This is a genomic window from Pseudomonas sp. UC 17F4 (genome assembly GCF_900101695.1).
Lineage (GTDB): Bacteria > Pseudomonadota > Gammaproteobacteria > Pseudomonadales > Pseudomonadaceae > Aquipseudomonas.
On sequence record NZ_FNKV01000002.1, the window covers coordinates 1 to 57,671 of the forward strand.

Sequence of the window (57,671 nt, forward strand, 5' to 3'; positions counted from 1 at the left end):
TGCATGGCTGTCGTCAGCTCGTGTCGTGAGATGTTGGGTTAAGTCCCGTAACGAGCGCAACCCTTGTCCTTAGTTACCAGCACGTTATGGTGGGCACTCTAAGGAGACTGCCGGTGACAAACCGGAGGAAGGTGGGGATGACGTCAAGTCATCATGGCCCTTACGGCCTGGGCTACACACGTGCTACAATGGTCGGTACAGAGGGTTGCCAAGCCGCGAGGTGGAGCTAATCTCACAAAACCGATCGTAGTCCGGATCGCAGTCTGCAACTCGACTGCGTGAAGTCGGAATCGCTAGTAATCGCGAATCAGAATGTCGCGGTGAATACGTTCCCGGGCCTTGTACACACCGCCCGTCACACCATGGGAGTGGGTTGCACCAGAAGTAGCTAGTCTAACCTTCGGGAGGACGGTTACCACGGTGTGATTCATGACTGGGGTGAAGTCGTAACAAGGTAGCCGTAGGGGAACCTGCGGCTGGATCACCTCCTTAATCGACAGACATCAGCTGTCTTATGAGCTCCCACACGAATTGCTTGATTCATTGAAGAAGACGATATCGGTAACAGCTCTTAACTGGGTCTGTAGCTCAGTTGGTTAGAGCGCACCCCTGATAAGGGTGAGGTCGGCAGTTCGAATCTGCCCAGACCCACCAGTTTCTTGTTGGGGCCATAGCTCAGCTGGGAGAGCGCCTGCCTTGCACGCAGGAGGTCAGCGGTTCGATCCCGCTTGGCTCCACCACCCCTTGCTACCGTGTCAAAGCTTAGAAATGAATATTCGCCTCGAATATTGATTTCTGAACTTTTTCAGAATCGTTCTTTAAAAATTTGGGTATGTGATAGAAAGATAGACTGGACAGCACTTTCACTGGTGTGTGTTCAGGCTAAGGTAAAATTTGTGAGTAATTACAAGTTTTCGGCGAATGTTGTCTTCACAGTATAACCAGATTGCTTGGGGTTATATGGTCAAGTGAAGAAGCGCATACGGTGGATGCCTTGGCAGTCAGAGGCGATGAAAGACGTGGTAGCCTGCGATAAGCTTCGGGGAGTCGGCAAACAGACTTTGATCCGGAGATCTCTGAATGGGGGAACCCACTCAGCATAAGCTGAGTATCTTGTACTGAATACATAGGTGCAAGAGGCGAACCAGGGGAACTGAAACATCTAAGTACCCTGAGGAAAAGAAATCAACCGAGATTCCCTTAGTAGTGGCGAGCGAACGGGGACTAGCCCTTAAGTGGCTTTGAGATTAGCGGAACGCTCTGGAAAGTGCGGCCATAGTGGGTGATAGCCCTGTACGCGAAAATCTCTTAGTCATGAAATCGAGTAGGACGGAGCACGAGAAACTTTGTCTGAATATGGGGGGACCATCCTCCAAGGCTAAATACTACTGACTGACCGATAGTGAACCAGTACCGTGAGGGAAAGGCGAAAAGAACCCCGGAGAGGGGAGTGAAATAGATCCTGAAACCGTATGCGTACAAGCAGTGGGAGCCTACTTTGTTAGGTGACTGCGTACCTTTTGTATAATGGGTCAGCGACTTATATTCAGTGGCGAGCTTAACCGAATAGGGGAGGCGTAGCGAAAGCGAGTCTTAATAGGGCGTTTAGTCGCTGGGTATAGACCCGAAACCGGGCGATCTATCCATGGGCAGGTTGAAGGTTAGGTAACACTGACTGGAGGACCGAACCGACTACCGTTGAAAAGTTAGCGGATGACCTGTGGATCGGAGTGAAAGGCTAATCAAGCTCGGAGATAGCTGGTTCTCCTCGAAAGCTATTTAGGTAGCGCCTCATGTATCACTGTAGGGGGTAGAGCACTGTTTCGGCTAGGGGGTCATCCCGACTTACCAAACCGATGCAAACTCCGAATACCTACAAGTGCCGAGCATGGGAGACACACGGCGGGTGCTAACGTCCGTCGTGAAAAGGGAAACAACCCAGACCGTCAGCTAAGGTCCCAAAGTTATGGTTAAGTGGGAAACGATGTGGGAAGGCTTAGACAGCTAGGAGGTTGGCTTAGAAGCAGCCACCCTTTAAAGAAAGCGTAATAGCTCACTAGTCGAGTCGGCCTGCGCGGAAGATGTAACGGGGCTCAAACCATACACCGAAGCTACGGGTATCACTTAGGTGATGCGGTAGAGGAGCGTTCTGTAAGCCTGTGAAGGTGAGTTGAGAAGCTTGCTGGAGGTATCAGAAGTGCGAATGCTGACATGAGTAACGACAATGGGAGTGAAAAACTCCCACGCCGAAAGACCAAGGTTTCCTGCGCAACGTTAATCGACGCAGGGTTAGTCGGTCCCTAAGGCGAGGCTGAAAAGCGTAGTCGATGGAAAACAGGTTAATATTCCTGTACTTCTGGTTATTGCGATGGAGGGACGGAGAAGGCTAGGCCAGCTTGGCGTTGGTTGTCCAAGTTTAAGGTGGTAGGCTGAGATCTTAGGTAAATCCGGGATCTTAAGGCCGAGAGCTGATGACGAGTTGCCATTAGGCGACGAAGTGGTTGATGCCATGCTTCCAAGAAAAGCTTCTAAGCTTCAGATAACCAGGAACCGTACCCCAAACCGACACAGGTGGTTGGGTAGAGAATACCAAGGCGCTTGAGAGAACTCGGGTGAAGGAACTAGGCAAAATGGCACCGTAACTTCGGGAGAAGGTGCGCCGGTGAGGGTGAAGGACTTGCTCCGTAAGCCCATGCCGGTCGAAGATACCAGGCCGCTGCGACTGTTTATTAAAAACACAGCACTCTGCAAACACGAAAGTGGACGTATAGGGTGTGACGCCTGCCCGGTGCCGGAAGGTTAATTGATGGGGTTAGCTAACGCGAAGCTCTTGATCGAAGCCCCGGTAAACGGCGGCCGTAACTATAACGGTCCTAAGGTAGCGAAATTCCTTGTCGGGTAAGTTCCGACCTGCACGAATGGCGTAACGATGGCGGCGCTGTCTCCACCCGAGACTCAGTGAAATTGAAATCGCTGTGAAGATGCAGTGTATCCGCGGCTAGACGGAAAGACCCCGTGAACCTTTACTATAGCTTTGCACTGGACTTTGAATTTGCTTGTGTAGGATAGGTGGGAGGCTTTGAAGCGTGGACGCCAGTTCGCGTGGAGCCATCCTTGAAATACCACCCTGGCAACTTTGAGGTTCTAACTCAGGTCCGTTATCCGGATCGAGGACAGTGTATGGTGGGTAGTTTGACTGGGGCGGTCTCCTCCTAAAGAGTAACGGAGGAGTACGAAGGTGCGCTCAGACCGGTCGGAAATCGGTCGTAGAGTATAAAGGCAAAAGCGCGCTTGACTGCGAGACAGACACGTCGAGCAGGTACGAAAGTAGGTCTTAGTGATCCGGTGGTTCTGTATGGAAGGGCCATCGCTCAACGGATAAAAGGTACTCCGGGGATAACAGGCTGATACCGCCCAAGAGTTCATATCGACGGCGGTGTTTGGCACCTCGATGTCGGCTCATCACATCCTGGGGCTGAAGCCGGTCCCAAGGGTATGGCTGTTCGCCATTTAAAGTGGTACGCGAGCTGGGTTTAGAACGTCGTGAGACAGTTCGGTCCCTATCTGCCGTGGACGTTTGAGATTTGAGAGGGGCTGCTCCTAGTACGAGAGGACCGGAGTGGACGAACCTCTGGTGTTCCGGTTGTCACGCCAGTGGCATTGCCGGGTAGCTATGTTCGGAAGAGATAACCGCTGAAAGCATCTAAGCGGGAAACTTGCCTCAAGATGAGATCTCACTGGAGCCTTGAGCTCCCTGAAGGGCCGTCGAAGACTACGACGTTGATAGGTTGGGTGTGTAAGCGCTGTGAGGCGTTGAGCTAACCAATACTAATTGCCCGTGAGGCTTGACCATATAACACCCAAGCAATTTGAGCGAAAGCCAGATTGCGGTGTTGTGAAGACTGCACAGCCGAAGATTTGTAACTCACAAACATCACATACCCGATTCGCTGGAGTGTCTAACAAGACCTTCTGGCAACAGAATTTCTTGACGACCATAGAGCATTGGAACCACCTGATCCCATCCCGAACTCAGCAGTGAAACGATGCATCGCCGATGGTAGTGTGGGGTTTCCCCATGTGAGAGTAGGTCATCGTCAAGATTAAATTCCGAAACCCCTATCTGCGCATGCAGGTAGGGGTTTTGTCTTTCTGGCTGTTGCACAACACAGTCAGGCTCGCCGAGCATGATAAGGTTTCCCTCTGCCCGCACAGCCTCAAGGATGCCCAATGCCGCACACAAACCCACTCCTACCAGGTTTCATGGTGGTTCACGGCAACCGCCTGGATGAACTGCGCAGCCTGGTGGTGAGCTGGATGCGGCGTTACCCGCTGGCACCGTTGGAAAACGAAATCGCCCTGGTGCAGAGCAACGGCATCGCCCAGTGGTTGAAGCTGGCCCTGGCCGAAGATCCTGAGGATGACGACCAGGGCGGCTGCGGCATCGCTGCGGCGGTCGAGGTGCAGCTGCCCGGCAGTTTCATGTGGCAGCTGTACCGCAAGGTGCTGGGCCGCGAAGAAATCCCCGAGGTGTCGCTGCTCGACAAGGCGCCGCTGACCTGGCGCTTGATGCGCCTGCTACCAGAGGTCATCGACAAGCCGCACTTCGAGCCCTTGCAGCGCTTTCTCACCGACGACAGCGACCTGCGCAAGCGCTACCAGCTGGCCGAGCGCCTGGCCGACCTGTTCGACCAGTACCAGGTGTATCGCGCCGACTGGCTCAAGGACTGGGCCGCTGGCCGTCATGTGCTCAATACCGCCCGTGGCGAATCCAAGCCGCTGCCGCCCGCCAACTGCTGGCAGGCCGAGCTGTGGCGCGCCTTGTTGCTGGATGTCGGCGAAGAGGGCATGGCCCAGAGCCGCGCCGGTGTGCACCAGCGCTTCATCGAACGGATCAACAGCCTGGAGCAGGCGCCCGCTGGCCTGCCGTCCCGGGTTATCGTTTTTGGTATTTCGTCGTTGCCTGCCCAGGCGCTGGAAGCCCTCGCCGGCCTGGCGCGTTTCAGCCAGGTGCTGCTCTGCGTGCACAACCCCTGCCGTCACCATTGGGCCGACATCGTCGCCGACAAGGACCTGTTGCGCCATCAGTACAAGCGCCAGCAACGCAAGCAGGGCATGCCCAGCCTGATCGACGCCGAAACCCTGCACCAGCACGCCCACCCCTTGCTGGCTGCCTGGGGCAAGCAGGGCCGCGACTACATCAACCTGCTCGACAGCTACGACGACCCTGGCAGTTACCGCGCAGCCTTCAGCGACGGGCGTATCGACCTGTTCAGCGAAAGCGAGCCCAAGACCCTGCTCAACCAGTTGCAGGACGACATTCTCGAGTTGCGCCCGCTGGCCGAAACCCGCGGGCTGTGGCCTGACGTCGACCCCGGCAAAGATCGCTCGGTGCGTTTTCATATCGGCCACAGCCCGCAACGTGAAGTGGAAATCCTCCACGACCAGTTGCTCGCCCGCTTCAGCGCCGATCCGGCGCTGCGCCCCCGCGACATCATCGTCATGCTCCCGGACATCAACACCTACGCGCCGCACATCCGCGCCGTGTTCGGCCAGCTCGACCGCAACGACCCGCGTTTCATCCCCTTCACCCTGACCGACCAGGGCCAGCGTGGCCGCGACCCGTTGCTGATCGCCCTGGAGCACCTGCTGAAGTTGCCCGACAGCCGTTTCGCCGTCAGCGAGATCCTCGATCTGCTCGATGTGCCGGCCTTGCGCGCGCGCTTCGCGATCAAGGAAAGCGACCTGCCGACCTTGCACCGTTGGATCGAAGGCGCGGGCATTCGCTGGGGGCTGAACGCCGAGCAACGCGCCGGTCTCGGTTTGCCGGCGGACCTTGAACAGAACAGCTGGCGATTCGGCTTGCGACGCATGCTGCTGGGTTACGCCGTCGGTGTCGGCGAAGGCTGCGACGGGATCGAGCCGTTCGATGAGATTGGCGGCCTGGATGCCGCCTTGATCGGCCCGTTGGTGGCCCTGCTCGATGCCCTGGAAATTGCCCACGAGCAGCTCTCCCAGTCGGCGACGGCTGCCGAGTGGGGCGAGCGCCTGCATGCCTTGCTGCAAGTGTTCTTCCTCGCCGAAACCGAGCATGACGACTACCTGCTGGTGCAACTGCAGACCCTGCGCGAAACCTGGTTGCAGACCTGTGAGTCGGTCGGCCTGCAAGACTTGCTGCCGCTCACGGTGGTCCGTGAAGCCTGGTTGGCCGGGCTCGACCAGGGTCGGCTGTCCCAGCGCTTTCTCGCAGGTTCGGTGAACTTCTGCACCTTGATGCCCATGCGCGCGATCCCGTTCAAGGTGGTCTGTCTGCTGGGTATGAACGATGGCGACTATCCACGCGCACAGCCGCCGCTGGACTTCGACCTGATGGGCAGTGACTACCGTCCAGGTGATCGCTCGCGGCGCGAGGACGATCGCTACCTGTTGCTCGAGGCGCTGCTGTCGGCCCGTGATCAGTTGTACGTCAGTTGGGTCGGGCGCAGCATTCGCGACAACAGCGAACGCCCGGCCTCGGTGCTGATCGGCCAGTTGCGTGATCATCTGGCGGCGGGTTGGCGCCTGGCCGGTGCCGAGGTGGGCGGCAAGCTCAACGCCGGTGAGCAGTTGTTGCATGCGCTGACCGTGGAGCATCCGTTGCAGCCGTTCAGCGCCCGCTACTTTCACAAGGGCAGCAACCTGTTCAGCTATGCCCGTGAGTGGCGCTCCCTGCATCTGCCTGGCGAACAACAGCTCAAGCCTGAGGATGAGCTGCCGGCTTACAGCAGCGATGAACCGCTGACCCTGACCTTGCTGCAAGACTTCCTCCGCCATCCGGTACGACACTTCTTCAGCCAGCGTTTGAAGGTGTTCTTCGAGTCGGTGGAAGCGCCCTTGGCCGATGAAGAGCCATTCGTGCTCGATGCCCTGCAGCGCTACAGCCTGAGTGAAAGCCTGCTGGCAGCAGCCCTGGCCGACCCGCAAGACAGCGAGCGGGCGTTGACCACCCAGGCCAGGCGCCTGCAGGGCTACGGGCTGCTGCCGTTGGCAGGTTTTGGTGAATGCCTGCAGGCCGAACTGATCGAGCCGTTGCCCGACCTGCTGCAGCGTTATCAACAGCTGCTGCAGCAGTGGCCGTTGCCTGTGGATAACGCCGTGCCGATCCGCTTCGAGTATCGCCAGCTCAAGCTTGAAGGCTGGTTGGGCCGGGTCTACCAGCGCGAAGACGAGTCCTTGCTAAGCATCACCACCTTGCCCAATGGCATCAGCAGTGGCCGCACCCTCAAGTGGCACCGGCTGACGCCAACCTGGGTCATGCACCTGGCCGCCTGTGCGGTGGACCTGAAGCTGCACAGCGCCGTGGTCGCCACCGACGTTACGCTATTGTTGGCGCCGCTCGAACAAGCCCGTGCCGCTGAACTGCTGGGCGACCTGTTACTGGCCCGGCAAACGGGCATGAACGCACCGCTGCCGGTGGCGGTGAAAACGGCCTTTGCCTGGCTAGCCCAGAGCGATGCCGACAAAGCCCTGGCCGCAGCGGCCAAGGCCTACGACGGCGATGGCCAGAACAGCTTTGGCGAGCGCAGCGAAAGCACCGCGCTGGCCCGGCAGTTCAGCGATTTTGCTGCACTCAGTGCCAGTGAAGAATTCGAAGGCTGGTGCGAGGCCCTGTACCGCCCCATGTTCGAAGCGCCCTGGCAGACGCTGGGCAAAGAGGAGAGTGCTCGATGAGCCTTGGAGTTGCCCCTGCCCCCCTGGCCCTGACCTTTCCCCTGCACGGCAGCCAGCTTATCGAAGCCAGCGCCGGTACCGGCAAGACTTTCACTATCTCGGCGCTATACCTGCGCCTGGTGCTCGGCCATGGCGGCGAGCAGGGCTTTGGCCGCGAGCTGTTGCCGCCGCAGATTCTTGTCGTGACCTTTACCGACGCCGCCACCAAGGAGTTGCGCGAACGCATTCGTACTCGCCTGGCAGAAGCTGCGCGCTATTTCCGTGGCGAGTTGAGTGAAGCCGACCCTTTGCTTGAGCAACTGCGCGATGACTATGAGCCGTCGCTGTGGGCCGCCTGCGCCAATCGCCTGGACGTGGCCGCGCAATGGATGGACGAAGCTGCGGTGTCGACCATCCACAGCTGGTGCCAACGCATGCTGCGCGAGCACGCCTTCGACAGCGGCAGCCTGTTTACCCAGACTCTGGAAACCGACCACAGCGACCTGCTCGGCCAGGTCATGCGCGACTACTGGCGGCGCTTCTGCTACAGCATGCAGGGCGATGCGCTGGCCTGGGTGCGGGCCCATTGGGTCAGCCCCGAAGCATTGTTGCCACGGGTGCGCGCGCTGTTCGGCCGCCAGCGCATCGAGAGCGACGAAGAAGAGCCCCAGGCCCTGATCGAGGCGGTGCTGCAACAGCGTACCGAGTTGCTGCAAACGCTCAAGGCACCCTGGGCGCAATGGTCCGACGAGTTGCTGCAGATCTGCCGGGACGGCCTGGCCGCCAAGCAGGTCGATGGGCGCAAGATGCAGGCACGCTATTTCGAGCCCTGGTGCGAGAAGCTCAAGGCCTGGGCCGAAGACCACCAGGCACTGGAGCTGGACCTGGGCACCGGCTTCAGCCGCTTTACCCGCGCCGGCATGGCCGAAGCCTGGAAGGGCGAACCGCCAGCGCACCCGGCATTGCAGGCAATGGAGGCGCTGCGCGACCAGCTTCAGGGCCTGCCCACGCCTGATGCCTGTCTGCTTGAGCACGCTGCGGCCTGGGTTGGCGCCCGCTTCGAGCAGGAAAAGCGCCGCCGCGCCGAAATGGGCTTCGACGACATGCTCCTGCGCCTCGACCATGCGCTGCACGGTGACGCCGGCGAGCGCCTGGCCGGGCTGATTCGCGAGCAGTTCCCGGTGGCGCTGATCGACGAATTCCAGGACACCGACCCGGTGCAGTACCGGATCTTCCAGCGCATCTACCGGATTGAAGAGAACGTCCGCGACACCGGCCTGTTCCTGATCGGCGACCCCAAGCAGGCGATCTATGCCTTCCGCGGCGCCGACATCTTCACTTACCTGGGGGCACGCCGGGCCACGGCCGGGCGCCTGCACAGCCTGGATACCAACTACCGCTCCAGCCAGGCCATGGTCACGGCGGTCAACCATGTGTTCATGCAGGCTGAAGTGCGTGAGTCGGGCCGTGGCGCCTTCTTGTTCCGTGACGGCAATGACAACCCGGTGCCGTTTCTCGAGGTCAAGGCCAAGGGCCGCAGCGAGCAATTGCAGGTCGATGGCGTGCCGGTGCCAGCACTCAACCTCTGGCAACTGAGCAGTGAAGAACCGGTTTCCGGCGCCGTTTACCGGCAGCAGCAGGCTGCCAGCTGTGCCAGCCAGATCGTCGCCTTGCTCAATGGCGGACAGCAGGGGCGCAGCGGTTTCATGCAAGCCGATCAGTCGCTGCGTGGCTGCCTGCCTTCGGATATCGCCATCCTGGTGCGCGATGGCCGTGAGGCGCAGCTGATTCGCGGCGAACTGGCGGCTCGCGATGTGCGCAGTGTGTACCTCTCCGACAAGGATTCGGTATTCGCCGCCCAGGAGGCCCATGACTTGCTGGCCTGGCTCAAGGCCTGCGCCGAGCCGGATGCCGAGCGCCTGCTCAAGGCGGCACTTGCCAGCATCACCCTCAACCTGCCGCTCAGCGCCCTGGCGCAATTGAACCAGGATGAGCGGGTATGGGAGCGCTGGGTCATGCAGTTTCGCCAGTACCGGCTGATCTGGCGTAGCCAGGGTGTGCTGCCGATGCTGCGGCGCCTGCTGCACGATTTCGACTTGCCTCAAGTGTTGATGGCCCGCAGTGATGGCGAGCGGGTGCTGACCAACCTGCTGCACCTTGCCGAACTGCTGCAACAGGCGGCCACCGAGCTGGATGGCGAGCAGGCGTTGATTCGCCACCTGGGCGAGCACCTGGCCAGCTCGGGTCAGGCTGGCGAAGAGCAGATCCTGCGCCTGGAAAGCGACGAACAACTGGTCAAGGTGGTAACCATCCACAAATCCAAAGGCCTGGAATACCCCCTGGTGTTCCTGCCCTTCATCTGCACCAGCAAGCCGGTCGATGGCTCGCGCTTGCCCCTGGCCTGGCACGACGGCGAAGGCCAGGCGCACCTGACCCTGACCCCTGATGCCGAACAGATCGCCCTGGCTGACGACGAGCGCCTGGCCGAAGACCTGCGCCTGCTGTACGTGGCCTTGACCCGCGCCCAGCATGCTTGCTGGCTCGGTGTTGCCGACCTCAAGCGTGGCACCGGCAAGGCCTCGACCCTGCATCGCTCGGCCCTGGGTTACCTGTTGGGTGGCGGCACGCCCCTGGCGGCTTCGACCCAACTGGGTGATTGGCTGCAGGCCTTGCAGTCCGGCTGCCCGGCCATCGCCAGCATCGAGTTGCCAGCGCCGGATGAACAGGCCTACAGCGCCCCGCGCAACCAGGCCGAACTGCTGCCTGCACGCCAGCCCAAACGCCGGGCTGCGGAGAACTGGTGGATCGCCTCCTACAGTGCTTTGCGCATCGGCGAAGAGGCCATGACCCTGGCAGCCGACAGCTCTCAGGCGCAACAACTGCTCGATGACGAGCGGCCTGACGCGCAGCAGCTGCGTGAAGTGATGCCCGGTAGTGGCGACATCCACCGCTTCCCGCGCGGGCCGAACCCCGGCACCTTCCTCCACGGCTTGCTTGAGTGGGCCGGGCACGAAGGGTTCGCCCAGGTCAGCGCCGACCCCGAGCAATTGACCCGCACCGTCGGCCAGCGCTGCAACCGCCGCGACTGGACCGGCTGGATCCCGACCCTCAGCCAGTGGTTGCAGCAACTGCTCGCACAGCCCATGGCCCTGGCACCTGATAGCTCACCGTTGTCCTTGAGCCAGCTAAGCCAGTACCAGATCGAAATGGAGTTCTGGTTCGCCAGCCACAAGGTCGATGTCGGCCGGCTCGACCAGCTGGTGTGCGAATACACCCATCAGGGCGTCGCGCGCCTGGCTGCGCAACCGGCGCTGCTCAATGGCATGTTCAAGGGTTTTATCGACCTGGCCTTCGAACACGACGGCCGTTATTACGTGGCGGACTACAAATCCAACTGGCTGGGGCCTGATGACCTGGCCTACAGCGAACTGGCCATGGAAGGCGCGATCCTCAGCCACCGCTATGACCTGCAATACGTGCTCTACCTGCTGGCCCTGCATCGCCAGTTGCGCGCGCGGCTGCCGGGTTATGACTACGACCTGCATGTCGGCGGGGCACTGTTCATCTTCCTGCGTGGCGTCGATTCGGCTTCTCGCGGCCTGTATTTCGTCAAGCCACCGCGTGAGCTGATCGAGCAGCTCGATGCGCTGTTCCGCGGCGTCAGCGCCCCGCAGCAACACGACCTGTTTTTCGGAGACGCCCCATGAGCCGTAGCCTCGACGACCTGTTGCCGACGCCGCTGGATGCCGGCCACCTGGCGGCACTGCAGCCGCTGAGCAAGGGCGCAGACCTGCTGGCCTTGCTTGATCGCTGGGTCGAGCGTGGCTGGTTGCGTGCCCTGGACCGGGCCTTTGTGAGTTTCCTCGGTGAGCGCGACCCTGGCGGCGAGCCCTTGGTGCTGCTGGCGGCGGCCCTGGCCAGTCATCAGCTGGGCCACGGGCATGTCTGCCTCGACCTGGGTGAAACTTTGGCCGAGCCGGATTTTGCCCTGTCGCTGCCGCCGGAGGGGGACGCCCTGGCCGGGCCATTGCTGTTGCCCTCGCAACTGCTCGAGCGCCTGACCCTCGACACCTGGCTGCAGCAACTGGGCCGCAGCCGGTTGGTGGCCCATGGCAGCAACAGCGAAGACAGCGCCCGCCCGCTGGTGCTCAATGGCCAGCGCCTGTACCTGCGCCGTTACTGGGCCTACGAGCGGCGTATCGACAACGCCTTGCGCGAGCGCCTGCAGCAGGTCGAGCCAACCCCGGCGGACCTCTCGGCGCGGCTGGCGCAACTGTTCGAGGGTGGCGTTCCTGGCGCTCAGGTGGACTGGCAAAAGCTGGCCTGTGCCCTGGCCACCCGCAGCGCCTTCAGCATCATTACCGGCGGCCCGGGTACCGGTAAAACCACCACGGTGGTGCGTTTGCTGGCCCTGTTGCAGGCGCCTGCGGTGGAGGCGGGGCGACCGCTGCGCATTCGCCTGGCGGCACCCACCGGCAAGGCCGCCGCGCGTCTGACCGAGTCCATCGGCCAGCAGGTCGAGCGCCTGGCGGTGGCTGCCGAGGTCCGAGACAACATTCCCACCGACGTCTCCACTGTTCACCGTCTGCTCGGCAGCCGCCCGGGCTCACGGCATTTCCGGCACCATGCCGGCAACCCGCTGCCGCTGGATGTGCTGGTGGTCGACGAAGCCTCGATGATCGACCTGGAGATGATGGCCAACCTGCTTGGCGCCTTGCCGCCCCATGCGCGCCTGGTGCTGCTGGGCGACAAGGACCAGCTTGCTTCGGTGGAAGCCGGCGCGGTACTCGGTGACCTGTGCCGCGATGCCGAGGCCGGGCGCTACAGCCCCGAGACCCAGGCCTGGCTGGAGCAGGTCAGTGGTGAAACCCTGGCGGGCAGCGAACTGCTGCCGGGCAGCGCCGGGCAGTATCCGCTGGCGCAGCAAGTGGTGATGCTGCGCTACTCGCGGCGCTTTGGCGAAGGCAGCGGCATTGGCCAGCTGGCACGCCTGGTCAACCGCCAGGAGGCCGATCAGGCCCGGGCCCTGCTCAACCAGAAACAGGACGATGTGTTTGCCCTGACCCTGCGCGGTGAGCAGGACCGCAACTTCGATCGCTTGCTGCTCGAAGGCCTGGGCCGTGGCAATGATGGCCCCCAGGGTTATCGCAGCTACCTGCAGACCCTTCGCCAGCAGCGCCCGCAACCTGGTACGCCGGTGGATGATCCACGCTGGGAAACCTGGGCCATGCAGGTGTTGCAGGGCTTCGAGACCTTTCAGTTGCTGTGTGCCGTGCGCAAGGGGGCCTGGGGTGTCGAAGGCCTGAACCAGCGGGTCAGCCGGGTGCTCGGCGCGGCGGGGCTGATCGACAGTGAGCAGCCCTGGTATGAAGGCCGCCCGGTACTGATGACCCGCAACGACTACAGCCTGGGTTTGATGAACGGTGATATCGGCATCGCCCTGCGCCTGCCCGATGAGCAGCATGAGGGGCAACAGGTACTGCGCGTGGCTTTTGCCCGCAACGACGGGCACGGCGGCGTGCGTTTCGTCTTGCCGAGCCGGCTCAATGAAGTCGAAACCGTGTTCGCCATGACCGTGCACAAGTCCCAGGGCTCGGAGTTCACCCACACCGCGCTGGTGCTTCCAGACGCCCTGAACCCGGTTTTGACCAAGGAGTTGATCTACACCGGTATCACCCGGGCCAAGACCTGCTTTAGTTTGATTGAGCCACGCCAGGGTGTGTTTGAAGACGCGGTGCGGCGTAAGGTCAAACGTATCTCGGGGCTGATGCTGGAGCAGGTTTAAGCACGGCGATTCGGCCTATTACCGGATCGCCGGGGAGGTGCTCCCTCGCTGGAAAATCGGCCTCTGTGCTATCGTTGCGGCATCATCCTGCGTGGTTTTAAGAGATTTCCCTCATGAATGTGGCCGCCCCGACATCGGGACGTGTGACGAGCCTGACGCGTTCGCTGCTGGCCGCGATGCTGTTGCTGTTCGCCGCGCAGGCCGGTGCCGAGGCTGAGGTCACGTCGAACCTGGCCGAGCAGCGAGCCAAGGCAGTCACCCAGGTTGTGCTGGGTATCCTCAGTTACGCACGCTGGCCGGTTGAGCCGGCACAACTGCGCCTGTGCCTGATCGGCCCGACCGAATATGCCGACGATCTGGTCAAAGGCACCACCCAGGCCACCGGTCGCCCGGTGCTGGTGCGCCGCTTGCTGGCCAGCGACCCGCGCATCGCCAATGAGTGCGATGCGATCTATATCGGCAAGCTCAGCCAGGACGAACGTAGCCGGTTGTTCACGGCGTTGAGCGGTCATCCGGTGCTGAGCATGAGCGAGGCCGATGACCCGTGCACAGTCGGCAGCCTGTTCTGCCTGCGGGTCGGCGATCGCCAGGTAGCGTTCGACGTCAACCTCGACTCGGTGGCGCGCAGCGGCGTGCGCATCCACCCCAGCGTGCTGCAGCTCTCGCGGCGGCGGGCGGCGCAACCATGATCGGCTTTGGCAAGGGGCGCGAGCGCCCGACCCTGCGTGCCGTGCTTGGCCGCCGCCACCTGAGCGTGGCGCTGCTTGCCGTCGGCCTTGCCGGGGTCTCGCTGACCCTGCTCGGCGTGCTGGCCTTGCGCGTTTACGCCAATCACAACCTGCACCTGATTGCCCGTTCGATCAATTACACCGTGGAAGCGGCAGTGGTATTCAACGACGCCGGAGCGGCCAACGAAGCGCTGGCGTTGATTGCCACCACGGAAGAAGTCGCCGACGTCAAGGTGTTCGACGACAATGGCGAGCTGCTGGCGCGCTGGCAGCGCAATGACAGCGGCCTGCTGGCGCAGACCGAGCAACTGATCGCCCGCAGCCTGCTGGAAGAGCCGATCATTCTGCCGGTGCTGCACCAGGGCCAGCAGGTCGGGCGTATCGAACTGGTGGGGCAGGGCGGCAGCCTGGTGCGCTTCCTGCTCAGCGGCCTGGCCGGGATCCTGTTGTGCACGGCGCTTAGCGCTTTCAGTGCGCTGTACCTGTCGCGGCGCATGTTCGGCGACATTGTCGGGCCGCTGCGCAGCCTGGCCAACGTCGCCCATGCTGCACGCCGCGAGCGCAGCTTCGACCGCCGCGTGCCGCCGGCGCAGATCGCCGAGCTCAACGAGCTGGGCAACGACTTCAACGCCTTGCTTGACGAGCTGGAGTCGTGGCAGAGCCACTTGCAGAGCGAGAACGAAAGCCTGGCCCACCAGGCCAGCCATGACAGCCTCACCGGCTTGCCGAACCGGGCGTTTTTCGAAGGCCGCCTGAGCCGCACTCTGCGCAATGCGCAAAAGCACAATGAACACCTGGCCTTGCTGTTTCTCGACAGCGACAACTTCAAGGAGGTCAACGACAACTTTGGCCACGCCGCTGGCGATGAAGTGCTGATCAGCGTGGCCACCCGGGTGCGTGCGCAGCTTCGTGAAAATGATCTGGTGGCTCGCCTGGGCGGTGACGAATTCGCCGTGCTGCTGGCGCCACTGCACGCGCACGAAGACGCCCGGCGCATCGCCGAGAAGATTGCCGCCAGCATGAAACTGCCAATCCGCCTGAGCGAAGGGCAGATCATCGTCACGTCGCTGAGCATCGGTATTGCCTATTTTCCCGACGACGGCGGTAATCCTTCCGACCTCCTCAATGCCGCTGATGCGGCGATGTATCAGGCCAAGCGCAACTTGCGTGGCCAGGGGCAAATGGCAGAGCCGGAGCGCTCTGCTCATCATGTAAAAAACAGGAGCTGAACCGTGATTCACTTGAGCCAACGACTACGTTTTCATTTTATCTGCCTGGCCCTGGCCTTGTTCGCCCTGGGCGGCTGCCAGAGCGTGCCACCCAAAGGGTTGACCGCCGAACAGATTGCCCTGCTCAAGCAGGAGGGCTTTCAGCTCACCGATGAAGGCTGGGAGTTCGGCCTGTCGAGCAAAGTGCTGTTCGGCAGCGATGTCGACACCCTCAACGCCCAGAGCCGGACGATTGTCGAGCGCATCGGCAAGTCGCTGCTGTCGGTGAACATCCAGCGCGTGCGGGTCGACGGCCATACCGATGCCTCGGGCCGCGCGGCCTACAACGAACAACTGTCCAAGCGCCGCGCACAGAGCGTGGCCAATGTGCTGGTCGGCGTCGGCATGCGCCCGGAAAACGTCGAAACCCGCGGTCTGGGCAGCAGCGAGCCGGTGGCCAGCAACGACACCCGCGCCGGACGCCTGGAAAACCGCCGGGTGTCGATCGTGGTCGCCTCCGACTGATCAGTCGGCAAAGCTCATCGCGCGCGACTCGCCCATTAGCAGCGGGGTGTTGCGCTCGGTGACATCGCGGATGTAATCCCACAACAGGGTGATCCGCTTCAACTTGCGCAGATCCTCGCGGCAGTACATCCAGAACTGCCGGGTAATCTCTACCTCCTCCGGCAGAATCGCCACCAGGCGCGGGTCTTGTGCGGCCAGAAAACACGGCAGGATCGCCAGGCCACGGCCCTGCTGCGCCGCTACATACTGGGCGATCACGCTGGTACTGCGCAGGTTGGCGCTGGCGGCCGGAATCAGGTTGGCCAGGTACAGGAGCTCGGAACTGAAGGCCAGGTCGTCGACATAACTGATGAACTGATGGCGGGCCAGGTCGCTGCTGCGGGTGATCGACTCGTGGCTCTCCAGATATTCCTGGGTGGCGTACAGGCGCAGGCGGTAATCGCACAGCTTGCAGCACACGTAGGGCCCGTGTTCCGGGCGCTCGAGGGCGATGACGATGTCGGCCTCGCGCTTGGACAGGCTGATGAAGTGCGGCAGCGGCAGGATGTCCACCGAGATCGCCGGGTAGGCATCAACGAAATGGCTCAGTTGCGGGGTGACGAAGAAGCTGCCAAATCCTTCGGTGCAGCCCATGCGTACATGCCCCGACAACGCCACGCCGGAGCCGGAAACCTGCTCGCAAGCCATGTGCAGGGTGCTTTCGATGGATTCGGCATAGCTGAGCAGGCGCTGGCCTTCGGCGGTGAGGACAAAGCCGTTGGTCCGCGACTTTTCGAACAACAGAGTGCCCAGCGCCACTTCCAGCGAACTGATCCGCCGCGACACCGTGGTGTAGTCGACGCCCAGGCGTTTGGCCGCGCTACTGGCCTTGCGGGTACGCGCCACTTCAAGGAAAAACTTCAGGTCATCCCAGTTCAGCGACCCCAGGGAGGTGATGTTTTTTTGCATGTTGGTCCGGCTTTTATGTGCGTTCTTATTAGATGTTTGCACATCTATACTCCAAAAAAGCCCTGGACCCAAGCGCTCGCCGTGGCTGACCCGGTGGCGTCGATCTCTCCCTAACAACAATTTCAGGAGAACGCACATGAACGCATCCCTTACTCCCGGCCAGACCAAGGTCGAGCAGGTCAAGCTGCTGATCGACGGCCAATGGGTCGAATCGAAAACCAGCGAATGGCGCGACGTGGTCAACCCGGCCACCCAGCAAGTGCTGGCCCGCGTCCCCTTCGCCACCGCCGAAGAAGTCGACGCCGCCATCGCCGCCGGCCAGCGTGCGTTCAAGACCTGGCGCGACACCCCGATCGGCGCGCGCATGCGCATCATGCTCAAGCTGCAGGCGCTGATCCGCGAACACTCCAAGCGCATCGCCGTAGTCCTCAGCGCTGAACAGGGTAAGACCATTGCCGACGCCGAAGGCGATATCTTCCGCGGCCTGGAAGTGGTCGAGCATGCCTGCAGCATCGGCACCTTGCAGATGGGCGAGTTCGCCGAAAACGTTGCCGGTGGCGTCGACACCTACACCCTGCGCCAGCCGATCGGCGTCTGCGCCGGTATCACCCCGTTCAACTTCCCGGCGATGATCCCGCTGTGGATGTTCCCGATGGCCATCGTCTGCGGCAACACCTTCGTGCTCAAACCGTCCGAACAGGACCCGCTGTCGACCATGCTGCTGGTGGAGCTGGCGGTCGAAGCCGGTGTGCCGGCCGGCGTGCTCAACGTCGTCCATGGTGGCAAGCAGGTGGTCGATGCGCTGTGCACCCATACCGATATCAAGGCGATCTCTTTCGTTGGCTCCACCGAGGTTGGCACCCACGTCTATAACCTGGCGGGGCAGCACGGCAAGCGCGTGCAATCGATGATGGGCGCCAAGAACCACGCCGTGGTGCTGCCGGACGCCAATCGCACGCAAACCCTCAATGCCCTGGTTGGTGCCGGTTTCGGCGCGGCCGGCCAGCGCTGCATGGCCACCTCGGTGGCGGTGCTGGTGGGCAAGGCCCGCGAGTGGCTGCCGGAGCTCAAGGAGCTGGCTTGCAAACTCAAGGTCAACGCTGGCAGCGAGCCGGGCACCGATGTCGGCCCGCTGATTTCCAAGCGCGCCAAGGAGCGGGTGCTGGGCCTGATCGAAAGCGGTATCAAGGAAGGCGCCACGCTCGAGCTCGACGGCCGCGAGGTCAGCGTGCCGGGCTACGAGCAGGGCAACTTCGTCGGCCCGACCCTGTTCTCCGGGGTGACCACCGACATGCAGATCTACACCCAGGAAATCTTCGGCCCGGTGCTGGTGGTGCTGGAAGTCGACACCCTCGACGAAGCCATCGCCCTGGTCAACCGCAACCCCTTCGGCAACGGCACCGGCCTGTTCACCCAGAGCGGCGCGGCGGCGCGCAAGTTCCAGAACGAGATCGACGTCGGCCAGGTCGGCATCAACATCCCGATCCCGGTGCCGGTACCGTTCTTCAGCTTCACCGGCTCGCGCGGCTCCAAGCTCGGCGATCTGGGCCCGTACGGCAAACAAGTGGTGCAGTTCTACACTCAGACCAAGACCGTCACCAGCCGCTGGTTTGATGATGACAGCGTCAACGATGGCGTGAACACCACCATCAGCCTGCGCTAAGGAGCTCATCATGCGTATTGCATTCATCGGCCTTGGCAACATGGGCGCGCCCATGGCCCGCAACCTGATCAAGGCCGGGCATCAGCTGAACCTGTTCGACCTGAACAAGACCGTGCTGGCAGAGCTTGCCGAGCTCGGCGGGCAGATCAGCAGCTCGCCGCGCGATGCCGCGCAGCAGAGCGAACTGGTGATCACCATGCTGCCGGCCGCCGCCCATGTGCGCGGCGTGTACCTCAACGAAGATGGCGTGCTGGCCGGGGTAAAGGCCGGGACCCCGGTGGTCGACTGCAGCACCATCGACCCGCAGACCGCCCGTGACGTAGCGGCCGCAGCGGCCAAACAGGGCGTTGACCTTGCCGATGCGCCGGTGTCCGGTGGTACCGGCGGTGCCGCAGCCGGCACCCTGACCTTCATGGTCGGCGCCAGCGACACGCTGTTCGCCACCTTGCAGCCGGTGCTGGCGCAGATGGGGCGCAACATCGTCCATTGCGGTGAGGTCGGCACCGGGCAAATCGCCAAGATCTGCAACAACCTGCTACTGGGTATCTCGATGATCGGCGTGTCCGAAGCCATGGCGTTGGGCAACGCGCTGGGGATCGACACCAAGGTGCTGGCCGGGATCATCAACAGCTCGACCGGCCGTTGCTGGAGTTCGGACACCTACAACCCGTGGCCGGGCATCATCGACACGGCCCCGGCATCGCGCGGCTATACCGGTGGCTTTGGTGCCGAGCTGATGCTCAAGGACCTGGGCCTGGCGACAGAAGCCGCGCGTCAGGCGCACCAGCCGGTGATTCTCGGCGCGGTGGCCCAGCAGCTGTACCAGGCCATGAGTTTGCGCGGCGAGGGTGGCAAGGATTTCTCGGCGATTGTCGAAGGTTATCGCAAGCCCGAGTAAAAGAGCATCGCCAGCAAGGCTGGCTCCCACAGGTACTGCGCACACATCATTCTGTGGGGGCTGGCCTTGCCAGCGATGGGCTGCCAAGGCGGCCCCAACGGTCAGGCAAAAACGAAGTACTTGCGCACCGTCTCCACCACCTCCCAGGTGCCTTTCATCCCAGGTTCGATGACGAACACGTCACCGGCCTTCAAATGTACCGGCTGCTCACCTTCCGGGGTGATCACGCAGTAGCCGTCGAGGAAGTGGCAATACTCCCACTTCTCGTAATGGACCTGGAACTTGCCCGGCGTACAGATCCAGGTGCCCATGATCTTGCTGCCATCGGCCGACACATAGGCGTTGAGGTTGACGGTGTGCGGGTCGCCGCCGATGCGTTGCCACTTGGTCGCATCCAGCACGGGGGTAGGGCAGGTCTCGCGCAGCACGGTGATGAAATCGGACATTCCAGGCTCCAGAGGATGACTCAAAGGTCCATCACCATAGGCGCGATCGGCGCCGGGCAGATGTCTGGTCTCGACCTTTGGCTGTCTGGGAGCGCAAACCTTCGATTAGCGCTCGAGGCTGTCACCAAAACCGCGGATCACTTCCAGCAGCGCCTTGACTCGCTGCGGCAAGCTGCCGGCCGGGTACACTGCGTGCATTTGTGGGCTGTCGCCGTTGCTGGCGGTCAGCCGGTACTCGGCACAAACCCGCTGCAAGCGCCCGGCCTGCACCTCGGGTTCGGCCAGCCAGTCGGCCAGGCGGGCGATGCCGACGCCGGCCAGGGCGGCCTGGAATACCGCGATCCCGGAGCTGAAGCGAAACTTTGGATGCACCCGCAGGCTGACGGCCTGGCCGGCGCTGCGAAACTGCCATTCCTTGAGGATCCGCGGCGCGGTATGCAGGATCAGCGCGTGTGTTTCCAGCGCCTCGATTGAGGCGGGCATGCCGTGTTTTTGCAGGTAGGCAGGGCTGGCATACAAGGAGCGCGAGTAGCGCCACAGCGGATAACCGATCAGTTCGCTGTCCTGGGCAAAGGCGCCACGAATGGCGAAGTCCAGTTTGCTCTTGGCCGGGTCGATCGGCTCGTCGCTGAAGATCACATCGACGTTCACCTGCGGGTAGCGTTCGCCATATCGCGCAATCAGGCCAGGCAATACCGGCGCCAGTGATTCGGGGGCGCAGAACCGCACCCAGCCGGAGGCCAGGCCGCTGAGCCCGGCCAGCTCCTCATCGGCCTCGCGTTGCAGATCAAGCATTTTGTCGGCATAGGGCAGCAGGCGCTCGCCGGCCTCGGTAAGGCTCACGGCATTGGCCGAGCGGTTGAACAGCTTGGCCCCGGCGTTTTCCTCAAGGGCCTGCACAGCGCGGGTTACAGTACTGGGCGAGCGCCCCAGAGCGCGTGCCGCAGCGACGAAGCTGCGCTTGCGGGCAACCATTGCGAAGGCTTCCAGCTCCGCGAGCATATCCAGGGCCATGCACTACCTCGTTGCAGTTTTTGCAATATGGCATTGCAACACAAAACCCGGCCGTTGGTTAACCTTGGCGCGCCCTTCTTTGACTGCCAGAGCCTGAAACCCATGGTCGATATCGTTGTGCTTTGCGTGTTTGCCTTTGCCGCCGGGCTGATCGATGCGGCAGTCGGTGGTGGCGGGTTGATCCAGATTCCGGCGCTGTTCAACGTGCTGCCAGCATCGCCCCCGGCTGCCTTGCTGGGCACCAACAAGGTTGCCTCGGCCTGCGGCACGGCGTTTGCCGCCCGCTCGTTCGTGCGCAAGGTGGTGATCGACTGGGGGCTGGTGGTTCCGGCGGCCTGTGCGGCCTTTGCCATGGCCTTCGTCGGCGCCGCCACGGTATCGCTGGTGCCGCAAGGGCTGATGCGCCCGGCGGTACTGGTGTTGATCGTGCTGATGGCGATCTACACCTTCTGGAAAAAGGACTTCGGTGCCCTGCACAAACCGATGCGCATCGGCACCCGCGAAAAATTGCTGGCGATCGTCATCGGCGGCGCCATCGGTTTTTACGATGGCCTGTTCGGACCGGGCACTGGCAGCTTTCTGATCTTCCTGTTCATTCGCTGCTTCGCCTTCGACTTCCTGCATGCCTCGGCGTCGGCGAAACTGGTGAACATCGCCACCAACGTCGCCGCACTGATGTTCTTCATTCCCACCGGCAACGTGCTCTACCTGATCGCCATTCCCATGGCCGCCTTCAACATCCTTGGCGCGCTGACTGGCACCTGGCTGGCAGTGCGCAAGGGCGTACCCTTCGTGCGCGCGCTGTTCCTGGTGTTGCTGCTGATACTGATCGGCAAGCTGTCCTACGATCTGTTGGTATAACGCTTACGCCCACCAGTAACGCACGAAGTGGAAGAACACCGGCGCGGCGAAGCATACCGAGTCCATGCGGTCGAGCATGCCGCCGTGGCCTTCGATCATGTGGCCCCAGTCCTTGACGCCGCGATCGCGCTTGATCGCCGACATCACCAGGCCGCCGGCAAAGCCCATGAGGTTGACGGTCAAGGCCATCAGCGCCGCCTGCCAGAAGCTGAACGGCGTGATCCAGCACAGGGTGGCGCCAATCAGGGTGGCCAGGGCCACGCCGCCAACCAGGCCTTCGACGGTCTTTGACGGCGACAGCTTCGGCGCCACCTTGTGCTTGCCGAACAGCTTGCCGCAGACGTACTGCAGCACATCGGAGATCTGCACCACGAGGATCAGCCAGGCGATCAGCAGCAGGTTGCGGCCTTCGTATCCGGGGATGTCCAGGGTCATCAAGGCCGGTACCGAAGACAGGCAGTAGACCGCGATCATCAAGCCCCACTGCACCTTCGAGGCACGCTCCAAAAAGCGCGTAGTGTCGCCGCCGAAGCTGGCGAGAATCGGCAGCAGCAGGAACAGGTAGACCGGGATGAAAATGCTGAACAGCCCGTACCAGTCCATGGCGATCAACAGGTACTGCACCGGCAGGGCGACGTAAAAGGCCGCGACCAGTGCCGGGTAGTCGCTGCGCCGGGTGGGTGTCAGGGTGAGGAATTCACGCAAGGCGTAAAACGACACGCAATAGAACAGCAGGATCACGCCCAGCTTGCCGAACAGAAACGCCAGGCCGATGACCAGGACCATCACCCACCAGGCGTTGATCCGCGCGTTGAGGTTGTCGATTACCGCGTGGGGGGCGGGGCCGGCGCGCCATTTGAGCAGGCGGCCGATCAGGCTGGCGAGCAGCAGCAGGCCGCCGATGCCGGCGAACAGCGAAAGGGTGTTGTTGTCCATCTCAGGATTCCTTCGGGGCCAGGGCCAACAGGGCCTGGCGGGCCCGGTCGAGAAACGCGTGCTTGCTTTCGTCCGCTTGCAGGTGCAGCGGCTCACCAAAGCTCAGGGTGCACAGCAAGGGCAGCGGCAGGGCGCGGCCCTTGGGCATGACCCGGTTGAGGTTGGCGATCCACACCGGGATCACCTCGACCTGCGGGTGGGCGCTGGCCAGGTGAAACAGGCCGCTCTTGAACGCCAGCAACGGTTCGTCGCTGAGGTTGCGCGTGCCTTCGGGGAAGAAGATCAGCGAATCGCCCTGGGCCAGCGCATCCTGGATAGGTTGCAGGGGATTGCTTTGGGCGTCGTTGTGCTGGCGATCGATCAGCACGCCATTGAACACCCGCTTGATCAGGAATTGACGAATGCCGGGTTTTTGCCAGTAATCGGCACCGGCCACCGGCCGCGTGTGCTGGCGCAGCGGCTGGGGCAGCGAGGCCCAGATCAGCACGAAGTCGCCGTGGCTGCTGTGGTTGGCGTAGTACAGCCGTTGCACCGGTTGCGGCGTGCAGCCCAGCCACAAGGCGCGGGCGCCGGTGATCAGGCGGGCGACCGAGGTGATGGCAAAGGCGGTGAGGGCAGCAAGCATGGGCAAGGTCCTTATCCGGCGAAATGAAGCAAGGGCAAAAGCAAAATGCCGACCAGCGCCAGCACGGCCTGTACGGCAAAGCACAGCAGTTGTTTGCGCAGCAGGCCCAGCGTCGCCAGGCCGCGTGCCTGCCAGTCGCGGTTATCGGCCGGGTTGGCTTTCAGGCCCAGGCTGAACAACGACTGGTCCAGCGCCTGGGTGTGTTGCCCAAGCTGATCGCTGCGCGTGGCCAGGTGCGCAAACAGGTCGGCGTCCAGCGCGACGCGCATGGCAAAGAACTTTTGCAGCAAGCCTGCCAGCAACAACAGGCCGCTCAGTACTGCGCAGTATCCCGGGGCAGGCGAGCCGATCAGCAGCGCCGCCAGGCCAAGCAGCACCGCCAGCAGGCTGATGCCGTCGGCCAGGCGCTCGACCTGGCGGCCGCGCTTGAGCAGGCTGGCAACCACGGCCAGGTGGATTTCATCGCTCACAGGCAAGGCTCCGTTTGCAGGCGTTCGATTACCCGCAGGTGCTGCGGGTGCAGGACCACCCCAGGGCGAGCCTGGCTGATGCGCTGTTGCGCTTGCCCGGCATCGGCGCAACGGCCGCTGAGCACCAGCCAGGCGGCTACGGCGCTGGCGCTTCGCGAATAACCGAGCGCGCAACAGACCAGCACCGGGCCCTGGGCACGCAGCTGTTCGATGGCCGCCGCCGCTTCCCGGCAGCGCTCGGCCGTGGGCACCACCAGGTCGAGGCTGGGCAGCGCACGATAAGCCTGGCCCGGGGCAACCGAGGCGGGTAGTTCGGCGCACAGGTCGACGATGGCGGCGAACTGCGCCGCTTGCCCCTTGCCCGGAATCCGCCCCAGGTACACGCCGTCGCAAACTTCATCCGCTTGCGGATGGCGCCGGGTCCACCAGCGCGAATTGAGCCAGGCGCCGATCAGGTAGGGCGCCAGCAGCCAGCGCGTGGCGTACGACAGCTGGCCGTCGGCGCCTTTCTGAAAACCTTCGGCGCCCAGTTGCGCGTAGTTGAGTGCCACCACCAGCAGCGCCACCGCCGGCCACAACAACCACAGGGCAACGCCTGCAAGGTACAACGCCAGACCACCCAGCAGGGCGGCGCCGGCGAAGTAACGCAAGGCCAGGCGCCAGCGCTGCGGATCACGGGCAAGTTGCATAGGGCGCAGTACCGGCTGACCCGCAACCGGCCACAGCCAGCAACACAGCATCCCCACCAGCGCGCCGCTGGGCAGGTCGATAAAGTGGTGTTGCCAGGTGGTCAGCACCGACACGCCGATCAACGCCATCCAGCCATGCACCAGCAAGCGCGGCAGCCTGGCGTGGATATGCCGGGCAAACATCGCCCAGATGATCACCAGCAAGGCGATGTGCAGTGATGGTGCCTGGTTGAAGGGTTTGTCAAAGCCCATCAGCACATCGAACAGCCAGCCGAACAGGCCATCCAGCGCGGGCCGCTCGACGGTAAAACGCAACGGCCAGAGCAGAAACCCGAGGATGCAGATGACTTGCGCACTGAGCAGGCGCAGGGCGTGGCGGTCCATCTCCAGGCGACTTAGCGGCAACAGGAACGACAGCCCGTAAAGCAGGTCGATCGACCAGTAGGGGATGATGGTCCAGGGCCACAGCGGGATATGGCCTTCCCAGGCGAACACCAGGCTGCCGACGTCGCTGCGCCCGGCGGTGTAGGTGTTGGTCAGGCCGTAGCTGAGAAAGAACAACGGCCCCAGCAACAGCAGCCAGAGCACCCCGCGCTTGATCAAGCCTGGCTCGCGTGCCGTGCTCATCAAACGACCCGCTGGGCCAGGCTGACGCTGAAGATGCCCCACTCATCAATACGCTGGCAGACCTTGCGAAAGCCGGCCGCCTCGATCAGTTGGTCCATTTCCACCTGGCTGCGCCGGCGCATCACCCAGGCCTGGCCGGCGCGGTGGCTGGTCAGGGCGCGGGCGATCATCTCCAGCTGCGGGTGCCAGGGCTGGCCGGTGTACACCAGGTAACCACCGGGCTCCACCGCCTGGGCCAGGCCGCTCAGGGAGTCGCCAACCATCTGGTTGCTGGCGAACAGCTCATACAGGCCCGAAACCACCGCCAGGGTCGGGCGTGGATCGAGGCTGGCCAGGCTCTGGGCATCGAAGGCATCACCCTGGACGAAGCGGGCAATGTCGGCCAGGCCCTTTTCGGCGATCAGCGCGCTGCCCTGCTGGACATTGAGCTCGCTGTAGTCGCGCAGCAGGATCGACTCCGGCTTGCGTTCCAGGCCCTGCAACGCTTCGAGGATGTAGCGGCCATGGCCGGCAGCGATATCGACGATATCCACCGGCTTGCCCTGTTCGCGCAGGCGTTCGATGGCCAGGCGCAGCAGCTCTTCGACATGCAGTTTGCGCTGGCGGATGCCGCGCCAGCCGATGGCGTTGAGGTAGTTCTGGTCGATCATGCGCCCGATCGCGCCCTTGCCGGTGGGCTGGTTGCGGTAGATGTAGTCCAGCGTGCTGCCCGAGTCGAAGCCGGTGTCAAAGCCCAGCTTGACCCCGTCCGACAAACCCTTGCCCAGCCGCAGGCCGGCGCGGGTGGCGCGCCAGTAAAGATCGGCCGGCGAGTTGCGCGGCAGCGGCGCGGCCAGGCTTTCGGCTTCGGCGCAGCTGGCGCCCAGTTGGTCGGCAGCGAGCAGAGAAGGGCGCTGCGGCGCCAGGCTGAAGCAGTGCTCGATAAACCGCCGGATCCGCGCCAGGGCATGGCTGCGGTCACGCTCGCCAAGGGTGTCGTGGAAGAATCCGGGGAGGATGTGTTTCTCTTTGTGCACGCTGCCCAGGCGTTCGAAGAACTGCTCCTGGGGTTTGCGCTTGACCACGAAATCGGCGCCGGAAATCAACAGCTGGGTCGGCACCTGAATCGCCTGGGCATCGGCCACCACGCGGTCGGCGGCTTCATACAGGCTAAGCAGCATGGTCACCGAAATCGGCCGGCTGATCAGCGGGTCGCTTTCGTACGAGGCGATGCGCTCGGGGTCGTGGCTGAGCAGGCGCGGCTTGACGTAGCTGTTGACGAAGAAGTTGCCGCGCCAGGCGCGCATCAGCTTCAGCCCCGGGCGGGCGAAAGGCACGTAGAGCTTGACCTTGAAGGCCGGCGAGGCCAGTACCAGGCAACGTACCTTGGGCGCGTAGTCGTGGGCCCAGGTGGCGATCAGTACGGCGCCGACGCTTTGCGCCAGCACCGCCATATCCTCTTCGGCGATGCCGTGCTCGCGGGCGATGTGCTCGATGAAGGTCTGCACGTCGCGCACGCTGCAGGCAAAGCTTGGGCTGTCGCCACGGGCGCCAGGCGACTGGCCGTGGCCACGGGCGTCCCAGGCGAAGAAGTCGTGGTCGGGCAGTTGCAGCTCATCGGCCAGATGGGCCATGCGCCCGCCGTGTTCGTGGCCGCGGTGGAACAACACCACGGCACGCCGTGGCTGGTCGTCAGCAACGTCGGCGGGCCAGTGGCGGTAATGCAGTTCGACGCCGTCGTGGGTGGTGAAGTGCAGCGATTGCGCGTTGCGCATGGCAAATATCCTTATCTGGCACAAAGTGCTTCAGCGGGTTTGCGCCAGACCGCGGCTGACCCGGTTGTAGAGGGTATAGAGCGAGAGCAGCAAGATCACCAGCAGCACGCCGTTGAGCCAGCTGGCCGGCAACAGGCCGCTGGCAACGCCGGCACCGAGCACGCCGAAGGCAAAGGCCCGGTCGCTTTTGCCCATCGGGCCGTCGTAGCGGCGTTCAGCGCCGACCAACGGGCCCATGACCCCGGCGTATTCGCTGATCAGCGCCGCCAGCACGACGATCACCACTAGCGCCGACGACACCCCCGGCAGCAGCGCGAAGGGCAGGTACAGGGCGCTGTCGGCGACCAGGTCGCAGAGTTCGTTGTAGTAGGCGCCGAGCTTCGATTGCTGGCCGAATTCGCGGGCGAGCATGCCGTCGATGGCATTGAGGGCCATGCGCAGCAGCATCCATACCGGCACCAGGGCGAACAGCCAGGTGAGGTGTGGCAGCCAGGCCAGCAACAGGCCGAGCAGAACGGAAACCACGGCGGCGCTCAGGGTTACCTGGTTGGCAGTGACGCCGCGTTGGTACAGGCGCTCGACCGTCGGGCGCAACAGCGACTGGAAGCGGGGTTTGAGCTGGTAGATCGACGGCACGGTGAAACTCCCTTTTACGACTCGGTTGGCGATCAGTGCAGCAACAGCTAGGTCCGCGGGGGCGATTGTCGGTGGATTGCCCCTGCCGGAGCAATAGCGCTGGCACTCAGGCAGTCGATCAAGGCCTGGGCATGCCCGGGCAGGCTGGCAAAATCCCGGCTGCACAGGCGCAGCTGGCGTTTTGCCCAGGGCTCGTTCAGCGCCAGGCTGTGCAACGGCAATAGCCCCTGCCAGCGCTGCACCGCGGCCATCGGCACGATGCCCAGGCCAGCGCCGTGGGCGACCATGCGGATCACCCCGTCAAACCCTTCGGCGCGCACCCGCACCTGCAGGCGCCGGCCCAGATGCAGGGCTTGTTCTTCAAGGTGCAGGGTCAGGGCGCTGTCGGCCTGCAGGCCAACGTAGCCGTGGCCGAGGGTGTCGGCAAAGCGTAGGTTGGGGTTGGCGGCCAGCAGATGGGCGGGCGGCATGATCAACATCAGCGGGTCGTCGCGAAACGCCAGGGTTTGCAGGTGTTCGCTGGCCACCGCGCTGGAGATGATGCCGATATCGGCCACGCCCTGGGTGATGGCCTGGACGATGCGCAGGCTCGGCAGTTCGTGGATGTCGATATCGATGGCCGGGTATTGCCGGAGAAACCCGGCGAGCAATTCCGGCAGGTATTCGGTCAGCGCTGCGGTATTGCACAACAGCCGCACCTGGCCCTGCAGGCCCTGGGCGTATTGCCCGAGGTCGAACTGCAGGCGCTCGACCTGCTGGGCGATCAGCCGCGCATGCTGCAGCAGCGCCTGCCCGGCAGGCGTGGCCTGCACCCCGCGACGGTTGCGTTCAAGCAGCGGCGTACCCAGCGAACTTTCCATGGCGCGGATGCGCGCGCTGGCGGCGGGCAGCGACAGGTGGCTGCGCTGGGCGCCGGCGGTGATGTTGCCGCACTCCAGGGTGTGCTGGAACAGGCGCAGGTCAATCAGGTCGAAATGCATCAGCCTCTTCCTGGGCAATAGTCTGGCTGAGTATATGGCAGATTTTCAGCCTGGGTGGCAGGGTGCAGGATAGTGCCATGACTACCTTCTTTGGCTTCTATCAGGATATCGGTCCAGCGCTGTCGCTGCTGGTCATTGTCACCTTCGTGCTGGCCGGTGCGGTCAAGGGTGTGATCGGCCTTGGCCTGCCGACCATCGCCATGGGCCTGCTCGGCATGGCTATGTCTCCGGCGCAGGCAGCGGCCTTGCTGATTGTGCCTTCGACCCTGACCAACCTCTGGCAACTGGCCTTTGGCGGGCACCTGCGCGCCTTGCTGAAACGGCTGTGGCCGATGCTGGCGCTGATCTTTATCGGCACCTTGCTCGGTAGCGCCTGGCTGGGCATCAACAGTGGCGCCTGGGCGGCACATGCCTTGGGAGGGGCGTTGCTGGTGTATGCGTTGTACGGCCTGTGCGGCCGCGGGATGAGGCTTGCGCCTGCGCATGAGTCCTGGATCGGACCGTTTTGCGGGCTGATCACCGGGGTGATCACGGCGGCCACCGGAGTCTTTGTGATTCCCGCAGTGCCTTATCTGCAAAGCCTGGGCCTGAGTCGCGAGGAAATGGTCCAGGCCATGGGCCTGTCATTCAGCGTCTCGACCCTGGCCCTGGCAATCGGCCTGGCCGGCCAGGATGCGCTCGGCGCCCAGGCCCTGGGCGCGTCAATGCTGGTGCTGGCGCCGGCGCTGCTGGGCATGCTCGGCGGCCAGTGGCTGCGTCAGCGCATCAGCGCGGTGCTGTTCAAGCGCTGCTTCTTTATCGGCCTGGCGCTGCTTGGCACGCACCTGTTGCTCAACGGCTAGCCGAGGAGGGGCTGAGCATCTCGATCAGCTGAATATCGAAGTCGCGCTCCAGGTAGTCCATGCGTTTTTCGAAGAACGCCGCCATGTGCGGCAGGGCCGAATGCACATCCAGCGCGGCCTTGCTGGCCCAGATCTCGTAGAACACAAACAGGCTTGGGTCCTGCTGGTCGCGCAGCATGTGGTATTCGATGCAGCCCGGTTCCTGGCGGCTGGGCTCGACGTAGGCGCGAAACAGCGTTTCGAAGGCTTCGGACATTTGCGGTCGGGTCTTGGCTTTGAGGATGAAACCGTACTGCTCGCTCATGGAGATGCCTCTGAATGGAAGAAGTGAAACGATTCTATGGCAACAATAAGCGTTTGATTCGTGCTTTTTAGGCAAATGTATTTTGCCCCGGCACGGCTGTTTCCCCGCGAGGCCTGCCTCTAATCTGCCGCCATCAAATTCACTCGGTCACAGGCTTCTTTGCCCCTGATCGAACATAGATGAGGCACCCCATGAAAAAAGTCCTGTTGCTCAACGGTGGCAAGAAGTTCGCCCACTCCGATGGCCGCCTGAACGAAACCCTGCACGAAGCCGCGCTGGCCTTCCTGGACCGCGCAGGGTTCGATGTGAAAACCACCTACATCGATGGCGGCTACGACAACGCCGAAGAAGTGCAGAAATTTCTCTGGGCCGACGTCATCATCTATCAGATGCCCGGCTGGTGGATGGGCGCCCCCTGGACCGTCAAGCAGTACCTGGACGAAGTCTTCACTGCTGGCCATGGCAGCCTCTACGCCAACGACGGCCGCACCCGTTCCGATGCGTCGCAAAAGTACGGCAGCGGTGGCCTGATCCAGGGCAAACAGTACATGCTGTCGCTGACCTGGAACGCACCGCAGCAGGCGTTTGACGACCCGGCCGACTTCTTCGAAGGCAAGGGCGTGGACGCGGTGTACTTCCCGTTCCACAAGGCCAACCAGTTCCTCGGCATGAGCGGCCTGCCGACTTACCTTGCGGTGGATGTGATGAAACGCCCCAACGTCGAGGCCGCTGTGGCCGCCTACGAGCAGCACCTGGCCGAGGTTTTCCAGACCCAGGCCTGATGAAGCCTTGCGCAAGCCGCGCCAAGCGGCTATCTATCACGGCTGTTGCCAACCCCGGGGTACAGCCGTGAAAGCCAGGTCCGATGAATTGCAGGTGTTCGTCTCGGTGATCGAGTGCGGCTCGATTTCCGCGGCCGCCGAGCAGGGCGGGCAGACGCCGTCGGCGATCAGCCGCACCCTGTCGCGCCTGGAAACCAAGCTCGGCACCACCCTGATCAACCGCACCACCCGGCGCATGGACCTGACCGAAGAAGGGCGGTTTTTCTTCGAGCGGGCCAAGTCGATCCTGCAGCAGATGGACGAGCTCGAAGAGCACCTGTCGGTGCACCACCAGACGCCGTCCGGGCGCTTGCGCATCAACGCCGCGCTGCCGTTCATGCTCCACGCCATCGTGCCCTGGGTCGGTGAGTTTCGCGCGCTGTACCCGCAGATCCAACTGGAGCTCAACACCAGCGACCTGATCATCGACCTGATCGAGCAGAGCACCGACGTCGCCATTCGCATCGGCGAGCTGGCCGACTCCAGCCTGCATGCCCGCGCCCTCGGTTGCAGCCCGTTGAACCTGCTGGCCAGCCCCGAGTACCTGGCCCGGCATGGCACGCCCGAGCGGGTTGAAGACCTGCAAGGCCACGCGCTGCTTGGCTTTACCCAGACCGAAACCCTCAACCACTGGCCGCTGCGCCATGCCGAAGGCGACCGCCTGCTGATCCGCCCGGCGCTGTCGGCCTCCAGCGGTGAAACCCTGCGCGAACTGGCCTTGGCCGGTGAGGGCATCGTCTGCCTGTCGCACTTCATGACCCATGAAGACATCCGCAGCGGGCGCCTGCAGGTGCTCCTGGCCGAGCACAACAGCGGCTATCGCCAGCCGATCAATGCGGTGTACTACCGCAACACCCAGCTGGCGCTGCGCATCCAGTGCTTTCTCGATTTCATTCAGAACAAGCTGGCGATCTACGCCTGCTGAAGCGTCCATCTGCGACAGCTTCTGCCTATGCGCGGCGAAAACTCCTACGGTGTTTGATAACTCGTCTGACATCAGCCTTAATGGCTGTTCAACGAAAACAACACTAAGGAAGCTCTCATGCGCGTTGTGATGTTCCGATCCCTGGCCCTCGGCGCCGCGATCCTCGCCAGTAACGCGGCTTACGCGGTTACCCTGGAGGGCGGTGCAGTTGCGGCACCCGATCAATATGGTGCACAGGTCGCCGCCGATATCCTGAAAAAAGGCGGCAACGCGGTGGATGCGGCCGTGGCCACCGCCTTCACCCTGGCGGTCACCTACCCCGAGGCGGGCAACATCGGTGGTGGTGGTTTCATGACCCTGTATGTCGACGGCAAGGCCTACTTCCTCGACTACCGCGAAACCGCGCCGAAGGCCGCCAGCCGCAACATGTACCTGGACGACAAGGGCGAGATCATCGAGAACCTCAGCCTGGTCGGTTCCCGCGCTGCCGGCGTGCCCGGTACGGTGATGGGGCTGTGGGAGGCGCATCAGAAATTCGGCAAGCTGCCGTGGGCCGAACTGCTGACCCCGGCGGTCGGTTATGCCAAGAACGGCTTCAAGGTCGCCTCCAAACAGTACCAGTACCGCGAAGACGCCCTGGGCCTGTTCAAGGACAGCACCAACTTCAACGACTATTTCGGCAGCATGAAAGTCGGCGAGACTTTCAAGCAGCCGGAGCTGGCGCAAACCCTGGAGCGCATTGCCGACAAGGGTGTCAGCGAGTTCTACCAGGGCAAGACCGCCGACCTGCTGGTGGCGCAGATGCAGGCCGACAAGGGCCTGATCAGCAAGGACGACCTCAAGGACTACAAAGCCGTCTGGCGCGAGCCGATGAAGATCGACTGGCGTGGCAACACGGTCTATACCGCGCCGCTGCCAAGTTCGGGCGGCATCGCCCTGGCCCAGCTGCTGGGCATCAAGGAAGCGCGCGCCGCCGACTTCAAGGGCGTCGAGCTGAACTCGGCGCGCTACATCCACCTGCTGGCCGAGATCGAAAAACGCGTGTTCGCCGACCGCGCCGACTACCTTGGCGACCCGGCGTTCTCCAAGGTGCCGGTCGAGCAACTGATCGCCAAGGACTACATCGCCAAGCGCGCCCAGGAGGTCAACCCGACGGCCATCTCGGACACCGAGAAAGTCCGCCCTGGCCTTGAACCACACCAGACCACGCACTTCTCCATCGTCGACAAGGACGGTAATGCGGTCAGCAACACCTACACCCTGAACTGGGACTACGGCAGCGGTGTGGTGGTCAAGGGCGCAGGCTTTTTGCTCAACGACGAAATGGACGACTTCAGCTCCAAGCCGGGCGTGGCCAACGCCTTTGGGGTGGTCGGTGGCGACGCCAACGCGATCGAGCCGGGCAAGCGCATGCTGTCGTCGATGAGCCCGAGCCTGGTGACCCGCGATGGCAATGTCACCCTGGTACTGGGTACCCCCGGTGGTTCGCGGATTTTTACCTCGATCTTCCAGGTGTTGAACAACCTCTATGACTACAACCTGCCGCTGGAAAAAGCCGTGGCTGCGCAGCGCGTGCATCACCAGTTGCTGCCCAAGGACACGATTTATTTCGATGCTTTTGCACCGCTTAACGGCAAGGTTGCTGAAGAGCTGAAGAAGATGGGCTACACCCTGGAAGATCAGGGTTGGGAGATGGGCGACATCCAGGCGATCCGGGTTAATGGCACGGCGCTGGAAACCGCTTCCGATCCGCGTGGGCGGGGGGTGGGGCAGATCGTTAAATAGGTGTTGAGTTGATCGCGGGTCAAGCCCGCTCCTACAAACCTGTAGGAGCGGGCTTGACCCGCGATGCGTTTAAACGCGGAAGTGGCTGACCATGGTCTGCAACTGGTTGCCCAGCCGCGCCAGTTCAACACTCGACGCCGCGGTCTCGTCACTGGCCGCGGCGGTCTGCTCGGACACATCGCGAACATTGAGAATGCTGCGGCTGATCTGTTCGGCCACTGCGCTCTGTTGCTCCGCCGCCGCCGCAATCTGCTGGTTCATCGACTGAATGTTCGACACCGTACGCGTGATGCTTTCCAGCGAAGCACCGGCCTTGCGGGTCAGCTCGACGCTGCTGTCGGTCAGGTTGCGGCTGCCAAGCATGACATTGGCCACCTGCTGGGTACCGCTCTGCAGGCCGGCGACCAGCTCTTCGATCTCTTCGGTGGACTTCTGCGTACGCTGGGCCAGGCCGCGAACTTCGTCGGCGACCACGGCAAAACCACGCCCTGCTTCACCGGCGCGGGCCGCTTCGATGGCCGCGTTGAGGGCCAGCAGGTTGGTTTGCTCGGCCACCGACTTGATCACGTCCATGACGCTGCCGATCTTCTGGCTTTCCTGTTGCAGCAGGCCCATGGCCTCGGTGGAGCGGTGCACCTCTTCGGCCAGGCGTTCGATCTGGCTGATCGCTTCGGCGACAACCTGGTCACCGGCACGGGCCTGACCATCGGCTTCGGTGGCAGCCTCGGAAGCATGCTCGGCATTGCGCGCAACTTCCTGCACGGTGGCGGCCATTTCGTGCATGGCGGTGGCGACCTGGTCGGTTTCAACTTTCTGGCTGTTGACCCCGGCGCTGGTCTCTTCGGTAACAGCCGAGAGTTCTTCGGCAGCGCTGGCGATCTGCGTGACGCCGTCGCGGATGCCGGTGATCAGGTCACGCAGGGTCGAGCCCATGCGCTGGATGCCTTGCTGCAACACGCCCAGTTCGTCACGGCGGGTGACGCGCATGTTATGGGTCAGGTCGCCGGCGGCGATCTTCTCGACCACGGCCAGGGTTTCACGCAACGGGCGAGTGATCTGACGGGTGATGATTACCGCAGCCAGGACGCCGACCAGCAGTGCCAGCAAGGTGGCCGTCAGCTGCAGGGAGCGGGCCTTGGTGCTCTCGCTGTCGCGGCGGTCCAGCTGGATCTGGTACAGGGCGTCGCTGGTCTTGACGATATCGGCGCCTTGAACGGTCATTTCCTGACGCGCTACGGCGATATCGGCAGTGGCGTCGCGGAACTGGCGTACAGCGTCACGGTAGGCCATCACTGCGGATTCAAACTGCTTGATGCGCGTCGCTTCGCCTGGCATCTGGCGGTTCAGGCCGGCGATTTCGGCCAGGGCGGTATCGAGCTGACGCAGGGCCAGTTGCTCGGTCTCGCTGCTGATGTCGGCGATGTAGCTGCGCACGGCCAGGCGAACCAGCAGCAGTTGCTCCTTGGCCTGGGTGATGGTGCGGAACTGCTCCAGGCGGCTGGCGTCACCCTCGGGCAGGGCCAGCACGTCGCGGTTGATCGCTTCGATCAGTTCGATAGCGCGGGCTGCGGCCTGGTTCATCGAGTCACGTGCGGCCAGGCTGGTCTTGTAACCGGCGCGCATCTTGTTGATCGACACCTGGTATTCGCTGATGGTCTGGCCCAGCTCCTGGAGCAGCTTGATGTTCTCCGGGCTCTTGAAGCTCTTGAGCAGTTTTTGCTGCTGCTCGCTGAAGGCATTGAGCTTGACCTGGACGTTGCCGGCCGCGGCGTCGTCGCCATTGGTCAGCATGTACTGCAGGCGGGTGATGCGCAGGTTGGTCAGGTCACTGTTGAGCTGGGTAATGTCGCTCATCCAGTTGCTGCGATCGATCAGGCTGCCCAGGCTGTTCCAGCCGGTCAGGGCCAGCAGGCCGGTCAGCAACAGCACCAGGCCAAAGCCCAGGCCGAGTTTCAGGTTGACGCTGATGTTGGCAAACCAGCTATTCATGCAATCCCTCCAGGAACGTTGTGCTTCTTGATCCGAATCGGTGGAAGGTTGTTGTTATTGATGGCCAGCCGATGTTCTGAGCAGGGTTTATCGGCGGCTTGCGCCGGAGCTGAAACGCTTTTTCAGCAAAAATGATCAGCGGTAGGTAACAGGGGATTTCTGCGGCCAGCCCGAGGCTTCAGGCGGCCGCAAAATGGCTCAGAGCGAGCGTGCGCCGAAGGTGTCGCACTGGTTGATATCGCCCTTGGCGAAGCCGGTCTTGAACCAGCGCTGGCGCTGTTGCGAGGTGCCGTGGGTGAACGAATCCGGTACTACGCGGCCCTGGCCCTGCTGCTGCAGGCGGTCGTCACCGATGGCGTTGGCGGCGTTCAGGGCTTCTTCGATATCGCCCGGTTCCAGCCAGTTCAGGCGTTTTTGCGCCTGGTAGGCCCAGACCCCGGCCAGGCAGTCGGCCTGCAGTTCCTGGCGTACCAGCAAACCGTTGTCGCCTTCCATGCGCTCACCGCGCTGGCGTGCGGCCTGGACCTTGGCCGAAACGCCCAGCAGGGTTTGCACATGGTGGCCGACTTCGTGGGCGATCACGTAAGCCTGGGCAAAATCGCCGGCGGCCGAGAAGCGCTGTTCCATTTCACGGAAAAAGCTCATGTCCAGGTAGACCTTCTGGTCGGCCGGGCAATAGAACGGCCCGACTGCCGAAGAGGCAAAGCCGCAGGCTGAGTTGATCTGGCCGCTGAAGAGGATCAGGTTGGGGTCTTTATACTGGCGGCCGGCCTGGGCAAAGATGGCCTTCCAGGTGTCTTCGGTGTCGCCCAGCACCGACCTTACGAATTCCGCCTGCTCGTCATTGGCCGGTGGTGCCTTGCCGGTGCCGGTGGTCACTGGCGCGGTCTGTTGCTGGCCCATCTGCCCGGCCAGCTGGCCGAGGATCTGCAGCGGGTCCTGGCCGGTGATCCAGCCAATCCCGACAATCAACAGGATCGCGCCGATGCTCAGGCCCTTGCCACCGCCGAAGCGCATGCCGCCACCGCCCTCGCCACGGGCATCGACCACATTGTCGCTACGCCTGCCTTTTCGCCATTGCATGAGTGCTCTCCGGAGCTTGGAAACATGAGGACAAAGATTAGTTCACGGCGCGGGGCTCTGTCAGATTCCTGATTTATACATAACCATTTGGTTATGAATGGCGCTGTTCTTTTCAGTATTCGCCGGACCCTGCATACCGGAAACTGCAAGCTCGCCTGCCACGCCCAGGCCCTCCAATAATTCCAAGACAGGAGAACGGCATGTCTGCACAAGACAACAGTCGCTTCGCTATCCGTGATCGCAACTGGCACCCGAAAGCCTTGACCCCAGATTACAAGACCTCCGTCGCGCGCTCGCCGCGCCAGGCCCTGGTGAGCATCCCGCAGTCGATCAGCGAAAGCACCGGTCCGGATTTCTCCCACCTGAAATTCGGCCCTAACGATCATGACCTGCTGCTCAACTTCAATAACGGCGGCCTGCCGATCGGTGAGCGCATCGTCCTTGCCGGGCGCGTCTGCGACCAGCACGGCAAACCAATCCCGCACACCCTGGTAGAGATCTGGCAGGCCAACGCCGGTGGCCGCTACCGGCACAAGAACGACCGCTACCTGGCGCCGCTGGATCCCAACTTCGGCGGTGTCGGCCGTGCGCTGACCGACAGTGAAGGTTATTACAGCTTCCGCACCATCAAGCCGGGCCCGTACCCATGGCGCAATGGTCCCAACGACTGGCGCCCGGCGCATATCCATGTGTCGATCAGCGGTCCGTCGATTGCCACGCGGCTGATCACCCAGCTGTATTTCGAAGGCGATCCGTTGATCCCGATGTGCCCGATCGTCAAGTCGATTGCCAACCCTGACGCGGTGCAGAGCCTGATCGCCCGGCTGGACATGAGCAATACCAACCCCATGGATTGCCTGGCCTATCGCTTTGACATCGTGTTGCGCGGACAGCGCAAGACCCACTTCGAAAACTGCTGAGGAGGCGCCCCATGCCTATCGAACTGCTGCCGGAAACCCCTTCGCAGACCGCCGGCCCCTACGTGCATATCGGCCTGGCCCTGGAGGCCGCCGGCAACCCGACCCGCGACCAGGAAATCTGGAACTGCATGGCGCAAGCCGACGCGCCGGGCGAACACATCCTGGTGTTCGGCAACGTCTATGACGGCAACGGTCATCTGGTGCGCGACTCGTTCCTGGAGTTCTGGCAGGCCGACCACAACGGCAATTACCAGGGCGATTTCAACCTGGAAAAACCCTTCAACAGCTTTGGCCGTACCGCCACCACCTTCGATGCCGGTGAGTGGACCCTGCACACCATCAAGCCGGGCGTGGCCAAGAACGCCGCCGGCGTGCCGATGGCGCCGCACATCAACGTCAGCCTGTTTGCCCGGGGTATCAATATCCACCTGCAGACGCGCCTGTACTTCGATGACGAAGCCCAGGCCAATGCCCAGTGCCCGGTGCTCAACCTGATCGAGCAGCCGCAGCGGCGTGAGACCTTGGTGGCGACCCGCTGTGAAGTGGACGGCAAGCTGGCGTATCGCTTTGATATCCGCATTCAGGGTGAAGGCGAGACGGTGTTCTTCGATTTCTGAATGCGCCAGTGAGTGGCATGAGCAAAGCCCGCCATTGGCGGGCTTTTTTGTTCGGGTCAGCGTGGTGGGGGAATGTCGATGGATTCGGACTTCAGCAGTTTCAAGCCTTCATCGGCGTTGTAGCCATGAATCTCTTTCACGTCGAGCTTGCGCATGAACGAGAGCGTTTCAGCAGTGATTACCTGGCCCGGTACCAGGATCGGAAACCCCGGCGGATAGGGGGTCACGAAGTTTGCTGAAATCAACGGCGGGCCGTTTTCCAGGCGTTCGTCGATGGTTTTGTCGAACAGACGAAGATGCTCGCACGCTGCACTGTCATAGGCTTTGTAGTAAGCACTGCGAATGTCTCCTTCTGCCGTACTGCTGTTCGCCGACTCACGAAAAGCTGGGTAGAAATGGCTGAAGTCGGGCAGGTCCGGCACATCTTCCATAAGTGACGTGACGCGTGCATTAAAGGCTTCACGCAGGTTGTCGTCACTGGTGCCCAGGCGGTCCTCCAGTTCGCGGCTGATACGTACCAGCACCCGGATCAGGTGTGCCACGTCACTGCGAGTGTTGTTGATGTTGGTTTGCAGCAGCACGCTGTTGCGAGAGGTTTTGTTCAACTGGACATCGTAGCGGTTGGTCAGCAAATTCTTGAATGTGGTGCCGTCAAAGCCTGCATGGCCACAGACCAGCGTCAGGCGGGTAGGGTCCAGGGCGACTTCATCGGTGTTCAGGGCATCGACGACGGTGGACCACGCAGTGCCCTTGGCCAGGTAATCCTGCAGCCCTGAAGCCCGATAGACCGTTGGCACCAGGTCCTCGATCGTGAGTATCTTGAAATACTGGGATATCAGCGGGTGGCGGCCGACCTCCCGACGGATGTCGAAGGCCAACTGGGTTGCCGACATCACCAGTTCATAGCCTTCCAGCTCCATTTGCCGGCGGGCAACATCCAGGGACGCAATGATTTGCTGATTGGGGGAGGTGGACGTGTGGGTAAATACCGCCTCGCGGAACGATGCTTCGACGTGATGGAAGTCCTGATCGTCGACCAGGATCATCGAGCCCTGGCGCAGCGCCGACATAGACTTATGGGTGGAGTTGGTCTGGTAGACGCGCACGCGGGTGGTGTCCGGGTCCATCAGCAGGTGTTCCTGCAGCAGCGCAGGGTCATCGGCAGCAAGCGCTTGCAGCCGTTCGCGCTGGCATTCGAAGGCGTACCGGTACTGCGGGCAACTGAGCGCCTGCTTGAGTTGTGCGGCGGCGCCCATGCCGGTTCGACGACGCAGCAGGGGTGAAAAGCGTGCAAAACCAAACCAGGCTTCATCCCAGAGAAAGGCCAGGTCCGGTTTGATTGCCAGGCATTCTTCCATGACCCGGAAGGTGTTGTAGACGTGCCCATCGAAGGTGCAGTTGGTCAACACCAGCAGTTTGACCCGATGCAGTTTTCCTTCTTTTTTCAGGTCGAGTAGCGCTTGCTTGATAGCGCTCAGTGGCACTGCGCCGTACATCGAGTATCGGGGCAGCGGGTAGGCTTCGACATACAGCGGATAGGCGCCGGTCAGCACCATGGCGTAGTGGTGTGACTTGTGGCAGTTACGATCGACAATGACAATGTCACTGGGCGCAAGCAGGGCTTGTTCAACGATCTTGTTCGAGGTCGAGGTGCCATTGGTGACGAAAAACGCCTGCTGTGCGCCGAACGCATGGGCTGCCCGGTCCTGGGCCTTTTTGATGTTGCCGGTGGGCTCTAGCAGGCTGTCGAGCCCGCCCGTGGTGGCAGAGCTTTCGGCCAGAAACAGGTTGATGCCATAGAATTCGCCCATGTCGCGGATCCAGTTCGACTTGAATATCGATTTTCCGCGGGCAATGGGCAGCGCATGGAAGGTGCCGATAGGACGTTGAGCATAGTGTTTCAGGTTGTTGAAAAACGGCGTTTCATAGCGCTTTGCAACGCCTTGCAGCAGGCTCAGGTGGATCTCCAGCGGCTCCTCGACTTCGTAGAACACCCGGCTGATGAACGCGTAGTCTTCATCACCGGCAATTCGCTCAACCTGACGATCGCTGAGCAGCAGGATATCGAGCTCTGGCCTGATGGACTTGATCGCTCGGGCCAGTGGCAAGGCCAGGTTCGTGGAGTCTTCGCCGTCCGGGCTGTTGCCCAGGTGTGGCGCCAGCAGCTCACGCACCCAGGCGGCGCGACAGCTCGATGTAAAAGCGAAACCTTCGTAGATCACCACCGCTTGCAGGTTGACGTTGAGTATCACCGCGAGCAACGCATCCTCAAAGGAGCCGGTCATGACGGGCTCGTAGATGAAGGGGTCCTGGTGGCGGCGCAACTGGCGAATGGCCTGACGGTGCTGCGGCCATGTCGAGATTGGCGCGGGGCTGACAATCAGAGTTTCGAAATACGGACGATGTGCGGACGCAGCGGCGAAACTACGGGGCGCGGGTGCGTCGGGCAGGTCCTCGCTGGCCTCCCAGTCGTTTGCGTCTTGCTTGTAACTGCGGTCGAGCAGCGAACTGCTGATGCGCTGAGCCAGATGCAGGGCTCCGATGCCATTGCCCGCTGCTACGCGTTCGACCAGCAGGGCCAGCAGGCGAGGGCCCGGGTAAGCCTGATAAGCCTCCAATTGCGCAAGCTGCTCGAGTTGGGCAAGGCATTGCTGCTGGACCTTCGCGCTAGCGGGCTGATCTTTGCAGTTGCGCCAGCGGCGACACAGGGCGTTGAGTTCACGCCACAAGTCAACGCGGGCAGTGGTACAGGAAAACAGTTGATCGATTGGCTTTGCGTCGCCATCGGGCAGGGTCAGGTTGTTCACGGTTCAATTCCTTTTGAACGGTCGCCGGAGCCGTGAAGTATTCGCGTTGCGGATAATCGTGAGCAGCCTGTCTGCTTTCCCTGTGATGCAATGCTGCAAGGTACGCCTTACTCGTAGTCTGTCACCCCGGCAATATGCCGCCCGGCGATATAGCCGAACGTCGCCGCCGGCCCCAGGTTGATCCCGCCCGCCGGATAGTGCCCGCCCATGATGCTGGCCATGTCGGTGCCCACCGCATACAACCCGGCAATCACCTCACGCTTTTCATCCAGCACCTGCGCGTGGGTGTTGGTCCTGAGCCCGGCGAAGGTGCCGAAACAGCCCGGTTCGACCTTTACCGCATAGAACGGCCCGTTCTCGATCGGCGCCACGCACGGATTTGGTCCGTGCAGGGCATCGCCCTGTTTGCGGTTGTAAGGGGTGGAGCCGCGGCCGAAGTGCGGGTCTTCGCCGTTGCGGGCATGCCGGTTGTACTCGGCGACCGTTGCCACCAGGCCTTGAGGGTCAATGCCGCAGGCCCGCGCCAGGGCTTCGATACTGTCGCCGGTCTTCAGGTAGCCGGATTTGATCAACGGCTGCAGCGGCAACGGAAACGGCCGTGAAATGCCCAGGCCATAACGGCGCTGGAAGGCATGGCTGCAGATCAGCCACGATTCGACCTTGTCCCCCGGCGCCTTGGCGACCATGGCGCTGACATAGTCGTAGTAGCCGTCGGCCTCGTTGACGAAGCGCTTGCCGTCGGCGAGCACGCCGATGATGCCGGGCTTGGCCCGTTCGATGATGTGCGGGAAATGCCCGCTGCTGCCGTCCTTGTAAGGCACCCGCGATACCGGCGCCCAGGCCACCGGGCTGTGCAGGTCGTCAGCCACCTGGCCGCCAACGCTTTCGCCCAGGCGCAGGCCGTCACCATTGGCGCCCAGCGGCGGCAGCGCCAGGTGTTCGTGGCCGGTGGGTGTACGCGGGAACAGCGCCTTGCGCCGTTCGATGTCGTTGGCAAAGCCGCCGGCGGCCAGCACCACGGCCTTGCGCGCATTTATTTGGATCGGCCCGCGCGCGGTTTCAATCAGCGCACCGCTGACCCGGCCATGCTCGCGGAGCAACTGCCGAGCCGCTGCCGATTCCCAGAGCAACACGCCAAGGTCTTCAGCCGACTTGGCCAGCCGAGCGACCAGGGCTACGCCGTTGACCAGTTGCAGGGCCCGGCCGCGGGTTGCCAGATCGAGCAGGTGGCGGCTCAAACGCTTGCTCACATGCAGCAGCGAGCGCCAGGAACGGGTGAGGCTGAGGAAGGCGCCGAGGTCCTTGCCGGCCATGATCGGCATGCCCATGAACGAGGTTTCGCGCATGGTTTTGCGCAGGCGCTTGAGCAGCTTTTTGCCCAGCTGGCGGCCATCGTAGGGGGCGGCAATTACCGAACGCCCGCCGGTGCCGGCGCCAGGGGTATTACCGTGAATGTCGGCGATGCCATTGCCGTCGGCAAATTGCAGGGCGGTATGGCGCTCGAAGAACGACACCATGTTGGGCGCCGCGTCGAGAAACGCATCGATCATCGGCCCATCGAAACGTTCGCCCAGTTCATGCTCCAGATAAGTGCGCGGCTGCGAGCGCTGCTCGATGATCCCGGCGCGCTGCGCCAGCGGGTTGCACGGTACCCACATCCAGCCACCGGACCAGGCCGTGGCGCCGCCGAACACCGGGTCCTTTTCGACCACGATGACCTTCTGGCCATGCCAGGCGGCGGTCACGGCGGCGGCCAGCCCGGCGGCGCCGGAGCCGATGACCAGTACATCGCATTCGACCAGCGGGGTATCGACGGGCATGAGCAGTATCCTCCAGGCAGTTTTGTTATATTTTGGAACTGTATTCCATATTTTATGGTTTGATCTGTCGCCCAGCCAAGGCGTGCCACGACAAAGTGGGCGAAGATCGGACAGTGATTTGCGCTTTCGCCGGGGCTCTTTAGAATCGGCACAAATTTCAGGGACCATGACCATGGCCGGCAGTCAGATCGAACGCGCGTTCAGCCTTCTCGAACGCCTCACCAGCGACCCGCGCGGGCTGCCCCTGCAGACCCTGGCCGAAGAGCTGGACATCCCCAAGAGCGCCACCCATCGCATGCTCGCCGAGCTGATGCGCCTGGGCTATGTGCGCCAGAACGCCGAGAGCAGCCGCTATCACCTGAGCACCCGCCTGGTGGCCATGGGTTTTCGCTATCTGGCCAGCAGTGGCGCCGATATCGTCCAGCCGATTCTTGATCAACTGGCCCAGCAGACCGGCGAGCTGGTGCGCCTGGGGGTGATCGACGGCGAACGCCAGACCTGGATCGCCAAGGCCCAAGGCGCCCGCTCCGGCTTGCGCTACGACCCGGACATGGGCCGTGATGCGCCGTTGTTCTACACCGCCTCCGGGCATGCGTGGCTGTCGAGCCTGAGCGATGCCCAGGCCTTGTTGCTGGTGGAGCGCCAAGGCATCGCCGACCCGGCGCAGTTCGGCCCCAACGCACCGAAGTCCAATGCCGAGCTGCTCGAACGCCTGCGTGTTGCCCGCGAGCATGGCTATGCCTGGGTGGTGGAGAGTTCGGCAGTGGGGATGTCGGCGCTGGCGGCGGTGGTGCGGCACCCGCTGGATGGCCATGCGGTTGGCGTGCTCAGCGTTGCCGGGCCCAGTGCGCGGATGAGCGAGGCACGCATGCACGAGCTGGCGCCGGTGTTGCTGGCGGCGGTGGCGGAGTTGTCGGCGGCAAGTCCTGCTTCTGAGTTGTTTGTCTAGAAGCATCACGGGTCAAGCCCGCTCCTGCACTCGCGATCCGTTTTTTCGCTTGCATTGAAATTGGAACTAAGTTCTAAATATTTCCAAATTCAATTCGCCGAGAAAACAACAATGAGCCAACGCGTGATGTCCCTTGCCGCCCTGACGGTACTCGAGCTGTCGCCTGTCGACATGGTCGAGGTTGCTGCCCGCGCAGGCTACAGCCATGTCGGCCTGCGCCTGGAACCGGCCACGGCCGAGGAACATCACTTTGCGCTGGTGGCCGACGCCGGCCTGCGCCGGCAGACCGCCGCGCGCCTGCGCGATACCGGCATCCAGGTGCTGGATGTGGAGATTTTGCGGCTCAAGCCCGAGACCTGCGTGGCCGACTTCGAAGCCCTGCTGGCCGTCGGCGCCGAGTTCGGCGCCAGCGAGCTGCTGGTGGCCGGCAACGATCCTGACGAGCAACGCCAGAGCGACAATTTTGCGGCCCTCTGCGACCTGGCCGCAGATTACGGCCTGCATCCGCACCTGGAGTTCATGCCCTGGACCGACGCCAAGAACCTCACCCAGGCCTGGCGCATCGTCGAGCAGGCCGGGCGCGACAATGGCGGGGTGCTGGTCGATGCCTTTCACTTTGACCGCTCCGGCTCGTCGCTGGATGAGTTGCGCCAGGTGCCGGCCTCGCGGCTACGCTATGCACAGTTGTGCGACGTGGCCGGGCCGCGTCCGCACGATATGGCCGAGATCTTGCGTCAGGCGCGCAACGAGCGGCGGTTTCCCGGCGATGGCAATTGCGATTTGCCCGGCTTGTTGCGTAGCCTGCCGCAGAACATTGCGCTGAGCCTGGAAATTCCCGTTCGCGACCAGGGCCTGAGCGCCTTGCAGCGGGCACAGATGGCCCTGGACAAGACCTGTCAGTTGCTCCGTCAACTCTGAACCTGCGAGCTTTTATCGATGCCCCGTCCTACTGCGCTCGACGCTGTCAGCCAACCGCTCAAGGGCATTGCCCTGGTGGTGCTGGCGACCTTTCTGTTCGCCAGCCACGACGCCTTGTCGAAGTACCTGGCGGGGTTCTATCCGATTCTCTGGGTGGTGTGGGCGCGCTACCTGGTGCACACCCTGCTGATGATGGTGATCTTCCTGCCGCAGTCGGGCCTGCGCGTGTTGCGCACCCGGCGACCGGGGCTGCAGACCTTGCGCGCGCTGTGCCTGCTGGGCACCAGCCTGTTGTTCACCACCGCCCTGCAGTACATACCGCTGGCCGAGGCGACGGCGGTCAACTTCCTCGCGCCGTTGCTGGTCACGGCGCTGTCGCTGCCGCTGCTGGGCGAGAAGGTCACGCGAGGGCAATGGGTGGCGGTGCTGGTGAGTTTTGTCGGGGTGACGGTGATCATCCATCCGGGCGGGGCCTTGTTTACCCCGGCGGTGTTGCTGCCATTTGGCTCGGCCTTGTGCTTCTGCTTCTACCAGTTGCTGACGCGCAAGCTCAGCGGCACCGACAGCCCGACCACCAGCAACTTCTTCACCGGCCTGCTCAACACCTTGGTGATGAGCGCCGTGGTGCCGATGTTCTGGCAGACCCCGAGCTTCATCCATGGCCTGATGGCCGTGGCCCTGGGCACCTGCGGGATGACCGCGCACCTGTTCCTGACCCAGGCGTTCCGGCATGCGCCACCGGCCATGCTGGCGCCGTTCAGTTACTGTCAGATCGTGTTCGCCGGTGTTCTCGGCCTGGTGTTGTTCGGACACAGCCCGGACATGGCCGGGCTGGTGGGGATTGCCTTGATCTGCCTCAGCGGCCTGGGCGCCGCCTGGTTGCAACGGCGGCGTTAGGCCTCGACCTTCGGCACCTTGCGCGGGGCCATGAAGTACATCCAGGTCAGGGCGATGAAGTACATGGCCGGGATCATGGTGAACAGCAGGGTGTAATTGTTGTTGGTGGTGGTCAGGATGTAGCCGACCAGCTGGGTCATGAACATGCCGCCGATGGCCGCGCACATGCCGCCGAAACCGAACACCGTGCTCATCATGTGCTTGGGCGTGTAGTCCATGACCAGGCTCCAGATGTTGGCGGTCCAGGCCTGGTGCGCGGCGATGGCCAGGGAAATCGCCAGCACCGCGACCCACAGGCTGCTGGCGCCGGCGGCGAAGATCACGCCGATGATGGTGGTGGCGAACAGCAGCATCGACAGCAGCCGCGCCTTGACCGGGGCCATGCCGCGGCCGATCAGGAACGACGAAAGAATGCCACCGCCGACACTGCCGAAATCCGCGCTCAGGTAGATGACGATCAGCGGGATGCCCATCTGCGTGACGCTGATGCCCAGGCTGTATTGCTGGTTGAGGAACGGTGGCAGCCAGTACAGGTAGAACCAGAACACCGGCGCGGTCATCGAGTAAGCCAGGGCGAAGGCCCAGGTGCCGCGCATGCGCAGGATTCGTGAGAACGGCACGCGGGCTTGTTCCGGTTCCACTTCGCTTTGCACGTAGGCCAGTTCTTCTTTGCTGACGCTCGGGTGATCTTCCGGGTTGAAGTATTTCAGGCCCCAGAACACTACCCAGACCAGGCCCAGGGCGCCCATGCCGATGAACGCCGCTTGCCAGCCCCAGACGGTGAGGATCAACGGCAACAGCATCGGCGTGAACATGGCGCCGACGTTGGTGCCGGCGTTGAAAATGCCGGTGGCCACGGCGCGCTCACCGGCCGGGAACCATAAGCGGGTGGTCTTGACGCAGGCGGGGTAGTTGGCCGCTTCGGTCAGGCCGAGAATGAACCGGCAGACCATGAAGCCCACCGCCGAGGTGGCCAGGCCATGGGCGCCGGTAGCCAGGCTCCAGAGCAGCACGGCGCAGAAGAACACGCGCTTGACGCCGACCCGGTCGATCAGCCGGCCTTGCAGCACGAAGCCGATGGCGTAACCGACCTGGAACCAGAAGTTGATGTTGGCGTAGTCCATCGCCGTCCAGCTCATCTCCTTGGCCAGAATTGGCTGCATCACCCCGAGGGCGGCGCGGTCGATGTAGTTCAAGGTGGTGGCGAAGAACACCAGCGCGAGCATGACCCAGCGGGTCTTGCCGACAGCCATGGCGCCACGCAGCTTGTCGCCGATGCCGGCGTGCGCAGTAGTACCCAGGGGCTGGGCCATGCGGGTGGATTGAGAGTGGATCATCGCGGGTTACCCGTATTTTTATGTTTATGGGTCAAGCCTTGGTGTCGAAATGGTGCGCCTGTGGTCAAAAAAGGGTCAATTGACTGAACGCTATATTGGGCGATAATCGAACACAAAACTAACTAGTTCGTACCTTTTGCATTGAGCAAAATTTGCTCAACACCAATAATTCCTCCACCGGTTTTTGCCTGCCCATCGGAGCCAGAATAATGCAGCGTTCGATCGCCACCGTATCCTTGAGCGGTACTTTGCCAGAAAAACTCGAAGCCATCGCCGCCGCGGGCTTCGATGGGGTCGAGATCTTCGAGAACGACCTGCTGTACTACGCCGGCAGCCCGCGCGAAATTCGCCAGCGCTGCGCCGATCTGGGCCTGGCGATTACCCTGTTCCAGCCGTTTCGCGATTTCGAGGGCTGCCGCCGCGATCGCCTGGCGCGCAACCTGGAACGCGCGGAACGCAAATTCGATTTGATGCAGGAACTGGGCACCGATCTGGTGCTGGTGTGCAGCAATGTCGCCGCCGATTCCCTGGGTGAGCGCCAGGTGCTGATCGACGACCTGCGCCTGCTGGCCGAGCGCGCTGGGGCCCGTGGCCTGCGCATCGGCTACGAAGCCCTGGCCTGGGGCCGCCACGTGAACACCTGGGAGCAGGTCTGGGACATCGTCAAAACGGCTGACCACGCAAGCCTGGGGATGATCCTCGACAGCTTCCACACCTTGTCGCTCAAGGGCGACCCACGGGCTATCGCCCAGGTGCCGGGGGACAAGATTTTTTTCGTGCAGATGGCCGACGCGCCGCTCCTGGCCATGGACGTGCTGGAGTGGAGCCGGCACTTTCGCTGCTTTCCGGGGCAGGGCGAGTTTGACCTGGCGGGTTTTCTCGCGCCGATCCTGGCCAGCGGTTACAGCGGCCCGCTGTCGCTGGAGATCTTCAACGATGGCTTTCGCGCCGCACCGCCTCGGGCCAATGCCGCCGATGGCCTGCGCTCGCTGCTGTACCTGGAAGAAAAGACCCGCCAGCGCCTTGAGCAAGACCGCGTAGCGCCGGCCAGCGACGACCTGCTGTTCGCCCCACCACGTGCCAGCGCCTACGATGGCGTCGAGTTTCTCGAGTTCGCCGTCGACGACGCCCTGGGGGCCAAGCTCGGCAACTGGCTGGAGCGCCTGGGCTTTACCCGCGCCGGCGTGCACCGTTCGAAGAATGTCAGCCTGCTGCGCCAGGGCGACATCAACCTGATCCTCAACGCCGAGCCTTATTCCTTCGCCCATAACTTCTTTGAGAGTCATGGCCCGTCGCTGTGCGCCACGGCGATCCGGGTCAAGGACAGCGCCCAGGCCCTGGCCCGTGCCGTGGCCTACCATGGCCAGCCCTATCGCGGCCTGGTCGGCCCCAACGAGCGCGAGCTGGCGGCGGTGCGTGCGCCGGACGGCAGCTTGATCTACCTGGTCGACCAGGATGCCCAGGGCCGGACTATCTATGACACCGACTTCAGCCTGCAGCCGCAAGCGGGCAGCAGCCTGGGCCTGACCCGCATCGACCATATGGCCCTGGCCTTGCCGGCCGACGGCTTGGACAGCTGGGCGCTGTTCTACAAGAGCGTGCTGGACTTTACTGCCGACGACGAAGTGGTGTTGCCCGACCCTTATGGTCTGGTCAAGAGTCGCGCCTTGCGCAGCCGTTGCAGCTCGATCCGCCTGCCGCTGAATATTTCGGAAAACCGTAATACGGCGATTGCCCATGCCCTGTCGCATTACCGCGGTTCCGGCGTGCACCACATTGCCTTTGACTGCGAGGACATTTTTACTGCGGTCAAACAGGCCAAGGAGTCGGGGGTGGCTTTGCTCGACATTCCGCTCAACTACTACGACGACCTTGCCGCACGCTTTGATTTCGACGACGAGTTCCTCAGCGAACTGGCTTACTACAACGTGCTCTACGACCGCGATGCCCAGGGCGGTGAGCTGTTTCATGTGTACACCGAGCCGTTTGAGGAGCGCTTCTTCTTCGAGGTGCTGCAACGGCGTAACGGCTACAGCGGCTATGGCGCGGCCAACGTCGCCGTGCGCCTGGCCGCCATGGCCAAGGCCCGCGCCGGCGCGCCGGCCCAGGCCAAGTTGTAGGGCGCAGGCGCCGAGGCTTCCTTACTCAGCACCCGGGGCTCATAATTGCCGGGTTAACCGATGGCCATGAGTCCCGTATGACGACTACCCCAGCACTCTGCGCAGCCCCCGAACAAGCGCCGCGCAAGGGCCGCAAGAACAATCCGGAAAAGACCCGCGAGAATATTCTCCAGGCGGCAATCAGCGAGTTCGTCCAGCAGGGGCTGGCCGGCGCCCGGGTCGATGCGATCGCCGAGCGCACGCAAACCTCCAAGCGCATGATCTACTACTACTTCAACAGCAAGGAGCAGTTGTACGTAGAAGTGCTGGAGAAGCTCTACGGCGATATTCGCAGCACTGAAAGCAACCTGCACCTGGCCGAACTCGAGCCGCGCCTGGGCATCCGCCGGCTGGTGGAATTCACCTTCGATCACCATGATCGCAACGTCGATTTCGTGCGCATCGTCTGCAACGAGAACATGCACCACGGCGAGTACGTGAAGCGCTCGGCGGCGATTCGCTCGATGAACAAGACCGTACTCACGGCGCTGGATGAAGTGCTCAAGCGCGGCGCTGGCGAGGGGGTATTCCGCCAGGGGCTGGAGGCGCTGGATGTGCACCTGCTGATCAGCTCGTTCTGCTTCTACCGGGTGTCGAACCGGCACACCTTTGGCGAGATCTTCCAGGTGGACTTCGAGGACAAGGCGGTCAAGGACCGGCATCGGCAGATGATTTGCGAGTCGGTGCTTAGATTTTTGCAGGCCTGAGTATTTTCGCGGGGCAAGCCCGTTCCTACCGTAGGAGCGGGCTTGCCCCGCGATGCTTTTCAGTCACCCAGACTGTTGAAGTGCTCGATCATCCGCGCCGCATCAGGCTTCACCCCGCTGAACAGTTCAAACGCCTTCACCGCCTGGAACACCGCCATGTTCGCCCCGCTCAGGGTGCGGCAGCCCAGGGCCCGGGCTTCGCGCAGCAGTTCGGTTTGCAGCGGAAAGTAAACAATCTCCGCCACCCACAGATCCGCCCGTAGCAGCGCCTTGGGCACCGGCATGCCCGGCAGCTTGGCCATGCCCATGGGCGTGGTGTTGACCAGGCCGTCGGCGCTGGCCATGGCGCTTTGCAGGTCATGACCGACCCTGGCGCGGCTGCCGGCAAAGTGCTGGTTGAGGTTGTCCACAAGGGCCTGGGCACGGGCCGGTTCGACATCGAACACGCTCAGTTGCCCGACCGCTTCTTCCAGCAGCGCATGAGCTACCGCAGCGCCGGCGCCACCGGCGCCCATCTGCACCACCTGGCGGCGCGGCGCGTCGCTCAGGCCACGGCGAAAGCCCTCGGCAAAACCCAGGCAGTCGGTGTTGTGGCCGATGCGCTTGCCGTCCTTGAGTACCACGGTGTTCACCGCGCCGATACCGCGCGCTTGCGGTGACAGTTCGTTGAGCAGCGGCAGGATCGCCTGCTTGCACGGGAAGGTGATGTTCAGGCCGGTGAAGCCCATGTGCTCGGCCGCGGTCAGCAGCTCTTCGAGGGCGCTGCTGTCGAGCTTGAGCTGGTCCAGGTCGATCAGCCGGTACAGGTAGTTCAGGCCTTGCGCGGCGCCTTCGTGCTCGTGCAGCGCCGGGGTGCGCGAAGCCTGGATGCCCGCGCCGATAAGGCCGGCAAGAATGCCGGAAGAAGAGGCCAAAGCCATGTTGAAAACTCCGTTGTTATTCTTGGTGATGAAGCGGGAGTGCCTTCGCTTAAAAATGTACCGAATGGTTAATTTGGTCAATCGGGCGCAAGGCCGCAGGGGTGTTTTCTGTGCGCTGATCGCACAGCCTGTGCTACACCTGTTGCTTTGCACCTGACCACGGAGGGCAACATGGCAACGCCGATCAACGACCTGCAGTCGCTGGGTGAAACCTGGCCGGGCCTGGCCAACCTCACCCAGTCGATTTTCGCGGCCCTGGGTGGCCACGGTTTTCGCAATGCCTTTCGCCTCGACCATTCGCGCAGCACCTGCCTGCTGCTGATCGACGGCCTGGGCTGGAACCTGCTGCAGGCCTACGCCCGGCATGCGCCGTTTCTTGCCTCGCTGATGCAGCCGGACAGCCACTTCAAGGTAGGCTTTCCAGCCACCACGGCGACCAGCCTGGCCTCGGTGGCTTGCGGGCTGGGCAGCGGCGCCCACGGTATCGTCGGCTGCGGCTTTGCCCTGGATGAGCACACTGAACTGTCGCCACTGACCTGGACCACCTCGCCCTTGCAGGTCGAGGCGCAGGCCAGTGGCGCGCCGCCGCCGGAGACTTTTATCGTGCCCGCCGATGCCTGGGGCCAGGCCGCGGCCCAGGACATCGCCATCAGCACGGTGATGCTCGGGCGCTATGCCAGTTCCGACTTCACCCGGGCGATTTACAGGGCCGGCAAGATCCTCCCTGCGCCGGCCTATGATGCCTATCCGGAACTGGTCAATGCCGCCCTGGCCGTGCCGGGGCCGGCGTTCTGCTTCGCCTATTTCGGCGACCTGGATTTTGCCGGGCACCTGTTCGGCCCAGGCTCCGAGGGCTGGCTCAAGCAGTTGCAGATTGCCGACCAGCTGGCCCGGGCCATCGCCCAATCCTTGCCTGAGCAGGCGCGGCTGATGGTGATTGCCGACCACGGCATGCTGGCGCTGGACAGCGAACAGGTGCGCGACTTTGATCTGGACCCGGCGCTGCAGGAGGGCGTGCGGGCGATGGCCGGGGATATTCGTGCGCGCTACCTGTACACCCACGCGCACCATCAGGACCGCGTGCACGAGCGCTGGCAGAATCGCCTGGGGGAGGGCTATCACGTGTTGAGCAAGGCCCAGGCGATTGCCAAGGGGCTGTTCGGCGATGTACTGCTAAGCCAGGCGGAGGCGCGGATTGGCGATCTGATCGTGGTCCCGCGCGGGGCGGGCGGGATCATTCGCAGCGAGGTGGAAAAGCACGCCAGCCAATGGCGCGGGCACCATGGGGCGTTGACCGATGAGGATCAGCTGGTGCCGTTGTTGATGTGTTCGGGGCTCGGCTGAAGGGCCCGCTCCTGCAGGAGCGGGCTTGACCCGCGGTAGCTTCAACGGCGAACCAGCAACACCCCGCTCTCCATGTGATGGGTATACGGAAACTGGTCAAACAACGCACAGCGCTCGATGCGATGGGTGTCGTGCAACTGGGCGATGTTGGCCGCCAGGGTTTGCGGGTTGCAGGAGATGTACAGGATGTTGTCGAAGCGCCGGGTCAGCTCGCAGGTATCCGGGTCCATGCCGGCGCGCGGCGGGTCGACGAACACACTGGCGAACTGGTAGCTCTTAAGGTCAATGCCTTCGAGGCGGCGGAACGGACGCACTTCGTTCAGCGCTTCGGTCAGCTCTTCAGCCGACAGACGCACCAGGCGCACGTTATCCACAGCGTTGTCGTCGAGGTTGTGCAGGGCGGCATTGACCGAGGTCTTGCTGATCTCGGTGGCCAGTACCTTGCGCACCCGGGTGGCCAGCGGCAGGGTGAAGTTGCCGTTGCCGCAGTACAGCTCGAGCAGATCGTCCTGGCGCTCGCCCAGGGCTTCATAGGCCCAGTTGAGCATCTTCTGGTTGACCGCGCCGTTAGGCTGGGTGAAGGCGCCTTCGGGCTGGCGGTAGCGGAAGGTGCGCCCGGCAATCTGCAGCTCTTCAACTGCGTAATCGCGGCCGATCACCACGCGCTTGCCCTTGGAGCGGCCGATGATGCTCACGCCCAGGTCGCTGGCCAGTTGCTGCGCGGCGCGCTCCCAGTGCTCGTCCAGCGGACGGTGATAGCACAGGGTGATCATTGCATCGCCTGCCAGGGTGGTGAGGAACTCCACCTGGAACAGCTTGAAGCTCAACGCCGAGCTGGCTTGCCAGGCGGCCTTGAGCCGTGGCATCAGGTCGTTGATCTGCAGACTGGCAATCGGGAAGTCTTCAATCAGGATCGGCGTGTGTTTCTCGCCCGGGGCGAACATCGCGTAGAAGCGCTGCTCGTTTTCGCGCCACAGGCGGAACTCGGCGCGCAGGCGATAGTGCTCGCGCGGCGAGTCGAATACCGCAGGCTCGGGCGCCGCGAACGGCGCCAGCAGCTCGCGCAGGCGCGCGACCTTGGCGTCGAGCTGCTGGGTGTAGGTCGAAGGGTCGAAGACAGCACTCATGCGTTGAACCAGCCCAGTTTGATGACGAACAGGACCGAGAGGATCACCAGTGCCGCGTTGAGGTCACGGGCGCGGCCGGAAAGCAGCTTGATCGCGGTCCAGGCAATGAAACCGAAGGCGATGCCGTTGGCGATCGAGTAGGTCAGCGGCATGGCCAGGGCAGTGACCACCACCGGCGCGGCTTCGGTAATGTCGTCCCAGTTTATTTCAGCCAGGCCCGAAGCCATCAACACGGCGACGAACAACAGCGCCGGTGCCGTGGCGAAGGCTGGCACGCTGCCGGCCAGCGGTGCGAAGAACAGCGCCAGCAGGAACAGAATGGCTACCACGATGGCGGTCAGGCCGGTGCGGCCACCGGCGCTGACGCCGGCTGCAGATTCGATGTAGCTGGTGGTGGTCGAGGTACCCAGCAGGGAACCGGCCATCGCCGCGGTGCTGTCGGCGATCAGCGCCCGGCCCATTTTCGGCATGTGGCCGTCCTTGCGCATCAGGCCGGCGCGCTTGGCGACGCCGATCAGGGTGCCGGAGTTGTCGAACAGGTCGACGAACAGGAAGGCGAAAATCACGCTGATCAGGCCGACGTCCAGCGCGCCCTTGATGTCCAGCTGCAGGAAGGTCGGCGCCAGCGACGGCGGCATCGACACCACGCCGTTGAATGGAGTCACGCCCAGGGCGATCGAGGCCACGGTCACCGCCAGGATGCCGATCAGCACCGCGCCGCGGACCTTCATGGCCTCCAGCGCGACGATCAGGAAGAAGCCCAGGGTGGCGAGGATCGGCGCCGGTTTCTTGAGGTCACCGAGGCCCACCAGGGTGGCCTGGTTATCGACGACGATGCCGGCGTTATGCAGGGCGATCAGCGCCAGGAACAGGCCAATACCGGCGGCAATTGCCGAACGCAGCGGCAACGGGATGCTGTTGACGATCCATTCGCGGATGCGAAAGATCGACAGCAGGAAGAAGCACACCGCCGAGATGAACACCGCGCCCAATGCCACCTGCCAGGTGTGGCCCATGTGCAGGACCACGGTGTAGGTGAAGAAGGCGTTCAGGCCCATGCCCGGTGCCAGAGCGATCGGGTAGTTGGCGATCAGGCCCATGGTGGTCGAGCCGATGGCCGCTGCCAGGCAGGTGGCGACGAACAGCGCGCCCTTGTCCATGCCGGTCTCGCCGAGAATGCTCGGGTTGACGAACAGGATGTAGGCCATGGCCAGGAAGGTGGTCACGCCCGCGAGAATCTCGGTGCGGACATTGGTGTCGTGTGCTTTTAGTTGAAACAGCCTTTCCAGCATGCCTGCTCCCCGTGGCGCTCCCGGCGCCGTGAATGTATCGACCCAGTTAGCAAAGCACAGACTGTACCGGGAGACTGTGGTTTTTCCCTGGGTCGGAAAAAAGCCGCGCATCATACCAGCATGCTCGGGCAGCGGTAATTAATGTCGCGATACACTGCAGATATCTGCAGGTTCTGCGCCGTTCCCCCCATCCCGAGTTGACCATGCTGTGCACCTGACCGACTACCGCGACCTTAACCCGGCCCAGCGCGAGCAACTGCTCGACATCCAGGTGCGGCCTGAGCAACTGCGCTTTGCCGGCGATATGGCTAGCGCCTTGTACACCCTGCAAAGTGGCGACAGCCCCGACCGGCGTGGCGTGGCGCTGCTGCTGGACAACCTGCCGCGGGCCTTCTTGCTGCTTCAGCGCGGGGTGTTCCTGGCGCCCTGGGCCCGGGCCGATGCGGCGACGATCAATGCCTTGCAAGTCGATCAGCGCTTGCAGGGCCAGGGCCTGGGGCGATTTTTCATGCAGGCGTTGCCGGGCCTGGTGCGCGAGGCGTGGCCCGAGGTGTGTTGCCTGCAGCTTTCTGTAGACCGGGACAACCACGCCGCCCTGGCGCTGTACCTGGCCAGCGGCTGGGTCGACAGCGGCGATGGCTACCGCGCGCGCCAGGGCCACGAGCGTCAACTGACCCTGTTGCTGTGAGCGACTAAGCTTGTGGGATACCCCGGCGGAGAGCAGTTGATGACCCACAGAGCCCTGATCGTAGTCGCCGAAGGCGCGGATGACCTGCAGAGCGTGACCCTGATCGACGTGCTGCGCCGCGCCGAGATCGAAGTGGTGGTGGCCAGTATCGAAGGCCGGCGGATGCTCACCTGTGCCCGCGGCACGCGCTTGACCGCCGACGGCATGCTGGTCGACCTGCTGGCCCAGCCGTTCGACCTGATGGTCTTGCCCGGGGGCGAAAAAGGCGCACAGCACATGGCCGCGCACCAACCACTGGCGCAGCAGGTCAAGGATCAGGCCAGGGCCGGCAAGTTTTTTGCCGCGATCGGCGAAGCGCCGTTGGCGCTGCAGGCCTATGGTGTGTTGCGCCAGCGACGCATGACCTGTGACCCGGCTGTCAGCCAGGGGTTGTCCGGGTGCAGCTTTGTCGATCAGCCGGTGGTGGTGGACGGTAATTGCATCACCGCCCAGGGGTCGGCGGCGGCGCTGGAATTTGCCTTGGTGTTGGTCGAGCAACTGGCGGGCAGGGTGCTGCGCAAGCGGGTGGCGGCTGAGCTGCGGGTGTGACTATCGCGGGGCAAGCCCGCTCCCACAGGCCCTCACTGCTTATGCATATGATCGCGCCCAGCCAGGGTCGGAAACAGCTTGATCCACACCCCGGTCACCAGCAGCGTGCCGACCCCGCCCAGCACTACCGCCGGTACCGTGCCGAACCAGTGCGCAGTCACTCCTGACTCGAACTCACCGAGCTGGTTCGAGGCGCCGATGAACAGCCCGTTCACCGCGCTGACCCGGCCGCGCATTTCATCCGGTGTCTCCAGCTGCACGAAGGCACCGCGTATTACCATGCTGATCATGTCGGCGGCGCCCAGCACCGCCAGCACGGCGAGGGAAAACCATAACGAAGTGGACAGGCCAAAGGCAATGGTCGCCACCCCGAACACGCCGACAGCGGTAAACATCACCCGCCCGACCTTGCGCTCCACCGGAAAGCGCGCCAGCCACAGCGACATCAGCAGGGCGCCCACCGCCGGCGCCGAGCGCAGCAGGCCCAGGCCCCAGGGGCCGGTCAGCAGGATGTCCTTGGCAAACACCGGCAACAGCGCGGTGGCGCCGCCCAGCAGCACGGCGAACAGGTCCAGGGAGATCGCCCCGAGGATGTCCGGGCGGCTGCGGATAAAGCGAATGCCGGCCATCAACGATTCGAGGCTGGCGCGGCCCTGGTTGCCTGGTTGCTGGCGCGACACCAGGCCCAGGGTCAACACGCAGGCAATCAGGTACAACGCTACCGTCGGCCCGTACACCCAGACGCTGCCAAAGGCATAGAGAAAACCGCCCACCGCCGGCGCGACGATGGTCGCCGCCTGCATCGCCGAGGCAGAAGCAGCCACGGCACGTGGAAACAGCTCGGAGGGCACCACATTGGGCAGCAGCGCCTGGGTCGCCGGCATTTCAAAGGAGCGTGCGCTACCGAGCAAGAACGCCAGCAGGAAGATCAGTTCGCGGCTGACGCTGTGGGTGCTGCTGGCGACCACCAGCACCAGGGCGATCATGGCCTGGGCACTCTGGCACAGGGCGGCGACCCGGCGCCGGTCATAGCGGTCGGCGACGTGTCCGGTGTGCAGCATGAACAGCACCCGCGGGGCAAATTCCACCAGGCCCACCAGGCCTAGGTCGAGGACATTGCCGGTCAATTGGTAGAGGTGCCAGCCGATCGCCACGGTAAGCATCTGAAAGCCGCTGGCGGTAAATACCCGGGCCAGCCAGAAGGCCAGGAAGGGACGGTGATGACGCAGCAGCAAAACGGGGTCTGACATCGGCGAAACAGAGCCTCGGCGCAGGGATCGACGCTGCAGGTTATCACCACTTTGTAACAGCAGGTTGCGAGGAATGGCACCTGCGTGCGGTAAGCGCACTGTTTTGGGGCGCGGTAAAGGGGGTGAGACAACCGGTCACGCGGCAATCAACCACACAAGCGCACAGCCCGTTCAGGACTATCCTTTCAGGCATCCGTTGATCTGGATCAATTGTTTCATTTGCAACGGCATGGCCAGACGGCCGAATTCCCTGCGATGTGATGTTTACAGAACAATTCCAACTTGCCGCACTCAACTACCGTGGGGGCAGTTGGCGCCAAGGCCACCGCCTGACGCCGGATTACCTGACAGAGGAAGCACTATGTTCGGATTAGAGGCTCTAGATCTCGCCCGAATTCAGTTCGCGTTTACCGTGTCCTTTCACATCCTGTTCCCGGCCATCACCATTGGCCTGGCGAGCTACCTGGCTGTTCTCGAAGGGCTGTGGCTGAAGAGCAACAACAGCGTCTACCGTGACCTTTACCATTTCTGGTCGAAAATCTTTGCCGTCAACTTCGGCATGGGGGTGGTCTCCGGTCTGGTCATGGCCTACCAGTTCGGCACCAACTGGAGCAAGTTCTCCGATTTCGCTGGCTCCGTCACCGGGCCGCTGCTCACTTACGAAGTTCTCACCGCCTTCTTCCTTGAAGCCGGTTTCCTTGGCGTCATGCTCTTTGGCTGGAACCGCGTCGGCCGTGGGCTGCACTTTTTCGCCACGGTCATGGTGGCCATCGGCACTTTGATCTCGACCTTCTGGATCCTCGCCTCCAACAGCTGGATGCAGACCCCCCAGGGCTACGAAATCGTCAACGGCGTAGTCGTGCCGGTGGACTGGTTCGCGGTGATCTTCAACCCGTCGTTCCCTTACCGCCTGGCGCACATGGCGACTGCCGCCTTTGTTGCTACAGCGTTCTTCGTCGGCGCCTCGGCCGCCTGGCACTTGCTGCGCGGCCGCGATAACCCGGCGATTCGCAAGATGCTTTCGATGGCCATGTGGATGGCCCTGATCGTCGCCCCGGTACAAGCGGTGATCGGCGACTTCCACGGCCTCAATACCCTCA

44 protein-coding genes, 2 tRNA genes, 3 rRNA genes and 1 pseudogene (1 of these 50 running past the window's edge) are annotated in these 57,671 nt (G+C 63.0%); 29 read left to right on the forward strand and 21 right to left on the reverse strand.

All coding sequences use genetic code 11. From position 1 onward, the window contains the following. The 11 genes from BLR26_RS25280 to BLR26_RS25330 form a co-directional block, all read left to right on the forward strand. Positions 1–492, forward strand: a 16S ribosomal RNA gene (locus BLR26_RS25280); the annotation flags it as partial. 85 nt (positions 493–577) lie between these two features. After that, positions 578–654: transfer RNA gene (locus tag BLR26_RS25285), tRNA-Ile, on the forward strand. Positions 655–664: 10 nt separating this feature from the next. Further along, positions 665–740: transfer RNA gene (locus tag BLR26_RS25290), tRNA-Ala, on the forward strand. A 222-nt stretch (positions 741–962) separates the two neighbouring features. Beyond that, positions 963–3,853 (forward strand): 23S ribosomal RNA (locus BLR26_RS25295). A 134-nt stretch (positions 3,854–3,987) separates the two neighbouring features. Next, a 5S ribosomal RNA gene (gene rrf / locus BLR26_RS25300) occupies positions 3,988–4,103 on the forward strand. 127 nt (positions 4,104–4,230) lie between these two features. Further along, positions 4,231–7,710, forward strand: coding sequence for an exodeoxyribonuclease V subunit gamma (gene recC / locus BLR26_RS25305; RefSeq protein ID WP_093387774.1), 3,480 nt, complete (start codon positions 4,231–4,233; stop codon positions 7,708–7,710). After that, positions 7,707–11,396: an exodeoxyribonuclease V subunit beta gene (gene recB, locus BLR26_RS25310; RefSeq protein WP_093387777.1), complete on the forward strand. Its 3,690-nt coding sequence runs from the start codon at positions 7,707–7,709 to the stop codon at positions 11,394–11,396. The genes recC and recB overlap by 4 nt, the downstream gene beginning before the upstream one ends. Then, complete coding sequence (gene recD / locus BLR26_RS25315; RefSeq protein WP_093387780.1) at positions 11,393–13,474, forward strand: exodeoxyribonuclease V subunit alpha; 2,082 nt, start codon at positions 11,393–11,395, stop codon at positions 13,472–13,474. The genes recB and recD overlap by 4 nt, the downstream gene beginning before the upstream one ends. A 113-nt stretch (positions 13,475–13,587) precedes the next feature. Then, positions 13,588–14,163: a regulatory sequestration protein YfiR gene (locus BLR26_RS25320; RefSeq protein WP_045195814.1), complete on the forward strand. Its 576-nt coding sequence runs from the start codon at positions 13,588–13,590 to the stop codon at positions 14,161–14,163. Further along, on the forward strand, positions 14,160–15,431 hold the full coding sequence (locus BLR26_RS25325) for a diguanylate cyclase DgcN/YfiN (protein WP_045195816.1): 1,272 nt from the start codon (positions 14,160–14,162) through the stop codon (positions 15,429–15,431). The genes BLR26_RS25320 and BLR26_RS25325 overlap by 4 nt, the downstream gene beginning before the upstream one ends. A gap of 12 nt (positions 15,432–15,443) precedes the next feature. After that, positions 15,444–15,935: an outer membrane lipoprotein YfiB gene (locus BLR26_RS25330; RefSeq protein WP_371128691.1), complete on the forward strand. Its 492-nt coding sequence runs from the start codon at positions 15,444–15,446 to the stop codon at positions 15,933–15,935. Here the strand turns inward: BLR26_RS25330 and BLR26_RS25335 are convergent, their stop codons facing one another. Further along, entirely contained in the window at positions 15,936–16,883 is a 948-nt protein-coding gene (locus BLR26_RS25335) for a LysR family transcriptional regulator (protein WP_093387786.1), read from the reverse strand. It abuts the gene before it with no gap. A 136-nt stretch (positions 16,884–17,019) separates the two neighbouring features. On the opposite strand from BLR26_RS25335, the gene BLR26_RS25340 reads away from it, so the two are divergent. After that, positions 17,020–18,546, forward strand: a complete 1,527-nt coding sequence (locus BLR26_RS25340) for a CoA-acylating methylmalonate-semialdehyde dehydrogenase (protein WP_093387789.1) — start codon at positions 17,020–17,022, stop codon at positions 18,544–18,546. Positions 18,547–18,556: 10 nt separating this feature from the next. After that, entirely contained in the window at positions 18,557–19,444 is an 888-nt protein-coding gene (gene mmsB, locus BLR26_RS25345; RefSeq protein ID WP_045195822.1) for a 3-hydroxyisobutyrate dehydrogenase, read from the forward strand. A gap of 101 nt (positions 19,445–19,545) precedes the next feature. Here mmsB and BLR26_RS25350 read toward each other — a convergent pair whose 3' ends face one another. Both BLR26_RS25350 and BLR26_RS25355 read right to left on the reverse strand, forming a co-directional pair. Beyond that, positions 19,546–19,890, reverse strand: coding sequence for a cupin domain-containing protein (locus BLR26_RS25350; RefSeq protein ID WP_045195824.1), 345 nt, complete (start codon positions 19,888–19,890; stop codon positions 19,546–19,548). 105 nt (positions 19,891–19,995) lie between these two features. Next, positions 19,996–20,904, reverse strand: a complete 909-nt coding sequence (locus tag BLR26_RS25355; RefSeq protein ID WP_093387792.1) for a LysR family transcriptional regulator — start codon at positions 20,902–20,904, stop codon at positions 19,996–19,998. A 102-nt stretch (positions 20,905–21,006) separates the two neighbouring features. Here BLR26_RS25355 and BLR26_RS25360 point away from each other — a divergent pair, with 102 nt between their 5' ends. After that, on the forward strand, positions 21,007–21,765 hold the full coding sequence (locus BLR26_RS25360) for a sulfite exporter TauE/SafE family protein (protein WP_045196566.1): 759 nt from the start codon (positions 21,007–21,009) through the stop codon (positions 21,763–21,765). A 3-nt stretch (positions 21,766–21,768) separates the two neighbouring features. Here the strand turns inward: BLR26_RS25360 and BLR26_RS25365 are convergent, their stop codons facing one another. Genes BLR26_RS25365 through BLR26_RS25395 form a run of 7 tightly spaced genes read right to left on the reverse strand, consistent with a single transcriptional unit; the run spans position 21,769 to position 28,482 of the window. After that, positions 21,769–22,701 carry a phosphatidate cytidylyltransferase gene (locus tag BLR26_RS25365; protein WP_045195828.1) on the reverse strand — a complete coding sequence of 311 codons (933 nt, stop codon included), beginning with the start codon at positions 22,699–22,701 and terminating at the stop codon, positions 21,769–21,771. A gap of 1 nt (position 22,702) precedes the next feature. After that, entirely contained in the window at positions 22,703–23,326 is a 624-nt protein-coding gene (locus tag BLR26_RS25370; RefSeq protein WP_093387795.1) for a lysophospholipid acyltransferase family protein, read from the reverse strand. An 11-nt stretch (positions 23,327–23,337) separates the two neighbouring features. Continuing rightward, positions 23,338–23,796 (reverse strand): hypothetical protein, encoded by a 459-nt coding sequence (locus BLR26_RS25375; RefSeq protein WP_093387797.1) that lies wholly within the window; start codon positions 23,794–23,796, stop codon positions 23,338–23,340. Continuing rightward, on the reverse strand, positions 23,793–25,112 hold the full coding sequence (locus tag BLR26_RS25380; protein WP_093387800.1) for a phosphatase PAP2/dual specificity phosphatase family protein: 1,320 nt from the start codon (positions 25,110–25,112) through the stop codon (positions 23,793–23,795). Before BLR26_RS25380 ends, BLR26_RS25375 begins: the two co-directional genes overlap by 4 nt. Next, entirely contained in the window at positions 25,112–26,866 is a 1,755-nt protein-coding gene (locus tag BLR26_RS25385; RefSeq protein WP_093387803.1) for a bifunctional alpha/beta hydrolase/class I SAM-dependent methyltransferase, read from the reverse strand. The genes BLR26_RS25380 and BLR26_RS25385 overlap by 1 nt, the downstream gene beginning before the upstream one ends. A gap of 30 nt (positions 26,867–26,896) precedes the next feature. Beyond that, a complete protein-coding gene (locus BLR26_RS25390; protein ID WP_093387806.1) occupies positions 26,897–27,502 on the reverse strand; it encodes a CDP-alcohol phosphatidyltransferase family protein in 606 nt (201 codons plus the stop codon). Positions 27,503–27,549: 47 nt separating this feature from the next. Then, positions 27,550–28,482 carry a LysR family transcriptional regulator gene (locus BLR26_RS25395; RefSeq protein ID WP_093387809.1) on the reverse strand — a complete coding sequence of 311 codons (933 nt, stop codon included), beginning with the start codon at positions 28,480–28,482 and terminating at the stop codon, positions 27,550–27,552. Between the two features lie 77 nt (positions 28,483–28,559). Between BLR26_RS25395 and BLR26_RS25400 the strand changes: the two genes are divergently transcribed. Then, entirely contained in the window at positions 28,560–29,324 is a 765-nt protein-coding gene (locus tag BLR26_RS25400) for a sulfite exporter TauE/SafE family protein (RefSeq protein WP_093387812.1), read from the forward strand. Here the strand turns inward: BLR26_RS25400 and BLR26_RS25405 are convergent. Next, entirely contained in the window at positions 29,314–29,628 is a 315-nt protein-coding gene (locus BLR26_RS25405) for a putative quinol monooxygenase (protein WP_093387814.1), read from the reverse strand. The genes BLR26_RS25400 and BLR26_RS25405 overlap by 11 nt on opposite strands. A gap of 191 nt (positions 29,629–29,819) precedes the next feature. Between BLR26_RS25405 and BLR26_RS25410 the strand changes: the two genes are divergently transcribed. The 3 genes from BLR26_RS25410 to ggt all read left to right on the forward strand — a co-directional run bounded on the left by BLR26_RS25410 (position 29,820) and on the right by ggt (position 33,159). Then, positions 29,820–30,410, forward strand: a complete 591-nt coding sequence (locus BLR26_RS25410; RefSeq protein ID WP_045195845.1) for an NADPH:quinone oxidoreductase MdaB — start codon at positions 29,820–29,822, stop codon at positions 30,408–30,410. A gap of 67 nt (positions 30,411–30,477) precedes the next feature. Then, entirely contained in the window at positions 30,478–31,374 is an 897-nt protein-coding gene (locus BLR26_RS25415) for a LysR family transcriptional regulator (RefSeq protein ID WP_045195847.1), read from the forward strand. 117 nt (positions 31,375–31,491) lie between these two features. Then, positions 31,492–33,159: a gamma-glutamyltransferase gene (gene ggt, locus BLR26_RS25420; RefSeq protein WP_093387817.1), complete on the forward strand. Its 1,668-nt coding sequence runs from the start codon at positions 31,492–31,494 to the stop codon at positions 33,157–33,159. 69 nt (positions 33,160–33,228) lie between these two features. Here ggt and BLR26_RS27825 read toward each other — a convergent pair whose 3' ends face one another. From BLR26_RS27825 to BLR26_RS25430, 3 genes and pseudogenes are all read right to left on the reverse strand, one after another. Continuing rightward, positions 33,229–34,092 carry a methyl-accepting chemotaxis protein gene (locus BLR26_RS27825; RefSeq protein WP_371128692.1) on the reverse strand — a complete coding sequence of 288 codons (864 nt, stop codon included), beginning with the start codon at positions 34,090–34,092 and terminating at the stop codon, positions 33,229–33,231. Beyond that, positions 34,084–35,148, reverse strand: a pseudogene (locus tag BLR26_RS27830) (methyl-accepting chemotaxis protein); the annotation flags it as partial. The gene BLR26_RS27825 and the pseudogene BLR26_RS27830, both read right to left, overlap by 9 nt. A gap of 198 nt (positions 35,149–35,346) precedes the next feature. Continuing rightward, entirely contained in the window at positions 35,347–36,231 is an 885-nt protein-coding gene (locus BLR26_RS25430; protein WP_093387823.1) for a KPN_02809 family neutral zinc metallopeptidase, read from the reverse strand. A gap of 200 nt (positions 36,232–36,431) precedes the next feature. On the opposite strand from BLR26_RS25430, the gene pcaH reads away from it, so the two are divergent. Further along, on the forward strand, positions 36,432–37,151 hold the full coding sequence (gene pcaH / locus BLR26_RS25435; RefSeq protein ID WP_093387826.1) for a protocatechuate 3,4-dioxygenase subunit beta: 720 nt from the start codon (positions 36,432–36,434) through the stop codon (positions 37,149–37,151). An 11-nt stretch (positions 37,152–37,162) separates the two neighbouring features. After that, positions 37,163–37,768 carry a protocatechuate 3,4-dioxygenase subunit alpha gene (gene pcaG / locus BLR26_RS25440; RefSeq protein ID WP_045195858.1) on the forward strand — a complete coding sequence of 202 codons (606 nt, stop codon included), beginning with the start codon at positions 37,163–37,165 and terminating at the stop codon, positions 37,766–37,768. Between the two features lie 56 nt (positions 37,769–37,824). On the opposite strand, the gene BLR26_RS25445 is transcribed toward pcaG, so the two are convergent. After that, entirely contained in the window at positions 37,825–40,575 is a 2,751-nt protein-coding gene (locus BLR26_RS25445) for a beta-eliminating lyase-related protein (RefSeq protein WP_218124503.1), read from the reverse strand. Positions 40,576–40,682: 107 nt separating this feature from the next. Then, positions 40,683–42,395 carry an FAD-dependent oxidoreductase gene (locus BLR26_RS25450; RefSeq protein ID WP_093387829.1) on the reverse strand — a complete coding sequence of 571 codons (1,713 nt, stop codon included), beginning with the start codon at positions 42,393–42,395 and terminating at the stop codon, positions 40,683–40,685. 172 nt (positions 42,396–42,567) lie between these two features. Between BLR26_RS25450 and BLR26_RS25455 the strand changes: the two genes are divergently transcribed. The 3 genes from BLR26_RS25455 to BLR26_RS25465 all read left to right on the forward strand — a co-directional run bounded on the left by BLR26_RS25455 (position 42,568) and on the right by BLR26_RS25465 (position 45,159). After that, positions 42,568–43,344 (forward strand): IclR family transcriptional regulator, encoded by a 777-nt coding sequence (locus BLR26_RS25455; RefSeq protein WP_045195862.1) that lies wholly within the window; start codon positions 42,568–42,570, stop codon positions 43,342–43,344. A 111-nt stretch (positions 43,345–43,455) separates the two neighbouring features. Further along, positions 43,456–44,262 carry a sugar phosphate isomerase/epimerase family protein gene (locus tag BLR26_RS25460; protein WP_045195864.1) on the forward strand — a complete coding sequence of 269 codons (807 nt, stop codon included), beginning with the start codon at positions 43,456–43,458 and terminating at the stop codon, positions 44,260–44,262. Positions 44,263–44,280: 18 nt separating this feature from the next. Further along, on the forward strand, positions 44,281–45,159 hold the full coding sequence (locus BLR26_RS25465) for a DMT family transporter (protein WP_045195866.1): 879 nt from the start codon (positions 44,281–44,283) through the stop codon (positions 45,157–45,159). Here the strand turns inward: BLR26_RS25465 and BLR26_RS25470 are convergent. Beyond that, complete coding sequence (locus BLR26_RS25470) at positions 45,156–46,496, reverse strand: MFS transporter (protein WP_045195868.1); 1,341 nt, start codon at positions 46,494–46,496, stop codon at positions 45,156–45,158. The two genes, BLR26_RS25465 and BLR26_RS25470, sit on opposite strands and share 4 nt — an antisense overlap. A gap of 209 nt (positions 46,497–46,705) precedes the next feature. Between BLR26_RS25470 and quiC the strand changes: the two genes are divergently transcribed. Further along, on the forward strand, positions 46,706–48,616 hold the full coding sequence (gene quiC / locus BLR26_RS25475; protein WP_093387831.1) for a 3-dehydroshikimate dehydratase QuiC: 1,911 nt from the start codon (positions 46,706–46,708) through the stop codon (positions 48,614–48,616). Positions 48,617–48,693: 77 nt separating this feature from the next. Then, positions 48,694–49,362 (forward strand): TetR/AcrR family transcriptional regulator, encoded by a 669-nt coding sequence (locus tag BLR26_RS25480; protein WP_045195875.1) that lies wholly within the window; start codon positions 48,694–48,696, stop codon positions 49,360–49,362. A 59-nt stretch (positions 49,363–49,421) separates the two neighbouring features. Here BLR26_RS25480 and BLR26_RS25485 read toward each other — a convergent pair whose 3' ends face one another. Continuing rightward, the gene (locus BLR26_RS25485) at positions 49,422–50,282 is read right to left on the reverse strand and encodes a shikimate dehydrogenase (protein WP_371128688.1); all 861 of its coding nucleotides are present in this window, start codon (positions 50,280–50,282) and stop codon (positions 49,422–49,424) included. A 171-nt stretch (positions 50,283–50,453) separates the two neighbouring features. Here BLR26_RS25485 and BLR26_RS25490 point away from each other — a divergent pair, with 171 nt between their 5' ends. Next, positions 50,454–51,626: an alkaline phosphatase family protein gene (locus tag BLR26_RS25490; RefSeq protein ID WP_093387834.1), complete on the forward strand. Its 1,173-nt coding sequence runs from the start codon at positions 50,454–50,456 to the stop codon at positions 51,624–51,626. Between the two features lie 41 nt (positions 51,627–51,667). Here the strand turns inward: BLR26_RS25490 and trmA are convergent, their stop codons facing one another. Both trmA and BLR26_RS25500 read right to left on the reverse strand, forming a co-directional pair. Next, a complete protein-coding gene (trmA, locus tag BLR26_RS25495; protein ID WP_045195878.1) occupies positions 51,668–52,753 on the reverse strand; it encodes a tRNA (uridine(54)-C5)-methyltransferase TrmA in 1,086 nt (361 codons plus the stop codon). Next, positions 52,750–54,045, reverse strand: a complete 1,296-nt coding sequence (locus BLR26_RS25500; protein WP_045195880.1) for an NCS2 family permease — start codon at positions 54,043–54,045, stop codon at positions 52,750–52,752. Before BLR26_RS25500 ends, trmA begins: the two co-directional genes overlap by 4 nt. A gap of 208 nt (positions 54,046–54,253) precedes the next feature. On the opposite strand from BLR26_RS25500, the gene BLR26_RS25505 reads away from it, so the two are divergent. Then, positions 54,254–54,733, forward strand: a complete 480-nt coding sequence (locus BLR26_RS25505) for a GNAT family N-acetyltransferase (protein ID WP_093387837.1) — start codon at positions 54,254–54,256, stop codon at positions 54,731–54,733. A gap of 39 nt (positions 54,734–54,772) precedes the next feature. Continuing rightward, entirely contained in the window at positions 54,773–55,321 is a 549-nt protein-coding gene (locus tag BLR26_RS25510) for a DJ-1 family glyoxalase III (RefSeq protein WP_093387840.1), read from the forward strand. A gap of 32 nt (positions 55,322–55,353) precedes the next feature. Here the strand turns inward: BLR26_RS25510 and BLR26_RS25515 are convergent, their stop codons facing one another. Further along, positions 55,354–56,571, reverse strand: a complete 1,218-nt coding sequence (locus BLR26_RS25515) for an MFS transporter (RefSeq protein WP_093387843.1) — start codon at positions 56,569–56,571, stop codon at positions 55,354–55,356. Between the two features lie 361 nt (positions 56,572–56,932). Here BLR26_RS25515 and BLR26_RS25520 point away from each other — a divergent pair, with 361 nt between their 5' ends. Continuing rightward, positions 56,933–57,671, forward strand: partial view of a cytochrome ubiquinol oxidase subunit I gene (locus BLR26_RS25520; RefSeq protein ID WP_093387846.1) — the 5' portion only. The gene runs 701 nt beyond the window's last position; 739 of the gene's 1,440 nt are visible here — the first part of the coding sequence; it begins with the start codon at positions 56,933–56,935; its stop codon lies off the right edge, out of view.

Excerpts from the sequence above, each read along its gene's own strand:
- recC (WP_093387774.1), top strand. The coding sequence starts at position 4,231 with ATGCCGCACACAAACCCACTCCTACCAGGTTTCATGGTGGTTCACGGC.
- recB (WP_093387777.1), top strand. The coding sequence starts at position 7,707 with ATGAGCCTTGGAGTTGCCCCTGCCCCCCTGGCCCTGACCTTTCCCCTG.
- recD (WP_093387780.1), top strand. The coding sequence starts at position 11,393 with ATGAGCCGTAGCCTCGACGACCTGTTGCCGACGCCGCTGGATGCCGGC.
- BLR26_RS25320 (WP_045195814.1), top strand. The coding sequence starts at position 13,588 with ATGAATGTGGCCGCCCCGACATCGGGACGTGTGACGAGCCTGACGCGT.
- BLR26_RS25325 (WP_045195816.1), top strand. The coding sequence starts at position 14,160 with ATGATCGGCTTTGGCAAGGGGCGCGAGCGCCCGACCCTGCGTGCCGTG.
- BLR26_RS25335 (WP_093387786.1), bottom strand. The coding sequence starts at position 16,883 with ATGCAAAAAAACATCACCTCCCTGGGGTCGCTGAACTGGGATGACCTG.
- BLR26_RS25340 (WP_093387789.1), top strand. The coding sequence starts at position 17,020 with ATGAACGCATCCCTTACTCCCGGCCAGACCAAGGTCGAGCAGGTCAAG.
- mmsB (WP_045195822.1), top strand. The coding sequence starts at position 18,557 with ATGCGTATTGCATTCATCGGCCTTGGCAACATGGGCGCGCCCATGGCC.
- BLR26_RS25350 (WP_045195824.1), bottom strand. The coding sequence starts at position 19,890 with ATGTCCGATTTCATCACCGTGCTGCGCGAGACCTGCCCTACCCCCGTG.
- BLR26_RS25355 (WP_093387792.1), bottom strand. The coding sequence starts at position 20,904 with ATGGCCCTGGATATGCTCGCGGAGCTGGAAGCCTTCGCAATGGTTGCC.
- BLR26_RS25360 (WP_045196566.1), top strand. The coding sequence starts at position 21,007 with ATGGTCGATATCGTTGTGCTTTGCGTGTTTGCCTTTGCCGCCGGGCTG.
- BLR26_RS25365 (WP_045195828.1), bottom strand. The coding sequence starts at position 22,701 with ATGGACAACAACACCCTTTCGCTGTTCGCCGGCATCGGCGGCCTGCTG.
- BLR26_RS25370 (WP_093387795.1), bottom strand. The coding sequence starts at position 23,326 with ATGCTTGCTGCCCTCACCGCCTTTGCCATCACCTCGGTCGCCCGCCTG.
- BLR26_RS25380 (WP_093387800.1), bottom strand. The coding sequence starts at position 25,112 with ATGAGCACGGCACGCGAGCCAGGCTTGATCAAGCGCGGGGTGCTCTGG.
- BLR26_RS25385 (WP_093387803.1), bottom strand. The coding sequence starts at position 26,866 with ATGCGCAACGCGCAATCGCTGCACTTCACCACCCACGACGGCGTCGAA.
- BLR26_RS25395 (WP_093387809.1), bottom strand. The coding sequence starts at position 28,482 with ATGCATTTCGACCTGATTGACCTGCGCCTGTTCCAGCACACCCTGGAG.
- BLR26_RS25400 (WP_093387812.1), top strand. The coding sequence starts at position 28,560 with ATGACTACCTTCTTTGGCTTCTATCAGGATATCGGTCCAGCGCTGTCG.
- BLR26_RS25405 (WP_093387814.1), bottom strand. The coding sequence starts at position 29,628 with ATGAGCGAGCAGTACGGTTTCATCCTCAAAGCCAAGACCCGACCGCAA.
- BLR26_RS25410 (WP_045195845.1), top strand. The coding sequence starts at position 29,820 with ATGAAAAAAGTCCTGTTGCTCAACGGTGGCAAGAAGTTCGCCCACTCC.
- ggt (WP_093387817.1), top strand. The coding sequence starts at position 31,492 with ATGCGCGTTGTGATGTTCCGATCCCTGGCCCTCGGCGCCGCGATCCTC.
- BLR26_RS27825 (WP_371128692.1), bottom strand. The coding sequence starts at position 34,092 with ATGGGCTCGACCCTGCGTGACCTGATCACCGGCATCCGCGACGGCGTC.
- BLR26_RS25430 (WP_093387823.1), bottom strand. The coding sequence starts at position 36,231 with ATGCAATGGCGAAAAGGCAGGCGTAGCGACAATGTGGTCGATGCCCGT.
- pcaH (WP_093387826.1), top strand. The coding sequence starts at position 36,432 with ATGTCTGCACAAGACAACAGTCGCTTCGCTATCCGTGATCGCAACTGG.
- pcaG (WP_045195858.1), top strand. The coding sequence starts at position 37,163 with ATGCCTATCGAACTGCTGCCGGAAACCCCTTCGCAGACCGCCGGCCCC.
- BLR26_RS25450 (WP_093387829.1), bottom strand. The coding sequence starts at position 42,395 with ATGCCCGTCGATACCCCGCTGGTCGAATGCGATGTACTGGTCATCGGC.
- BLR26_RS25455 (WP_045195862.1), top strand. The coding sequence starts at position 42,568 with ATGGCCGGCAGTCAGATCGAACGCGCGTTCAGCCTTCTCGAACGCCTC.
- BLR26_RS25460 (WP_045195864.1), top strand. The coding sequence starts at position 43,456 with ATGAGCCAACGCGTGATGTCCCTTGCCGCCCTGACGGTACTCGAGCTG.
- BLR26_RS25465 (WP_045195866.1), top strand. The coding sequence starts at position 44,281 with ATGCCCCGTCCTACTGCGCTCGACGCTGTCAGCCAACCGCTCAAGGGC.
- BLR26_RS25470 (WP_045195868.1), bottom strand. The coding sequence starts at position 46,496 with ATGATCCACTCTCAATCCACCCGCATGGCCCAGCCCCTGGGTACTACT.
- quiC (WP_093387831.1), top strand. The coding sequence starts at position 46,706 with ATGCAGCGTTCGATCGCCACCGTATCCTTGAGCGGTACTTTGCCAGAA.
- BLR26_RS25480 (WP_045195875.1), top strand. The coding sequence starts at position 48,694 with ATGACGACTACCCCAGCACTCTGCGCAGCCCCCGAACAAGCGCCGCGC.
- BLR26_RS25485 (WP_371128688.1), bottom strand. The coding sequence starts at position 50,282 with ATGGCTTTGGCCTCTTCTTCCGGCATTCTTGCCGGCCTTATCGGCGCG.
- BLR26_RS25490 (WP_093387834.1), top strand. The coding sequence starts at position 50,454 with ATGGCAACGCCGATCAACGACCTGCAGTCGCTGGGTGAAACCTGGCCG.
- trmA (WP_045195878.1), bottom strand. The coding sequence starts at position 52,753 with ATGAGTGCTGTCTTCGACCCTTCGACCTACACCCAGCAGCTCGACGCC.
- BLR26_RS25500 (WP_045195880.1), bottom strand. The coding sequence starts at position 54,045 with ATGCTGGAAAGGCTGTTTCAACTAAAAGCACACGACACCAATGTCCGC.
- BLR26_RS25510 (WP_093387840.1), top strand. The coding sequence starts at position 54,773 with ATGACCCACAGAGCCCTGATCGTAGTCGCCGAAGGCGCGGATGACCTG.
- BLR26_RS25515 (WP_093387843.1), bottom strand. The coding sequence starts at position 56,571 with ATGTCAGACCCCGTTTTGCTGCTGCGTCATCACCGTCCCTTCCTGGCC.